Source organism: Novosphingobium album (ex Liu et al. 2023) (assembly GCF_029076845.1).
Taxonomy (GTDB): Bacteria; Pseudomonadota; Alphaproteobacteria; order Sphingomonadales; family Sphingomonadaceae; genus Novosphingobium.
Genome location: NZ_JARESE010000063.1, coordinates 55,715 through 103,338 on the forward strand (window position 1 = coordinate 55,715; position 47,624 = coordinate 103,338).

Consider the following 47,624-nt stretch of genomic DNA (forward strand, 5'->3'; position numbering starts at 1 on the left):
TTCCAGCACCATCGGCACTACCGCAAGGCGCGCGGCGACATCATCGCGCGTCTCGTCGGCCGCGTCCCACAGACCCGAATGCGCGGGCAGTTCGCCATAATGGCTGCCCAGCGCGCGCAAGTGCCGGTCCAGCAGCGCGAAGTGCATCGCCTCGTCAGCGGCGACGGACAGGAAATCGGCCACGAAGCCCTCGCCCATGGCGGCGCCGAATCGCCCCGCCATGTCGAGCGCGAGGTCGATCGCGACGAATTCGATATGCGCCAGCGCGTGGAACAGCGCGATGCGGCCGCGCGGCGACTGGCCGCGCCCGCGCTTGGGCATCCGGCTGGGCGCCAGCAGTTCGGGCCGCGCGGGCCGGGCCGGCGCAGGCGGCATCGCCACGTCGAACGCGAAGACGAGCCGGCCCAGCCGCCAGTCGCGCGCCACCGCCCGCGCCGCCATGACCTTGTCGCGCGGCTCCCCCGCGAGCAGCGCGCCCCGGATCGCGGCGGCGACGGTGCGCGCCATCAGAGCGCTTTCGCCGCCTCCAGCACGGCTTCGGCGTGGCCCTTGACCTTCACCTTGTCCCACACCCGCGCGATCGTGCCGTCTGGCGCGACCAGATAGGTGGTGCGCACCATGCCCATGTAGGTGCGGCCATAGTTCTGCTTCTCGGTCCAGATGCCGAGCGCGTCGGACAGGCCGCCTTCGGCCGCATCGCTGGCGAGCGGCGCGGCCAGTTCATGCTTGGCGATGAACTTTGCGTGCTTGGCGGGCGCGTCCTTGCTCACGCCCAGCAGGGCGATGCCGGCCGCGTCGAAGGCGGGCTTCAGCGCGGTGAAGTCCTTGTTCTCGGTGGTGCAGCCGGGCGTATCGTCCTTGGGATAGAAGAAGATGACGAGCTTTCGCCCGCGGAAGTCGGACGGGCGGACCGTGCCGCCATCGGGCATTTCCATCGCGATATCGGGCATCGCCTCGCCTGCGCCGGGACGGTTGCTCATGCTGTCACCTCCAGTTGTTCGTCGAACGTCGCTGCCCAGGCCTGCGCCACCGTCTTTCGCGCGGCGGCCAGCCCGGCCAGCACCGCGTTCCAATCGCCGTATCCGCAAGCCTTGGCAAGCGCGGCGCGCGGACCGGGCGGCGGTTCGGCGCCATCGGGCGCCAGCAGCCGCGCCGCGACCAGAAAGCGCGCCAGTTCCTCGTGCGCGGCGACCAGCGCCAGGGGCAGCAACCCGCGTTCGGCCAGCGTGGCCGCGGCGCGGCGCAGATCGGCGAACAGCCCCTCGCCCGTGCGGAGCTGCGTGTAATGGACGAGGAATTCCAGATCGACCAGCCCGCCGCGCGCCAGCTTCACGTCGAGCGGGCCCTTGGGCGCCTTGTGCGCGGCCATCGTCGCGCGCATTTCCAGCACGTCCGCGCGCAGCCGGGCCGCGTCGCGCGGGGCGCGCAGCACATCGCAGACGATCGCCTGCAAGGCCTGGCAAGCCGGGCCGGAGCCATAGAGCGGCCGCGCGCGGCACAAGGCCATGTGCTCCCAGGTCCACGCCTGCTCATGCTGGTAGCGCGCGAAGCTCTCGAAGCTGGCCGCCGGCGGCCCCTGATCGCCCGAGGGCCGCAGCCGGGTATCGACTTCATACAGCGCGCCTTCGGCCGTGGGCACCGAAAGCGCGGCGATCACCCGCTGGCCCAGCCGGTTGTAATAGAGCGTGGCGCCAAGCGGGCGGCGCCCGTCCGATTCGGCGGCGAAGGCGCCGGTGAACAGGAACACCAGATCGAGATCCGAGGCATGGGTCAGCACCCCGCCGCCCATCCGGCCCAGCCCGAGGATGACCAGTTCGCTTTCCACGATCACGCCATGCGCCTCGCGGAACGGCACGGTGGCGGCATCGGCCAGCACGCGGATCGCCGCTTCGGCGATGCGGGCAAGGCCCGCGCCGATCTCCAGCGGATCACGCGTCCCCTCGATCAGCTGGACGCCCAGCGCGAAGCGCATCTCGCCCACCTTGCGGCGCACCCGGTCCAGCACTTGCTCGTAATCGTCGCCCGGCTCGCACCGCGAGAGCCGGGCGACCAGCGTTGGCACATCGCCCGGCAGATCGAACGCGCTGGCATCGATCAGCGGATCGAGCAGGTCGGCCCGGCGCGCCAGCGCATCGGCCAGCGGCGGGGCCAGCGAGAGGATGCGCGCAAGCTGTTCCAGCAGCGCCGGCCGCGCTTCCAGCAGGCGGAACAGGTTGATCGCGCTGGGCAGGTTGTTGAGCAATTGCTCCCACCGGCCCAGCGCGCGCTCCGGCTCGGGCGCGGCGGCGAAGGCCGCGAGCAGGTCGCCGCGAATCGCCGCGAAGGCATTGCGCGCCGCATCGCTGCGCAGCGCGCGCATCCGGCCGCTTTCCCACGCGGCGATCCGCGCGGCGAGCGCTTGCGGCTCCTCGAAGCCGAGCCGCTCCAGCTCTTCGGCCAGGCTGGTGCCGGCCAGCGCCTGGGGCCGGCCGGACCCCGTCGCGGGCGATGCCGCCGCGATCAGCGCGTCGTAGCGTTCGCCCACCGCATCGGTGATCGCGGTCAGTTCCGCGACCAGCGCGGCGCCATCGACCAGGCCATCGAGCCGCGCGACACTGTCGAGCGCCTCGGGGCTGGCCGGCAGGCTGTGGGTCTGCCGATCGAACACCATCTGCAGCCGGTGCTCGATCGTGCGCAGCCGGTCATAGCTTTCGCCCAGCAGCCGCGCTTCCTCGGCGGGGATCAGGCCGGCGGCGGCCAGCGCGTCAAGCGTGGCGCGCGTGCCGCGCAGCCGCAGCGAGGGATCGCGCCCGCCATGGATCAACTGGTGCGTCTGGGCATAGAATTCGACCTCGCGAATGCCGCCGCGCCCTTTCTTGAGATCGAAGCCGGGGCCGACCGTGGCGCTGCCCTTGGTATTGGCGCGGATCTGCGCGGTCAGCCGGCCGATCTCGGCAATCGCCCCGAAATCGAGGCTCTTGCGCCAGATGAACGGGCGGATCGCGGCCAGGAACGCCTCGCCCGCCGCCACGTCGCCCGCGCAGGCGCGCGCGCGGATGAAGGCGGCGCGCTCCCACGCCAGCGCCGAGGATTCGTAATGGGTCAGCGCCGCGTCGATCGAGATCGCCAGCGGGCTCACTTCGGAGGCGGGCCGCAGCCGCAGGTCGACACGGAAGACATAGCCTTCGGCGGTGACGCTCGCCAGCGTCTCGACCACGCCGCGCGCCATGCGCTGCGCCGCCTCGCCCGGCTCGTCCCGCTCGCGGCGCGGCAGGGTGGCCGGATCGTAAAGCAGGATCGGATCGATGTCGGAGCTGTAGTTCAGCTCGTTCGCGCCATGCTTGCCCAGCGCGAGCGCGAGGAAGCCGGCCGGCTCGGCATCGGGCGCGCGGCGGCGGATGGCATCGCCGATCGCGGCGTCGAGCGCGCGGTCGGCGAAGGCGGAAAGCGCGCCCGTGACGGTGAGCAGCGGGAAGGCCCCGGCCAGATCGCCGATGGCCAGCGCCAGCGCCAGCGCCAGCTTCTCGCGCCGCAGCGCCGTCGCCACGTCGGGCGCGCCTTGCCCGGCCGCTTTCGCCCGGTCCAGCACCGCCTGCCCCTCGCCCGCCGCGAGAAGCGCGGCCAGATCGGGCAGGCGCGCCAGGGCGCCCGCCAGGAATGGCGCGTGCGCGCGGGCCCGTTCGATCGCTCCTGACCAGTCACCGTCCATCGCGCCTCCCTGCCGCCGGCGGGGCGCCAGGGCAAGCCCGCCTTGTGCTGGGCCAAGCGGTCTGGCACGGGTGGCAGCATGACAGGATCACCCACGAGGCTCCGCACGATGAGGAAAACCGCAGTCGCCATCGCGGCGCTGGCGCTGGCCGCCTGCGCCACGACGCCGCCCGTTGCGCAGGCGCCCGACGCCGCGCCGGCCGCAACCCCCGCTCCCGCCCCCGCTCTGGCACCCGCGCCTTCGGTGGCGCTGATGAAGGAGATGGTGCGGCAGCTTTCCTCCGACGAATTCGAAGGGCGCGCGCCCAGCACGGCGAGCGAGCCCAAGGTGCTCGACTACATCGTCGGCCAGTTCAAGGCGGCGGGGCTCCAGCCCGGCGCCAACGGGCAATGGCTGCAGGAAGTGCCCACCGTGGAAATCACCGCCAGCCATTTCAGCCCGCTGGTGGTGAAAGGCGGGGCCAGGCCGCTTTCGTTCTCGTTCGGCGACCAGTACGTGGCGGCGAGCTACCGCGTGACGCCCCGGACCCAGCTCAAGGACAGCGAGCTGGTCTTCGTCGGCTATGGCATCAACGCGCCCGAGCTGGGCTGGAACGACTATGCCGGGATCGACATGCGCGGCAAGACGGCGGTGATCCTGATCAACGATCCCGATTATGCCGCCGAGACCGAGGACGGGCTCTTCAAGGGCCGGCGCATGACCTATTACGGCCGCTGGACCTACAAGTACGAGGAAGCCGCGCGGCAAGGCGCCGCCGCCGCGATCATCATCCACGATACGTTCCCCGCCGCCTATGGCTGGAACGTGGTCAATTCCAGCTGGACCGGCGCGCAATACTACGTGCAATCGGCCAATGACGGCATGGACCAGACCACGGCCAACGGCTGGGTGCAGAAACCCGTCGCCGAAGCGATCCTGAAGGACGCCGGCAAGGATCTGGCGACGCTTACCGCCGCCGCCCAGCGCAAGGGCTTCAAGCCGGTGCCGCTGGGGCTGAAGGCCAGCCTCTCGTTCGACAACGCGATCCGCAAGTCCACCTCGCACAATGTCGTAGGCCTGCTGCCCGGCAAGACACGGCCCGACGAATACGTGCTCTATTCGGCGCACTGGGATCACCTTGGCCGCTGCACGCCCGATGCCAGGGGGGACGACATCTGCAACGGCGCGGTGGACAACGCCACCGGCGTCGCCGCGCTCACCGCGATCGCGGCGGCCGAGGCCAGGCTGGGCCCGGCCGCGCGCAGCCAGGTCTTCGTGGCGCTGACATTGGAGGAATCGGGGCTGCTCGGCTCGGAATACTACGGCGCGAACCCGCTCTATCCGTTGGACCGGACGGTCGGCGGCGTGAACATGGATGCGCTGCAACCCGGCGGCCGCGCGCGCAACTATGCGATGACCGGCGGCGACAAGTCCGAGCTGACCGACCTGTTCCGCGCCGAACTGGCGCGGCAGGGGCTGGTCGAGACGCCCGAGGAGCATTCCGAGCGCGGCCATTATTACCGTTCGGACCACTTCAGCCTGGCCAAGCGCGGCGTGCCGATGTTCGATTTCAGCCGGGGCACCGATCTGGTCGTGGGCGGCACGGCGGCGGGCGAGGCTGCGTCGCAGGACTATACCGACAACCGCTATCACGCGCCGGGTGACGAATATTCGGAAAGCTGGGACTGGTCGGGCATCGCGCAGGACGTCTCGCTCTACTTCGCGCTCGGCCGGACGCTGGCGGACAGCACGGCCTGGCCCAACTGGCGGCCGACCGACGAATTCCGCGCCATCCGCGACAAGTCCTGCGCCGCGCCGGGCGGCTGCTGAACCGCCACGCGACGCATGATCTGGCAGCTTCCGCCCGAATGGGCGCCGCAGGACTGGATCTGGATCGGCTTTCCGCACGATCCGGTGGAATGGCCGGGCTTCCTCGCCCGCGCGCAGGAACAGATCGCCGCTTTCGCCAGCGCGGTGGCCGAAAGCGGGCAGGAAGTGCGCCTGATCGTGCGCGATGAAGCCAACGCGGCGCGCGCCGCCGCGCTGGTCAGCGGCAAGGTGCGGCTGGAAACGCGCCGCTATGGCGACATCTGGCTGCGCGACACCGGGCCGCTGATCGTGGCCGACGGAGCCGGCGGGCGCAAGGCCAGGCGCTTCGGCTTCAACGGCTGGGGCGGCAAGTACCTGATGGACGGCGATCAGCAGATCGGCGCGGAACTGGCGGCAAGCGCGGGGCTGACGATCGAAACGGGTGACTGGATTCTCGAAGGCGGCGCGCTCGACGGGGACGGCACCGGGCTGGTCGCGACCACCGAGCAATGCCTGCTCAATCCCAACCGCAACCCCGCGCTTTCGCGCGCGGACATCGTCGCGCGGCTGGAGCGCGACCTGGGCTATGACCGCGTGCTGTGGCTGGGCGAGGGCCTGATCAACGACCACACCGACGGCCATGTCGACAACCTTGCCCGCTTCGTCGCGCCCGGCACGCTCGCCCTGCCGCGCGCAACTGGGGCAGACGATGCCAACGTGACGATCTATGCCGATGCCAGGGCGCGCGCCGAAGCCTTCGGCGTGACCGTGCGCGAAGTGCCCTCGCCCGGCCGGGTGGAGACCCATGGCCGCATCGAGCCGGCAAGCTACATGAACTTCGCCGTGACCTCGAAGCTCGTCGTGGTGCCGGTCTACGGCACCCGGCACGACGCGGACGGGGTGGCCGCGATCGCCGAACTGTTCCCCGATCGAGACGTGACGGGCCTGCTTGCCGACGCGGTGCTGGCCGGTGGCGGCTCGTTCCACTGCGCCAGCCAACAGATGCCCTCGGCAACGGGAAGTTAACTTTTTCGCAAGGTTTTCGGGCGCATCACCGCAAGCATGGCACGCGTCATCGCCCTTGCGCATAACCCGGCACGCCCCTGGCAGCATGATCTGCTGCGCGTCCTGGTGGTCTGCGGCTGCGCCCTCGCGCTGATCTTCGCCCGCAACGCGCTGCCGTTCTGATTTTCTGATCCTTCACGGGCCCCGGCCCTCCGGCGGCCCCTCCCTCAACGCGGCCGGGCGAACCAGATCGTATGCTTGGCGCCCTTGCCGTTGCTGCGGGCGCTGACGCGGACTTCATCGACGTCGAAGCCATGCTTTTCGAGGCGCCGGGCGAAGGCGGGGTCGGGGCCGGCCGACCAGATCGCCAGGACGCCGTCCGGGGTCAGCGCGCGTTTCGCCTCGCGCAGGCCGGAGCCCGAATAGAGCACGTTGTTGTCCTCGCGCACGAGGCCATCGGGGCCGTTGTCGACATCGAGCAGGATCGCGTCGTAATCGGCGCGCGCGCCGGCGATGAACTGGGCGACGTCGGCCTGGATCAGCGTGACGCGCGGATCATCGAGGCAGCCGGCGGCCACTTCGGCCATCGGCCCGCGCGCCCAGGCGATGATCTCGGGCACCAGTTCCACCACCGTGACGGTGGCATCGGCGGGCAGCACGCCAAGCGCGGCGCGCAAGGTGAAGCCCATGCCATAGCCGCCGATCAGCAGGTGCGGCTGCCTGGCGGTCCTGATCCGCTCCCACGCCATCGTCGCCAGCGCTTCTTCCGAGCCGCTGCGGCGCGTGCTCATCAGCTCGTTGCGATCAAGCACGATCATGAAGTCGCGCCCGTGGCGATAGAGGCGCAGCTCCTCGCCGCCGGGCACTTGCGCGGTGCCGAGGAGTTCGCGCGGGATCATCTCAGCGCAAGTCCGGCGGCGTCGCGGCAGCCTTCAGCATGGCGATGGCTTCCGCGAGCGGCATGACCTTCTGGTGCTCGGCGCCGAGCGTGCGCACCGCGACGGTGCTTTCCTCGGCCTCGCGCTTGCCCACCACCAGCAGGTGCGGGACTTTCTTCAGCGAGTGTTCGCGCACCTTGTAGTTGATCTTCTCGTTGCGCGCGTCGGTCTCCACGCGGATGCCCGCCGCCTTGAGCTGGTCCGCCACTTGCGCGGCATAGCCGTCGGCGTCCGAGACGATCGTCGCCACCACCGCCTGCACCGGCGCGAGCCAGACCGGCAGCTTGCCGGCATAATGCTCGATCAGGATGCCGATGAACCGCTCATAGGAACCGAAGATCGCGCGGTGCAGCATGACCGGGCGATGCTTCTCGCCATCCTCGCCGATGTAGCCGGCATCCAGCCGGTCGGGCAGCACGCGGTCGGACTGGATCGTGCCGACCTGCCAGGTCCGGCCGATCGCGTCGGTCAGGTGCCATTCGAGCTTGGGTGCATAGAACGCGCCTTCGCCGGGCAATTCCTCCCAGCCGTATTGCTCGGTGGCGAGACCCGCGGCGGCGACCGCGTTGCGCAGCTCCTGCTCGGCCTGGTCCCACATCTCCTCGGTGCCGAAGCGCTTTTCCGGGCGCAGCGCCAGCTTGATCGCATAGCCTTCGAAGCCCAGATCCTTGTAGATGCGGTCGGCCAGCGCGCAGAACATGCGCACTTCCTCGACGATCTGGTCCTCGCGGCAGAAGATATGCGCGTCGTCCTGGGTGAACTGGCGCACGCGCATCAGCCCGTGAAGCGCGCCGTGCGGCTCGTTGCGGTGGCAGCAGCCGTTCTCGTAGATGCGCAGCGGCAAGTCGCGGTACGACTTGATGCCCTGCCGGAAGATCAGCACGTGCGCCGGGCAGTTCATGGGTTTCAGCGCCATCCACTCGGCATCGTTCGAGACGAGCGGGCCTTCATCCTCCACGTTGGGAATCTCGTCGGGGATGACGAACATGTTCTCGCGGTACTTGCCCCAGTGGCCGGACTGCTCCCACTGGCGCGCGTCCATCACTTGCGGGGTCTTGACCTCCTTGTAGCCCGCGCCGTCGATCGCGCGGCGCATATAGGCTTCCAGTTCGCGCCAGATGACATAGCCCTTGGGGTGCCAGAACACCGATCCGTGCGCCTCGGCCTGCAAGTGGAACAGGTCCATCTCCTGCCCCAGCTTGCGGTGATCGCGCTTGGCGGCCTCTTCCAGCCGGTGGAGGTGCGCGTCGAGCTGCTTCTTGTTGAGCCAGCCGGTGCCGTAGATGCGGCTGAGCATCGCATTCTTCTGGTCGCCGCGCCAATAGGCGCCCGAAACGCGGGTCAGCCGGAACGCCTGCGGATCGAGCTTGCCGGTGGAGGGCAAGTGCGGCCCCCGGCACATGTCGAGCCAGTCGCCGCCCGACCAGTAGACGGTCAGCTCGTCGCCCTCGGGCAGCTCGGCGGCCCACTCGGCCTTGAAGCTTTCGCCTTCGCCCTGCCAGCGCGCGATCAGGTCGGCGCGGCTCCACACTTCGCGCTTCAGCGGCTTGTCGGCGGCGATGATCTCGCGCATTTTCGCCTCGATCGCCGGCAAGTCCTCGTCGGTGAACGGGCCGCGCGCCGGGTTCGGGGCGAAATCGTAGTAGAAGCCATCGTCGGTCGAAGGGCCGAAGGTGATCTGGGTGCCGGGAAACAGCGCCTGCACCGCTTCGGCCAGGACATGGGCATAGTCGTGCCGGGCAAGGTCGAGCGCTTCGGCCTCGTCGCGCGAGGTGACCAGCGCCAGCGCCGCATCGCCGGTGAACGGCCGGGTCAGATCGACCAGCTCGCCATCGACTCTCGCGGCCAGCGCGGCCTTGGCCAGCCCCGGCCCGATCGCGGCGGCGACATCGGCGGGCGTCGAGCCTTGCGGCATCTCGCGCACGGAACCGTCGGGCAGGCTGATCTTGAACATCTCGGACATCGCACTCGTCTCTCACCATTTGGCCAGCGCGCCATGGCACAGCCAGGCGCGCGGCGGAAGCACCGGCGCCGTCAAATCCGTGCGTTCGGGAGAGTGACGCCGCCTCGCCCGAACCCGGGCGGCGGCGGGCGGCTTCAGGCCGCGACCGGACGCCCCGGGGAAATCCCGGTGGTAGTCGTGGTCGCCGTCGTCCGTGCCAGCATCATGCGCGGCGTCCTAGCACCGCATCCCGGCCGAGTCCATCGACGCGGATGTAAACCACCCTTGACAAGCGGCACGCATTATGACAAGTAAACTTTACTTTCAATCAAGGGAGCTTGACCATGCCCGAACAGACCGCGCCGCGCCGCAAGGGCCCCAACTTCTGGTGGGGGCTCTTCGCGTTCAACATGGCGGCGATTTCCGGCGCGCAGATCTTCGAGTGGATCGACCGGACGACGGCCTATGTGCTCTTCGCGCTGTCGCTGGGCGTGCTCTATCCGGCCATCGCCTCGGCCGGGCGGCGGATGCGCGAGCACGGGGTCGGGCCGGCGATGCTGCGCTACAACCGGCGCATGGCGATCGCCTCGGTGCTTTATGTGCTGGGCCTGGGCATTGCCGTCGCGCTCTACAAGCGGGGGGTGCTGGGGCCGGTGCCGTCGTTCATCATCGCCATGCTGCCGGCGCTACCCACGCTGGGGATGATCTGGGCGATGGCGCGCTATCTGGTGGAGGAGCAGGACGAATACCTGCGCCACCGCGCCACGCTGGCATCGCTGATCGGACTGGGCCTGGTACTGGCGCTCGGCTCGTTCTGGGGCTTTCTCGAAACGTTCGCGGTCGTGCCGCATGTCTGGTCGTGGTGGGTGGTGCCGGTCTGGGCGATCGGCATGGGGCTGGGCCAGTGCTGGCAGAAAGTGCGCGGCGCGTGAAGAACCGTCTCAAGGTGCTGCGCGCCGAGCGCGCCTGGAGCCAGCAGGACCTGGCCGAGCGGCTGCAAGTCAGCCGCCAGAGCGTCAACGCGATCGAGACGGGGAAATACGATCCCTCGCTCCCGCTCGCCTTCCGCATCGCCGACGTGTTCGGGATGGCGATCGAGGCGATCTTCCTGCGCGACTAGGCCCGCCGCGCCGCCCTTTGCATCAGGTCCGCCAGCAGCCAGCCCACCGTCATGCAGACCAGGGGCATCACCGGATAGTGAAAACGCGACTGGCCGGAGAACACGACCGCGATCAGGCTGAGGTAGACGGCGACGCCGTAAGGCACCAGCCACCAGTCGATCCAGCGTTCGCCCGCCCGGTGGCGCCTGGCCACCATCACGAAGAAGGCCGCCGCGAAGCCCAGCATCAGCAGCCCGTAATAGGCCTGGTTGGCATAGCGGACCGCGCGGAACAGCCCTTCCCGCCGGGCATAGGCGGGATGGCCGCCCTGATAGGCCCATTCCGCCTCGCCATCGGGCAGCCACAGGCGCGCCAGCTTTTTCGGCATGAGCATCACGAACTTGCCGGGGTTGGCCGCAATCCAGGCCATCCCCAGCCGCTTCGCCTCGGCATCGCGCGCCACTTCGTCAAGCCCGGGGCGGGCCATCAGCGCGGTGACGACGGGATCGGCCGGCGTGTAATCGCCCGTCGCGCTGTCGTTGTTGCCGGTCAGCAAGGTGAAGCCGCCATTGGTCGAGACCGCGACCCAGTGGCCGATCTGCTGGTGATTGCGCATCGACCAGGGCAGCACGGTGAGCGCGGCGACGGCCAGCACCAGCGTGCCTTGCAGCACAAGGCCCGGCACGCGGCGCCACACATCGCCCGCGCGCAGCCATTCGATGGCGAACAGCAGCGGCACGACCACCAGCGTCTGCGCTTTCACCAGCGTCGCGACGCCGAAGATCACGCCGACCGGGATCAGCATCCAGGCGGACCGGCGCGTGACGAGCAGCCAGCAGCCGGCCATCAGCAGCGCGGTGTAGAACACTTCGGTCAGCCCCAGCGGGACATAGCCGATGGAATTGGGATAGACCGCCAGCAGCAACAACCCCATGCGCGCCGCCGCTTCGCCGCCGAACAGCCGCCGGCCGAGCGCCAGCGTCAGCCACCCGGTCAGCACCGCGCTGGCCAGGTTGAACAGGCCGATGGCCATGGTCGAAGGGCCGGCAAGGCGGAACACCACCGAAAGCGCCAGCGGCCAGCCCGGCGGCCAGAACGCGGTCGGCTCGCCCTTTTCCAGATAGCCCAGCCCGGCGGCCAGGCTCGTCGCGCGATCGACATACCAGGCGGCGTCCGAAGTGGGCAGCACCTCGATCAGCAGCACGCCCAGGCGCGGCAGCACGAAAAGCGCCCAGATCAGGAGCAGGGCCCGGCGCGACCCGGCGAACCACGCCAGCGCGGCGTCGGCGCGCCGAGCGGCGTTTCGTGCGGCAGGGAAGGTGGCGTGCATCGCCTGGACGGATAGCAGCCATGCTTTAAGATCGGATTGACGGCGGCGGGCCGAGCGCGCCGTTCCTTACCTATCGTCCCCTTCCCCGTCCTCCCTTGCCCATCGCCCCGGCCATCGCCACGTTGCGGGGCATGAGCGACACCCGGTTCCACGCGATGCCCGACGGGCGGCGCATCGCCTTCCGCTTCACGCCGGGGATCGGCCCGGCCGTGGTCTTCCTGCCCGGCTATATGTCCGACATGGCCGGCGGCAAGGCGAGCGCAGTGTTCGACTGGGCGCGCGCGCAAGGCCGCGCCTGCCTGCTGCTCGACTATTCGGGCTGCGGCGAGAGCGACGGAGACTTCGCCACGGGCACGCTGTCGCGCTGGCGCGAGGACGTGCTGGCGCTGATCGCCGCGCATTGTCCCGGCCCGGTGCTGCTCGCCGGCTCGTCGATGGGCGGCTGGCTGATGCTGCTGTGCGCGCTGGCGCTGCCGGCGGAGCGGCGCGCCGGCCTGATCGGCATCGCGCCCGCGCCCGATTTCACCGACTGGGGCACCTCGGCTGAGGACCAGGCGCGGCTGGCGGCGGGACAGACGGTGTTCGCGGACAATCCCTATGGCCCCGATCCCACGCCGACCCATCCCGGCTTCTGGCGCGACGGGCAGGCGAATCGCCTGCTGCATGGCGAGGTCGCGCTCGATTGCCCGGTGCGGCTGCTGCACGGGCAGCGCGATGGCGACGTGCCGTGGGAAATCTCGCTGCGGCTGGCGGCGGCGCTGCGTTCAGCGGCGGTGCAGGTCACGCTGATCAAGGACGGCGATCACCGCCTTTCGCGCGATGGCGATATCGCGCTGTTGCTGCGCACCCTTGCCGAACTGCTCACGGCGGACTGACCGGAGACGCGCCATGTCGATATTCGCACTCGTCCTGCTGGGCCAGGTGGGCGCCGCGCCCGCGATCGGCGCCGATCCCTTGCAGCTTCCCGCCGAAGTGCGCGATCGCAAGCCCCGGACGCGCCAAGTCCAGACCGTGGAAGCGCCCCCCGGCCCGCAGATCGACGGCTGCATCGCCGAGATGGAGACCGATCCGGTGCACGGTGCCGATGCCGCGCGCAAGGCGCTGGCCGAGGCGAAAGGCGAGGAACGCGTGCGCGCCGGGCTGTGCCTGGGCATCGCGCTGACCCAGCTCGAACGCTGGGACGAGGCACAGCGCGCCTTTTCCACCGCGCGCAGTTCCGCCATGCCCGACGATCACGCCAGCCGGGCTCGGCTGGGATCAATGGCCGGCAATGCCGCCTTCGCCGGCGGCCAGCCCGACAGCGCGCTGGCGCTGTTCGATTCGGCGCAGACCGAAGCGCGGCAGGCGGGCGACGGCGCGCTGGGCGGCGCGATCGCGATCGACCGGGCGCGGGCGCTCGTCACGCTCGGCCGGAACGACGAGGCCGCCGCCGCGCTGGCCGAGGCGCGCGCGCTGGCCCCGGACAACGCGCAGGCCTGGCTGCTTTCGGCCACGCTCTCGCGCCGGATGGACAAGCTGCTCGAAGCGCAGGCACAGATCGAGAAAGCCGCCCAGATCGCCCCCGAGGATCCCGAAACCGGGCTGGAAGCCGGCGTCATCGCCATGCTTTCGGGCCGGGAGGACGCGGCCCGGCGAAGCTGGCAATCGGTGCTGGCGACCGCGCCCGAAAGCGCGGCGGCGGCCACCGCCAAGGGCTATCTCGCGCAGCTTGGCAATGGAGGCCCCGCGAAACCATGATCCCGCTTTCCTTCCTCGATCTCGTTCCCGTGCGCGAAGGCTCGGGCGTATCCGAAGCGCTCGCCGAAACGGCCTTGACCGCGCAAGCGGCCGAGCGGGCCGGCTACAAGCGCTTCTGGGTGGCCGAGCACCACGGCATGGAAGGGATCGCCGGCGGCGCCACCTCGGTCGTGCTCGCGCATATCGGCGATATGACCTCCACCATCCGCATCGGCGCGGGCGGCATCATGCTGCCCAACCACAACCCCTATGTCATCGCCGAGCAGTTCGGCACGCTCGATGCCCTGTTCCCCGGCCGGATCGACCTGGGGCTGGGGCGCGCGGCGGGGGCGGACGGACGGCTCGCCTATGCGCTGCGCAAGGACATCGTGAAAGCGGCCGAGACCTTTCCGCAGGACATCCTGGAACTGCAGGCCCGCTTCGCCGGCGACCCCGCGCTGCCGGTGGCGGCACCGCAGGCGGCGGGCGCGCAAGTGGAGATCTGGGTGCTGGGGTCGAGCCTTTACGGCGCGCAGCTCGCGGCGATGCTGGGGCTGCCCTATGCCTTCGCCTCACACTTCGCGCCCGCGCTGCTCGATCAGGCGGCGACGATCTATCGCGAGCGGTTCGAGCCCGGCGCCACGCTCGACAAGCCGCATTTCATGGCCGCGATCAACGTCATCGCCGCCGAGACCGATGACGAGGCGGCCCTGCTCGCCTCCTCGAACGAGCAGAGCTTCGTCGCGCTGCGCACCGGCACGCCGGGCAAGCTGCGGCCGCCCGTGCCCGGATACCGCCAGAGCCTGCCCTCGGCCGCGCTGGCGATGCTGGACCAGATGCGTTCGGTCAGCGCCATCGGCAGCCCGGAGACGGTGCGCGCGGGGATAGAGCGATTCGTCGAGCGGACCGGGGCGGATGAGCTGATCATCTCGGGCTCGACCTTCGATCCTGAAGCGCAACGGCGGTCGCTGGCGCTGACGATGGAAGCGCTGGGGTAAAGTCTGATTCAGCTTTGCTGAATCAGAACGGCACCGGCCCGCATCCCCGTCCGGGGCTCGGACTCTTGCCCATTCAGGCATTTTGATGCGTTTTTGGGCCAGGACTCTGCGCGCCGGGCATTGACCCTGCGCCATTTTTGCACAAACCAGCGGGCCATGGAAAAAGCAGACGTCGTAATCGTGGGAGCAGGGCATGGCGGGGCGCAATGCGCCATCGCGCTGCGCCAGAATGGCTTTGAGGGCACTGTCGCGGTGATCGGCCGCGAGCCGGAATATCCCTATGAGCGCCCGCCGCTCTCGAAGGAGTATTTCGCGCGCGAGAAGACTTTCGATCGGCTCTATATCCGCCCGCCCACATTCTGGGCGGAAAAGGAAATCGCCTTCAAGCTCGATACCGAAGTGACCAGGGTCGATCCCGCCGCGCATGAGCTGACGCTCTCCACCGGCGAGACGTTCGGCTATGGCAAGCTCGTCTGGGCGACGGGCGGGGATCCGCGCCGGCTCTCCTGCTCGGGCGCGGACCTTGCCGGGGTCTTCGCCGTGCGCACGCGCGAGGATTGCGACCTGATGATGGCCGAGATCGACGCCGGCACGCGCAACATCGTCGTGATCGGCGGCGGCTACATCGGGCTGGAAGCCGCCGCGGTGCTGACCAAGCTGGGCTGCAAGGTCACGCTGCTGGAAGCCTTGCCGCGCGTGCTGGCCCGCGTTGCCGGCGAAGAGCTTTCCGCCTTCTATGAAAAGGAACATCGCGATCACGGCGTCGATCTGCGCACCGGCGTCGCGGTCGATTGCATCGTCGGCGATGGCCACAAGGTGACGGGCGTCAGGCTGGCAGATGGCGAGGAAATCCCGGCCGAGGCGGTGATCGTCGGCATCGGCATCGTGCCCGCGGTCGGCCCGCTGATCCTGGCGGGCGCGGCCGGCGCCAACGGGGTGGATATCGACGAATATTGCCGCACCTCGCTGCCCGATGTCTATGCGATCGGCGATTGCGCCGCTTTCGCCTGCGATTTTGCCGGCGGCAACGTGATGCGCGTCGAATCGGTGCAGAACGCCAACGACATGGCGACTTGCGTGGCCAAGGCGATCTGCGGCGACGAGAAGCCGTACCATGCCTTCCCGTGGTTCTGGTCGAACCAGTATGACCTCAGGCTCCAGACCGCCGGGATCAACCTGGGCTTTGACCGGACGGTGATTCGCGGCAACCCGGATGATCGCGCCTTCAGCGTGGTCTATCTGCGCGAAGGCCGCGTGCTGGCGCTCGATTGCGTCAACATGGTCAAGGACTACGTGCAGGGCCGCAAGCTGGTGGAGGCCGGCGCCACGCCCGACCTTGCCGATCTGGCCGACGCGAGCAAGCCGCTCAAGGAACTGCTGTAAGCCGGGCGGTGGCCCATTCGGCCGCTTCGGCCACCACCGGATCGGGATCGGCCCGCAACGGCGCAACTTGCGCCAGCAGCGCGGGTTGCCCGCTGTTGCCCGCCGCATAGAGGCAATTGCGCACGAAGCGGTCGCGCCCGATGCGCTTGATCGGGCTGCCGGAGAACAGCTTGCGGAAGCCGGCATCGTCCAGCGTCAGCAGATCAGCCAGCTCGGCGGCGGCCAGTTCGCCGCGCGGCAGGAAAGCGCGCATGGTGTGCGCCGTGCCGGCGAACTTGTTCCACGGGCACACCGCCAGGCAATCGTCGCAGCCATAGATGCGATTGCCCAGCGCGGCGCGGAATTCCTCCGCGATCGGGCCCTTGTGCTCGATCGTCAGGTAGCTGATGCAGCGCCGCGCATCGAGCCGGTAGGGCTCCGGGAAAGCCGCGGTCGGGCACGCGTCCTGGCAGGCGCGGCAGGAACCGCAATGGTCGGCCTCGGGCGTGCTCGCGCCCAGTTCCAGCGTGGTGTAGATCTCGCCCAGGAACAGCCAGGAGCCGTGCCGGCGGCTGACGAGGTTGGTGTGCTTGCCTTGCCAGCCGATCCCCGCCGCCTGCCCCAGCGGCTTTTCCATCACCGGCGCGGTATCGGTGAACACCTTGACCTCGGCCGGGCCCAGTCCGCGCTTGCCGGCTTCGGCAACAAGCCAGCGCGCCAGCGCCTTGAGCGCCTTCTTGACGACGTCATGATAATCCGCCCCTTGCGCATAGGCGGAAACGCGCGCGATCCCGGGATGTGCCGCCAGCGCCAGCGGATCGGCGGCGGGCGCATAGCTCATGCCCAGCACGATCACGCCACGCGCCTCGGGCCAGAGCGCTTGCGGCGAACGGCGGTGGTGCGCGCGCTCCGCCATCCAGCCCATCGCGCCGTGCATCCCCGCCTCCAGCCATGCGTCCAGCCGGGCCGCGCGCACCGCATCCTCGCGCGCCGGGGCCACGCCGAAGGCGCAGAAGCCCAGCGCCCGCGCTTGGGCGGCCAGATCGTCGGCGAACGACGGGGTTGACGGTGCGTTAACCAAACTTGCGGATGTTCCCGTTCACGTGCGAGGGGATAGGCCAGCGTTCATGAGGATCGACTTAGGAGAATGGCAAGTGGCGGGCAACGATAGCCCCCCGGCTTCGGGCATGGACCGGCCGCTTGCGATCGAGGCACGCGGCCTGGTCAAGCGCTTCGACGGGTTCGTCGCGGTCGACGGCGTCGATCTTTCGGTTCCCGAAGGCGCGATCTACGGCATTCTCGGCCCCAATGGCGCGGGCAAGACGACGACGTTGCGCATGTTGCTGGGCATTATCGAGCCCGACGCGGGCCTGCGCCGCATCCTGGGGGCCGAGCGGCCCCACGATGTCGCGCACGCGATCGGCTACTTGCCCGAGGAGCGCGGGCTCTATCCCGCGATGAAGGCGGTGGAGGCGATCGCCTTCGTCGGCGCGCTACGCGGCCTGCCGCTGGCCGAAGGGCGCCGCCGGGCCCGACGGCTGCTGGAAGAGCATGGCCTGGGCTATGCCGCCGATCGCCAGATCCGCCAGCTTTCCAAGGGCATGGCGCAGCAGGTGCAGATCCTGGGCACGCTGGTGCACGAGCCGCGCCTGGTCATTTTCGACGAGCCGTTCTCCGGCCTCGACGCGCTCAACCAGGGCAAGCTTGAACGGATGATCCGCGCGCTGGCCGAAAACGGCACCACCGTGATCTTCTCCACCCATGTCATCGCCCATGCCGAGCGGCTGTGCGACGAAGTGGCGATCATCGCCGGGGGCAAAGTGCCGTTCGCCGGCTCCGTCGATGTCGCACGCGACCGCATCCGGCCGCAAGTGCGGCTGGAAACCCGCGCGCAGCACGGGCCGTGGCGCGCCGCGCTGCCGGCCGATGCCCGCCATGAAGGCGCGTTCTGGTCCTTCGCCTTGCCCGAAAGCGGGGCCGAGCCACTGCTGCGCGCGCTGATCGAAGGCGATGCCGGCATCCTTTCGCTCTCGATCGAGCGCGCGGGGCTGCACGATGCCTTCGTCGCCATCGCCGGCGAGGCGGCCGCACGCGCGCTGGAAGAAGACAAGCCCGAGGAGATGCGGCGATGAACGATCCGATCCGGTCTGGCCGCCTGTCCACGCTGGCGGCCGCCTTCGTCGTCGCACGGCGCGATTTCACCGCGATCCTGTTCAGCCGCAGCTTCTTCTTCTTCCTGCTCGGCCCGCTGTTCCCCGTGGTGATCGCGCTGATGGCAGGCGGCGTGGGCCAGCATGTGAACGATGCGGCCGATCATCCCCGGCTGGGCGTGGCCATGGCCACGGCCGATGTCGATGCCATGCTGGCGGCGCGCGGCGCGCTGGCCCCGCGCCTCAACGACGCCATGCCCGAGCTTGTCGTAGTGCGGCGGCTCGCGCCGGGGGAGACGATCGACGCCCGGGTCGAACTGGCCAGAGGCGATATCGCCGCGCTGCTCACTGGCACGCCGCGCGCGCCCGTGCTCACCGGCACGCCCGCGCAGATCGCGGCATGGCAAGGCCCGGTCTCGCTGCTCGCCGCCCAAGCGCTGGGCGAAGCCCCGAAGAGCTATCCGCAAGTCGCGCTGGCCGGCACCGCCAGCAGTTCGGCCGGGGAACGCAAGGGCCGGCTGCTGACGGCACAGGCCGCGCAGACCCTGCTGTTCCTGCTGACGATGCTGCTCGCGGGCATGGTCCTGTCCAATCTGGTGGAGGAAAAGAGCAACAAGATCATAGAGATCCTGGCCGCCGCCATTCCCATGGACGCGGTCTTCTTCGGCAAGCTGTTCGCCATGCTGGGCGTGTCCTTCGTCGGCATCGCGGTCTGGGCTTCGCTGGGCGGATCGCTGGTGCTCGCGGCGGGATCGGCCCTGCCCGCGCTGCCGGCCCCGGCCGTCGGTTGGCCGCTGATGCTGCTCCTGGGCGTGATCTACTTCGCGATGGCCTATCTGCTGCTGGGCTCGGTGTTCCTCTCGATCGGCTCGATGGCCTCGACCGTGCGCGAAGTGCAGACGCTGTCCATGCCCGTGACGATGCTGCAGCTGATGAACTTCTTCCTCGCCAGCTATGCGATGACCCAGCCGGGCAGCCCGGTGGAGATCGCCGCGATCGCGATTCCCTTCAGCTCTCCGTTCACCATGCTGGCGCGCGCGGCGCAGGACCCGGCGGTCCTGCCGCAGATCGCCGCGATCGCCTGGCAGGGACTATGCGTCGTCATCTTCGTCCGCCTGGGCGCGCGGCTGTTCCGCAGCCGAGTGATGAAATCGGGCCCGACGCGCCCGGCCAGGCCGCGAAAGAGTCTTCTGGCGCGCCTGAAGCCGGCGCGGGCCTGAGGCGCATTCATCGCCCGCTCAGCCGCGCCGCGCCAGATTGCGGCGCGTGGACATGCAACCCCTCTTCCCGCCCATGACGGCGCCGGCCATGCCGCGCCGCCGGTTCCTCGCCTGGCTGAGCATGGGCGCGGCGCTGCCCGTGATGGCCGCATGCGGCGGCGGGGACGCTTCGGCCAAGGCCTATCCGGTCAGCTTCAGCGAGGCGGAATGGCGCAAGCGCCTCACCCCCGCGCAATTCCACATCCTGCGCGAGCAGGGCACCGAAACGCCGTTCACCTCGCCGCTCAATAACGAGCATCGCGCCGGCACTTTCGTCTGTGCGGCGGATGGCAACCGGCTGTTCGCCTCGGCCACCAAGTTCGACAGCGGCACCGGCTGGCCCAGTTTCTGGAAGCCGCTGCCCGGCGCCATCGGCACCTCGACCGATTTCAGGCTCGGCTATCCGCGCACCGAAGTGCACTGCGCGCGGTGCGGCGGCCATCTCGGCCATGTCTTCGACGATGGCCCGAAACCCACCGGCAAGCGCTATTGCATGAACGGGATCGCGATGAAGTTCGTGCCCGCCTGAAAGCGGCGCGGGCCAGTCAGGAGACGTTGACTCAGGCGACGTTGACGTGCGGCGGCTTGTCGTTGCCGTCGTGCAGGTTCATCGTGGCGACCAGCCGGGCCAGATCGCCCAGGTCCATGCACTGGCGGAAAGCCAGGCCATGCGCCGGGGCCTTGCGCCAGCACACGGTCGCATCGAACTCGGGCAAGTCGGCGCCGGCAATGCGCAACGGCTGGCCGATCGCCAGCCGCTCGGCCGTTTCGATCCGCGCCCCCTCGCGCGAGATATTGCACAACGTGGCCGGCACCAGGCGGCGCTCGACCGTCAGCATCACCGGGCTGGCGACGTTCAGGCGGATCGGGCGGCGCGGATAGAGGTTTTCCTCGGCCAGGAAGTGGGCCACGTCGATCGCGCTGGCAAAGCGAAAGCCCGCCTCGCCATCGCGTTCCCAGACCAGTTCGGCCATGAAGCGATCGCCACAGGACTGTTCGAGCAGGAAGTGCTGCTCGCCTGTGGGCAGCGGGTGGAACAGGCGCAGCTTGACGCCGGTTTCGGAAACGTCGCGGATGATGCAGAGGAATTCGCCGCGCGTGCACAGCAGCTTCGCACCGCGCAGCAGCAGCGCGAAACGCGGAGCCACGCGCTGATCGCGATCATGCTGCGCATCAGACGCCTGCGCCTGGTCAGCCGCATCGTCTATCTTGTCGCGATCCTGCGTCATGGCGCTGCCTCCGAAGCCATCCGCTAGCGGTTCATTGACGAAAATCCGTCCTATTTCGCCACTCCCGTTACCTATTGGTAAAGCTTCAATGGTTGCCGATTCGTAAACGATTCGGAAACTATTACTGTACACAGGTGTTCAATTCGCCTGCGCGGCAATCCCTGCCGGCATGGATATAACCCGACAAATATTTGGGTTTTCATAACAATTGAATACGCAGATCGGGCCTATACAGCGGCCATTCCAAGTAATCCGCATGTCGCGCAACAGCCGTTGATTTCCGCTGAGAGTTGACCCGGATGGATAGTACGTCCCCCGATGCGGGCAGTGGGTCAAGCGGGTGATTTTTCCTTTCGTGATTTGGGTGCGGCGGCGGTGCTGGCTCCAAAGCGGAAGCTGTCGTTTCCGGTCTCGAGGATATGCCGGTCTCGAGGATATGACAGTGATGCGTGAGCCGATCGAGCAGCGCGGTGGCCATCTTGGCATCGCCTCGTCCATTTCATGATCCGGTTCGATCGCCAGACTTTCCAAATCGGACGGGTCCGTGCCGATTTCCCTTTTGCGGTGGCGGCCGGTATGTCGATGATGGTCGATCAGCGTTGTCGCGAGAATGCGACCGAGCCAACCACGCACGCTGCGAATGTCACGCAACTGCGCCGCCCTCTCGAGCGCTTCGAGCGAAAATTTCTGAAGCAGTTCCTCGGCATCGCTCCTGTTGCCGACCCTTTGATACAGGAAGAGCAGAAACTCTTCGCGTGCCTGACGTGATGCGCGTGCGTTCTTCGCCGTGATCGTTCGTTCACATCAATTGACGCCGTCCGCGGCGATTCATTACAGTTGCGGGAGTGAGATCGGAGCGCATCGTCAGAACCAGAAGCGCACGCCGACGACATAGTTGGTGACGCTCGGGTCTTCGCCGGCGGCACGGGCATAGTCGGCGCTGTCGCCAACCTTCCATTCCTGCTCGATCCCAATGTACGGCGCGAATTCGCGAGCGAACTCATAGCGCAGACGGACGCCCAGTTCGGCCGTATCGAGGCCCGCGCCGATGCCGAGTTCGGGAATGTCATGCGCGGACAGATTCACTTCGGCGCGTGGCTGGAGGATCAGCCGCTGGGTGATGCGCTGGTCGATTTCGGCTTCGATGCGGCCGGTCAGATCGCCGTTGTCGGATAGGAAGGCGGCGGCATCGACTTCGAACTCATAGGGGACAAGCCCCTGCACGCCGACGACCGCATGGGTGCGAGTGGGTCCGGTGAGATCCTGCCGGATGCCCGTCTGAAGATCCCACCACGGGCCGATGGCGTGGCTCCACAACGCCTGCACCTCGGCGCTTTCGGGTTTCTCGCCGAACCTGCCTTCGCCTTCGGACTTGAGCCACAGCTTGTCGTAGTCGCCGCCATGATAGCCCTGTACATCCCACAGATAGCCGTCCTTGCCAGCGCGCGCGCGATATTCGGCACGCTCGGCCTGGAACCAGTAGACGGGCATTTCGCCGCTGACCTGTTTTACCACCTGGCCGCGGGATGCTGCCATGCGATCCGCACCAACCACAGCATCAGCGGCAAAGGCCGGACCCTCGAAGGCTGCTGGCGGCGGCGCCCCCTGCGGAATGGGATCGTCCGCGGCGGTGCCCGATGCCATGGAATCCTGCTCCATCCGGGCATGGTCCATGTGGCTGTGGTCCACGTGGCTGTGGTCCGGCTGGTTCCGGTTCATCATACCGGGGTCCATCGTGCCGCTATCCGGTGCGTCGGGCGTCGACGTCTGCGGCTGCTCGCCCATGTCGTGCCCGGCATGTTCCTGCGCGAACACAGGTGTGGCCATGGCAAGGAGCGGGAGAAGGAAGATCTTGCGGCGCATCACTTGTCTCCCCCGTCGAGCGGGCGGACGGTGACGACCTGAAACATACCGGTGTGCATGTGATAGATCAGGTGGCAGTGAAACGCCCAGTCACCGGGTTCATTGGCAGTGAGATCGAACTGGGCGGAGCCGCCAGGCTGCACGACGATCGTGTGTTTCATCGGCTGGTGGCCGGGAGGGGCGCCGTTGACCAGTTCGAAGAAGTGGCCGTGCAGGTGGATCGGGTGCGCCATCATGGTGTCGTTGACGAGTTTCACTCGTACGCGCTCGTTGTAGGCAAAGCGGATTGGATCATCGGTGACGGCGGAGAATTTCTTGCCGTCGAACGACCACATATAGCGCTCCATGCTTCCGGTGAGATGGATTTCCTTCATCCGGGCCGAGCGGCGGTCGTCGGGGTTGGGCTTCGCTGCGACGAGCTGTTTGTAGTCGAGCACCCGGTGCCCGACGTCATCCAGGCCGATGCCGGGATCGCCCATCCGATCGACCGGGTTCATCGCCACCATGTCGAGCCCGGGGCCGACCTTCACATTGTCCGGCAGCCGTGAGGTGTCGCGCATGTTCATGCCGCCCGACATGTCCATTCCGGCCATGTCGCCAGACTTCTCGGCCATGCCTGACATGCCGTTCATGCCGCCTGCGCCGTGATCGCCCGCGCTCATGCCCATGTCGGCCATGGTGAGCACCGGCGGCTTGCGCAGCGCGGGGACTGCGGCGCTTGCATCTGGCCTGCTCGTCAGTGTCGCAAGCCCCAAGCCGGACCGATCCATCGCCTCCGCGACGAAGGCGAAGGCCCCTGCGCCCTTGGGTTCCACGATCACGTCATAGGTTTCGGCATTGCCCATCTGGAATTCGTCGGTCTCGACCGGGCGGATGTTCTGGCCGTCTGCGGCCACCACGGTCATCGGCAGGCCGGGAATGCGCACGTTGAAGAACGTCATGGCGGAACCGTTGATGATCCTCAGGCGAATGCGCTCGCCGGGATTATAGGCAAGCTCCAGGCCGTCCTCGGGGCCGTGACCGTTGACAAGGAAGGTGTAGGTCGAGCCCGTCACGTCGGAGATGTCGGTCGGCATCATCCGCATCCGCGCCCACATCCGGCGCTGCTCACTGGTCAGCGGATAGTCGTCGGTCCAGCTAGTCTGCTGATAGTTGAAATAGCCTTCGCCGACCTTGAGCTTGCGGATGATCTCGTGCGGGTTCATCGGCGACCAGTCGGTCAGCATCAGCACATATTCGCGCTCATATTCGAACGGGTCGGGCTCGATCGGATCGATGACGATTGGGCCGTAATGACCCATCGGCTCCTGCAGCGTGTGCGCATGCCACCAATAGGTGCCCGCCTGCCGAATGGGGAAACGGTAGCGGAAGGTCTCTCCGGGTTCGACCGCGGCCATGGTGATGCCCGGAACTCCGTCCATCAGGAACGGGACCAGCATCCCGTGCCAGTGGATCGACGTGCCCTCCGATGCATTGTTGACCAGGTCGACGGTGAGATCCTGCCCCTGTTTCAGCCGCAGCAGGGGGCCGGGCAGCGTTCCGTTGACGGTGACGGCCGTCCCCCGGCGCGAGCCAGTGGCGAACAGCGCGTCCCCAACCGTCATCGTCAGATGTTCGCCTGAAAGAATATCGCTGCCTTTGCGCGCCAGCGTCCCTCCATGGACGCCGCGCGCCCACGCTGGCATAGCACCGGCAAGGCCCACCAGACCTGCACCGCACGCACCGTAATGCAGGAATTTGCGGCGATTTATCAATGTCATCGCGATTGTCCGTTCGTGAGGTTTTGCCCTTCGTTACGCGCCGGGCGGTGCTACCCCTCAGGAAAATTCCAGACTCTCGCGCAGCCTGTTGCGTGCCCGGTATATGCGGGTTTCGATGGTCTTTTCCGACACGCCGAGCAGCTCTGCCGCCTCACGCTGGCTGCGCCCGTCGATGGCGACCAGTACCAGCGCTTCGCGCAGCCGAACCGGCAGGCGCTCGATCTCAGACTGTACACGGGCGAATTCTTGACGATCCCGCGCGGTATCTTCGGGGCCGGGCGAGTCGTCAGATGCGATGATTTCTTCCAGCCCCCGGCCGAATCCGAGAAAGCTTGCCGCCTTCCGCCGCCGCAGACGGTCGCGGCACTTGTTGAGTGTGGTCGTCGTAAGATAACCGCCGACCGGTCGATCGGCATCCAGTCGCTGGCGATTTATCCAGACCGAGGCCAGCGCGTTCTGCACGGCTTCCTCGGCTTCCGATGGCGATGCGAGCATCCGCCGGGCGAGCGCGAGCAGGCGCGGCGCGTGAGGCTCGACAAGCCGATCAAACGCTCGCCGTCCGCCTGATTTCACCTGAGCGATCAGGTCAGATTCGCTGCTGTCCCCTGCCTCCGCCACGAGCGATCATTCGCGGCCATCGCCGGTCAGGGATATCGAGATCTGACGGTCGAATTTCCGCCGCTGCCCTTCGTTGAGCAGTACGCGCATCGCGAAGACGTGGCGCACGGTAGCCTTCTGGAGTTCGCCCATCTCCAGATGCACCCGGTCGATCGCCGCACCCACCTTTGGACCGTAGTTATGCTCCTGCTCCATGGCCGCTGCCAGATCGGCATTGGCCGCGCGCAGCCTTGCTTCATGTCCTGCTCTTTCCGTCGCGAACCGGGCTTCCAACTGGTCCAGCCTGCTGGTCTGGTCCGGGCTGAGGTCGAGCTTGTCATGCACGAACTCATGGAGGCCACTACGCTGGGCTGCGCCACCCCATTGGACCGCGAGCATCGCGCCCAGGCATCCTGCCGCTACCGCGAGCAGGACGGCAAGGACGATGTGAAGGCCCGACAGCTTCATGGCTCGACGTGCAGCAGAACGGCGGGCGATAGATCAGCGCCAACAAAAAGCTGGTACGATGTCGGCTCGGCCTTAACCGGCGTCTGGATCGTGCCGATCCCGCCGCCCATTCCGGCAGCGAAGATGACCGCGAAAAGGGCGAGGCGGCGGCGCGCGTTCGCGGCTTCAGCCATTTCCCCGGCGCGCGACCAGACGCTGTCCATAAAGCCCTCCGGGACGACGTCCGCCTGCATGTCGCCCAGCGACCGCAGGGCCTCGTTCAATCGGGTTTCCTGATCCATCTCGCTCGCTTCCCGCTTTCAACTGCAATCTCATACGCATCTGCGCGTCATGGCCATCATACGCCTCAACGCTTTGCGCCCCTCAATAAAAGTGAGGGGTGCGGTCGGCTCGTGCGTAGCGAAGGTACAAGGGCCATGATTTCGGCCCGCCCAGTCGGAGAAATGATGTGCAAATACCGCGCGCGAACCACTTGAAACCCGCAATGGCGTCGGCGCTTCTGCTTGCCCTTGGCGCCTGCTCGAATGCGGCGCAGGCCACCGAGTACACCATGTATCGTGACCCCTCCTGCGGCTGCTGCGAGCAATGGGCCGAGCATATCCGTCACGGCCTGAATGCGCAGGTCACGGTGAGGGACAGCGCCGATATGGCAGCCGTCAAGGACGATAACGCCGTGCCTGGAGAATTGCGATCCTGCCATACCATGGCGGTAGGTGGCTATGTGATCGAAGGACATGTGCCCGCCGTGGATATCCAGCGGTTGCTCAAGGAGCGGCCCGCCGGTGTCCGGGGGGCTTGCGGTCGCCGGCATGCCGCTCGGTTCGCCCGGAATGGAAATGGGCGATCAGGCCCAGCCCTATCAGGTCATCGCGTTCGGCGAGGCGGGCCGCTCCGTCTTCAACAGCTACAACTGACCTTCGGACGCGCTCGAAGGCCTTTCAAGGACCCCTGCAATGAAGAAGCTCATTTTCGGTTTCACCGCTCTCGCTCTTGCCGTCCCCACGGCGCTGCTGGCTCAGCAGGCGCCGGAACCGAAAGCGCAAGGCGAGCACGGCCGGATGGCCTGCTGCCAGAAGGACAAGGACGGCAAGATGCAATGCCCGATGATGGACCATTCGCAAATGGACCAGGGCCAGATGGATCATGGCCAAATGGGTGGCGAAGGGATGACTCGAGGTGCCTCTGGCGACCATTCCGCCAGGGCGCATTGCGGCATGATGGGCGGGAACTCGGACAAGCCTGCGACTGGCCACGATGATCACGACCACCATCAGGGACACACGCCGCAATGATCGTGACCACGCCTGAGAGGGACTGCCGCCGCCGGGGAAAACAGGGATGACCACCTATACATGCCCCATGCACCCGGAAATCCGGCAGGACGGCCCGGGTGACTGCCCCAAGTGCGGCATGCACCTCGTGCCGGCAGACGAGGCTCCGGCGCAGGAGCATGCGCATTGCCACAGCCATGGAAAGTCGCACCAGTCCGCAGGGGCGGCGAGCGGCAAGTACGATACCGTTCCCGCCGGCTATGACGGCGCCGTCTATACATGCCCGATGCATCCAGAGGTTCGGCAGAGCAAACCCGGCTCCTGTCCGATCTGCGGCATGGGGCTGGAATTGGAATCGGCCGCAATGGCGGACGAAGGGCCGAACCCCGAACTGGTCGACTTCACCCGCCGCTTCTGGATGGGCGCGGTGCTGACCGTGCCGCTGCTCGTTTTCACCATGGGCCCCTATGTCGGGTTCGGCCGCGTGCGGGAGATATTCGGCGAACGCCCAACGCTGTGGATCGAATTGATTCTCGGCACGCCGGTGGTGCTTTATTGCGGCTGGCCGTTCCTTGTGCGCGGCTGGAACTCCTTCCGCACGATGAAACTCAACATGTTCTCGCTGATCGGCATGGGGGTGATGGCAGCATGGCTGTTCAGCGTGGTGGCGGTGCTTGCGCCGGGGATCTTCCCGGACGGCTTCAGAGACGCCGAAGGCCATGTCGGCGTCTATTTCGAGGCCGCCGCCGTCATCGTCACGCTGGTACTGCTGGGGCAGGTCATGGAACTGCGCGCCCGCGAAGGCACCGGCAAGGCGATCCGTGCGCTGCTCGATCTTGCCGCCAAGACCGCGCGCCGTATCAGCGCTGACGGCAGCGAGGAAGAGGTCGCGCTCGAGGACGTTCAGGTCGGCGACCGACTACGCGTGCGACCCGGCGACAAGGTGCCGGTCGACGGCGTGGTGGTCGATGGCCGCTCTTCGGTCGATGAAAGCATGATCTCGGGCGAGCCCGTGCCCGTGGAGAAGGTCGCCGGCGACCCCCTCACCGGCGCCACGATCAACGGCACCGGTAGTCTCGTCATGGAAGCCACCCGCGTCGGCTCGGAAACGATGCTGTCGCAGATCGTCGAAATGGTCTCGAACGCCCAGCGCTCGCGCGCGCCGATCCAGAAATATGCCGACAAGGTCGCAGGCTTCTTCGTGCCGGTCGTGATCGGCATCGCGGTGTTGGCCTTCATTGCCTGGGCGGCCTGGGGACCAGCACCCGCGCTCTCCTATGCGCTGATCGCCGCGGTCGCTGTGCTGATCATCGCCTGCCCCTGTGCCTTGGGTCTGGCGACGCCGATGTCGATCATGACCGCGACCGGACGCGGCGCGCAGGCGGGCGTTCTCATCAAGAATGCCGAGGCGCTGGAGCGGTTCGAGAAGATCGACACGTTGATGATCGACAAGACCGGAACGCTCACCGAAGGCAAGCCCAGGCTCGTCGCCGTCATGCCCGAACCGGGCCACGACGAGGGCGAAGTGCTGCGCCTTGCCGCGACGCTGGAGCGCGGCTCCGAACACCCGCTCGCCGAAGCGATCGTGCGCGGCGCCGAGGAGCGCGGCGTGGCGATGGACGAGGCGAGCGACTTCGAGGCGATCACCGGCAAGGGCGTGAAGGGCACCGTCGACGGCAAGGCGGTCGCGCTCGGCAACATCGCACTTGTCCGCGATCTCGGGCTGGAAGGCTCGGGATTGGCAGAGAAGGCGAATATCCGCCGCGACGAGGGTGAGACGGTGATGTTCGTCATCCTCGACGGTGTCATCGCCGGCCTGGTGAGCGTCACCGACCCGGTGAAGGAGACCACGCCGGATGCCATCAAGGCACTACACGATCTGGGCTTCCGCATCATCATGGCGACAGGCGACAATGAGCGCACCGCCAAGGCGGTCGCGGCGCGGCTCGGCATCGACGAGATCCGTGCCGACGTGCTGCCCGAGGACAAGGCGCGGATCATCCGCGAACTCCAGCAGGAAGGCCGCAAGGTCGCGATGGCGGGCGACGGCGTGAACGACGCGCCCGCGCTCGCCCAGGCCGATGTCGGCATCGCCATGGGCACCGGCGCCGACGTGGCGATCGAGAGCGCGGGGATTACGCTGGTGAAGGGCAATCTAGACGGCATCGTTCGCGCCCGGCGGCTCGCCCGCGCGACGATGAGCAACATCCGCCAGAACCTGTTCTTCGCGCTGATCTACAACAGCGCCGGCGTGCCGGTTGCCGCGGGCGTCCTGTTCCCGTTCTTCGGCATTCTCATCAGCCCGATGTTCGCCGCCTTCGCGATGAGCGCCTCATCGATTTCGGTCGTGCTCAATTCGCTCAGACTGAGAGCCGCGAAGGTGTGAGGCACCAAGAAGCAAACCCAATTCAAAGGAGGTGATGATGGTCATGGAGGAATCGCACGGTGGCGATCATTCCGCGCAGGAGAAGCATCGGCCGAGTTTCTGGAAGTCGCGAACAGGCTCCGTGTTCCTCGCCTTCCTCGCCATCATCGCCTTCATGCTCGCCTATGAGCATCGGGCGCTTATCTTCACGGGCACAGGCCTGTTGCTCCTGATCGGTCTCCTTTGTCCGGCCATGCATCTGTTCATGCATCATGGACATGGAGGGCATGACAAATGAACCCCGATGCCCCTGCGTATGGCCTGTGGTTTCTGGTCGTCGCGAATTCAGCGATCTGCATTTTCTTCGCCTTCAGTTTCTTCAAACCCCGGACGAAGCGCGACTGACGCAGCTTCTCGGCATTCAGCGCCTTCCTCGTTGCTCTGTTCGCGGAAATGTACGGCTTTCCCCTCACCGTCTATTTCCTTTCGGGATGGCTGCAGTCAGCCTATCCCGGCGTCGACTGGTTCTCCCACGATGCAGCGACAGACCATCGAATATCGGCGCTTGCAGCACCGCAGGCTCGCCGCCTAACATCAAACCCCAGACGAGGCACGCACGCCGCTAATCTAAGCCCCGATCTGCGCCGAATGTTCCGACGACGGACAATGGCAGGAGAGACGGATTTCCTCTCAAGATACTGCTTTTATTATAGAATTTTGGTGCACCCGACAGGATTCGAACCTGTGGCCTCTGCCTTCGGAGGGCAGCGCTCTATCCAGCTGAGCTACGGGTGCCGGGCCAGAGCGCGCGATTAGCAGAGCGGGCGCGTGGTTTCCAGCGGCAAATCGCGTGCCCGGCGCGGACGGTACGGTCAGGCGCCGATCGGCTGGCCGGTTTCGGGATCGAGATCGCGATAGCTGCCCAGCGTCAGGAACAGGATCGCGGTCAGGATGAACAGCGGGATCAGCCCCATCAGCACCAGATCATAGCTGCGCGTGACATCATAGATGTAGTTGGCGCTGAGCGGCGCAAGGCCGGCGCCAAACAGCAGCAGGCCGTTGATCGTGCCGAACAGCGCGCCGAAGTTGCGCGTGCCGAAATGGCGCGCGGCAAGGTAGGCGCAGGCATCCAGCTCGGTGCCGACCGACAGGCCCATGACGAGGCAGGCCACGGCCGACCAGCCTTGCGAATGATCGGTCGCCAGCAGGATCGCGGCCGGCAGGATCGGCAGCAGCACGCTGACCGCCGCCACCTTGTTGCCATCGAGCCGGTCGAGCAGATAGCCGCCGACCAGGCGCCCGGTGATCGAGCCGATGCCCATCAACCCGGCGGTGGCGGCGGCGCTGGCCGGGGTCAGCCCTTCGCCGATCAGCACCGGCACCAGATTGTTGGTCAACGCGCAGCTCGCCACGGAAAAGACGATCGAGGCGGCCGCGAGCTTGACGAAGCGGGCCGAGGCCATCTGCCCGCGCGCGGTCGTCCGCAACGCCGGGTCGCCAGCGTGGGGCATGGCCACGCGCGCGCGCGGCGCCTCGCGGAAGAACAGGAAAGTGATCGGGAACACCAAGACCAGGCAGATCGCCGCGAACGCGACATAGGCCATGCGCCAGCCCAGTCCATCGACCAGCGCATTCACCACCATCGGATAAAGCGCCGCGCCCATGCCGGTGCCCGACAGCGCGATCGCCATGGCCAGCCCCCGGCTCTGGAAGAAATAGCCGTTGAGCACCGCGATCCAGACCACCGGCAGGATCGTCATGGCACCCAGCGCCACCAGCACCCACAGCCCGATCCACGAAAGGATGTTGGCATTGGCCAGCGACAGCGTCGCCAGCATCGCGCAATAGAACGGCACGCCGATCAGGGCGATGCGGCGCGGCCCCCAGCGATCCACCGCCGCGCCGATCAGCGGGCCGACCAGCAGCGCCATGATCGAGATGATCATGAAGCCGGCGGAAATCTGCGCGCGCGGCCAGCCGAATTCGGCCTCCAGCGGGCGGATCATCACGCCCAGCGCATGGCCATGCGCGGCCACCAGCATGATCCCGGCGAAGCAGGGCATGACGACTGTCCAGTGCTGGCGCCATTCCGCCAGCCCGCCCGGTGCCCTCGTCCCGTTCATTGCCTCTCCCACTTGCAGATTTGCCCTTATGATGTGCTTGTTGCCGCGTTTCGCCCCGATGGGAAGCACGAAGCGCCGCCCGGCCCGATTAGCGATTTGGCAATCGCTGCCGGCTAGCATGACAGGCCATGGACGCGACTCCGATCAGCAAGGCGGACGCCCGCCCGCCGGGCGCTGGCCAGGCCCGCGCGGGCGGGCCGCCATTCGGCCATGGCTCGGCCAGCGCGCTGTCGATGAAATGGTCCGCGCTGCACGATGCGGCGGCCGCCGTGGCCGCGATCGCGGGGGTGGAAGCGCCGCCGATGCCGCCGGCGGTGCGCAACTTCCCGGTGGTGATTCGCGATGCCGGCGGCTGGCGCCGCGCGCTGGCCGAACAGCACGTCGACGATCTGGCCGCAATCATGGAGCCTGGCCTTGCCGCCCTGCTGTCCGCCTATAGCCGGGGCGTCACCCCGCTCGCGGCGGCACGCGCCTTGTGGGAGGAATTCGTCCGCGCGCGCGACGCGGTGCTGGCCCTGTGCCCGCCCGGCGGATCGCCGCGCCGGGTGGCGTGATCGGCGCACCGCGCCCAAGCCCCTTGCAGGTTCATGCTATGTTCCTATGATGGGGCATGGCCGAACGTGATTCTCCGCTGCTTGCCCCCGCTGCCCCGCCCGGCGCGCTCACCGCGCCGGACGTTTCGCGCGGCATCGGCCGGCTCTTCGCACGTAACGATATCTGGTGCGTTGCCGAAATGCCGCTGCGCTGCGGCCGGCGCGCGGACCTGATGGGGATCGACGCCAAGGGCGGCATCGTCATTGTCGAGATCAAGGTGAGCCGGGCCGATCTGCTGGGCGATTGCAAGTGGACCGATTATCTCGACTATTGCGACCGCTTCTACTGGGGCCTCGCGCCGGGGCTGGACCGCGCCTGCCTGGAGACAGAGGCGTTCCTGCCCGAAAGCTGCGGCGTGATCGTCGCCGATGGCTATGACGCGGAGATCCTGCGCCCCGCGCCCACGCGCCGGCTGGCGCCCGCGCGGCGCAAGGTGGAAGTGGAGCGGCTGGCCCGCGCGGCGCTGCGGCGCATCGTCACCGGCGCGGACCCGCACACCGTGCGCTGGGGCAGCGAAGGCTGAAGCCATGCCGTCCCGCCGCGATCTCATCCGCATGAGCGCCGGGGAAGTCCGCGCCTATCTTGCCGCGCGGCGCCGGATCATCGTCGTCAGCAACGGCCCCGGCGGGCTGCCGCATCCGGTGCCGATGAACTATGGCCTCGACGATGACGGGCGCATCCACATCACCAGCTTCGCGCGCAGCCAGAAAGTGCGCAACCTCGAACGCGACCCGCGCGCCGCGCTGCTGGTCGAAAGCGGTGAGACTTATGCCGAGCTGAAAGCCGTGATCGCCTATGCCGAGGCGGAAATCCTGCGCGATCCCGACGAAGTGGCCCACCTGATGCGCCTGATCCGCGCGAACGAGAGCCTGGCGGCCAGCATCGGCGATGCCATGACCGCCCAAGTCCGCGCCTCGATCGCCAAGCGCGTGGCAATCCGCTTCACGCCGTTCCGTTACGTGAGTTGGGATCACGCGAAGCTGGAGGGATTTTACTGAGGCGAAAGTGGGGGGTGGCGAATAATCCGAAGTCATGGGGCAACAGGGATCGGACCGTCCGCGAACCGGAGACGTCGAAAAGGCGCAGGCCAATGCCCGCTGCTCAACCCTGGCTGGCTGGCCCCAGCGCCTCGATAACGCGGCAGTCCGCCACCGTGCCCCCGTTACAGGAATCGATTACGGCTTTCAGCTCACGGCGCAGCGCGGAAAGGTCGGCCAACTTGCGATCGACTTCTCGAAGATGCTCGCTGGCAATCCGATCAACACGCGCGCAATCCTGACTGCGATCGTCCGACAGCTTCAGCAGCGCCCGGACCTGATCGAGCGAGAAGCCGAGATCGCGGGCGCGGCGGACGAAGGACAGTCGCCCCAGTTCAGCTTCGCCATAGGCGCGATAATTTCCGGCCGTGCGGGAAGGCTGGGGCAGGAGGCCAATCCGTTCATAGTAACGGATCGTCTCCACCTTGGTACCCGTCGCCTTGCCGAGATCTCCGATCGTCAACGCCATTCCGCCACCTCGCTGCTATTCGTGCCCACCGAACCGGATGCGGACACCGCCATTGACCACGCGGCCTTCCAATGGCGCCCACGCATCGACCGTCCACGCCCCATCGGGCGCTCGCCGTGGCAGAAGGAGCGGGTCATGTTTCGTCTGCCGGATGTCCAGAAGATTCTCCGCGTTGACGAACAGACTGACCTTGCCAATGACAAATTCACCCATTGCACCCAACTCGAAATAAGGGCTGCTGCGCGAGCGATAGGGATTGTCTTCCAGAAGTTGGCGGCCGGTATAATAGGCTTCCAGCCCCACCCTGCCCCTGCCTTCCTTCTCCCACATTCCAACCAGGCCCCCCGTGTGGCGCGGGGTAAGCGGGACCGTCCTTCGTCCGATGCCGGACGGGTCCTGCTCGGTCGCGTCCACATAGACATAGCTGCCGGTGATCGAGAACGCCTCCCAGCGATAACGCAGCAGCAGTTCGGCGCCGCGTGTGCGCGTGAGGCCTGCCACGTTGGCCAGTTTGACACGATCGGGGCCGTCAGCCTCCAGTCGAACGGCATCCTTGATGTTCGAGCCGAACAGAGTCACGTCAGCTTCGAGCGGGCCGGCCTTGTAGCCGATGTCGACAGAGGCGGTATTGGCTGTCTCTGCCTTCAGCCTGTCGAGCGGTTCGAGCCGGGACAGGCCCGCTTCCTCGATCTCCTCGACAAAGGGCGTCGGCGCATAGAAGCCCCGGCCGAGCGATGCTCTGAGCGTCCACCGGCCCGGCTTGTAGAGCAATGACAGGCGCGGGCTGATCTGTGAGCCATATTCGCTGTGGGCGTCCCATCGCGCGCTGCCTGCCAGCGTGAGATCGTCCAGCATGTCGTGTTCGATCTGCGCGAACAGCGCCGGCACCGTGTAGCTGTAATTGAAGCCAGGGAAATCCGCGGAGCGGAAGATGTCGGCCTGGAAGGCGATGCCCGCAAGCCATGAGGTCCGGCCCGATCTTGCCGAGAGGGAAGCTTCGCCGAAGACAGTGCGGCGCCGGTTATCCTCGATCGTATCGCCAGAACGGTGATCGTCGTCCTGGGTCATGGCTGAAGCACGAATATTGAGCGTTCCAGACATCAGCGGGATTTCGGCGGCAAGTCCGCTATCGAACCGCTGGCTGTCAAGCATTTGGGAAAAGGGTTGCCCATCCGGCGCCGAGCGGCCCGGCAGCGTGCCGCCTTCGCGCCGCTCGGTCATCGCGCCTGCGGTCAGGAAAAGTCTGGCGCCGGACGATCCCTTCCAGAACAGGCGCGGCCGGACGGTCCAGCGTCGATAGGCGGGCATGTCGGCCCAGCCGTCGCCGTTCAGATCCTGCCGGCCCTGTCGATCGTATCCGCCCGTCATGGAGGCGCTCCAGTCACCGCCGATGGGTGCCGCCGCATAGCCGGTCGCATCCCGTCCGCTCCGACTGGTCGCATTCAGCACCACATCGGCTTCCGGTTCGGCGCTGGGCCGCCGCGAGACGAGATTGATGACGCCACCGAGCGCGGAAGGACCATAAAGCGCCGAAGCCGCGCCCTTGATGACCTCCACTTGCCCCAGATCGGTCGGAGGAATCTGGAGCAGGCCGATCGCCGGTGCTTGCCCGCCATAGAGCGGCAGGCCATCCGCGAGGAGTTGCGTGTAGCGCCCCTTCATGCCCTGCATCCGAATGCTTGCCGCACCAAGCGAGGGGGATGTGATCTGCGTCCGGATTCCCGGCGTCTCGCTAACGAGCATGGCGATATTGCCAGGCGTCATCATCAGCTTTTCTTCGATTTCTTCCCGGTCGAGCACCTCGACCCGGATCGGCTCATCATTCAGGCTGCGGCCCGAGCGCGTTGCCTGGACGATGATCTCCTCACCATCTTCGCTCGCGGCATCGTCGCGATCCTCCTGCGCCCATGTCGGCGAGAGCGTCACGGATGATGCAAGAACGGCCGCAACCATCGCCAGCTCCGGCCGGCGAGAATGAGTTTTCCGCTTCAACCGAGCCTCCGACACCATGCGCCCACCGTCATGGCGAACACTTTACAGGAGCGTCCCATAGGGGCTGTAGCAGCTACAGGGTCAAGACCTCTTCCGCCTCAGCACCGCGCGCTTCTCGCGCGGGGCGAGCATTGGCCAGTCGGCGATCTCCTTCAGCGTGCGCCGGCAGCCCCGGCACCAGCCGGTCGCCTCGTCGATCCGGCAGACGCCGGTACAGGGGGAGGGCACGTCGCGCATGGTCCGTTTCAAAGCAGCAGCGGGCGATTGCGGCAAGGGCGCAATTTTCTTGCGCTTTGTTGCAATGCACACTAAAGGGATGCCCAGCAATCGGCGCGTGGGTCCATTTTTCGCATCTGGTCCGCCGCAATCCGCAGGCAGCGTGAGGTCTGGGCGCCATGGTGCCAGGGCCGGCCCGGATGAGCGGTTGCCACCGTTGAGCTTCCTTCTTCACGCAGGGTCGCATAGTCCGAACCCTTGCCACGCGCCCGGCAAAGCCGCGCGCCTTGCATCCATTCGAAAGTCTTCGATGTCCTATTTTTCCGAACTTGGCCTTGCCGAGCCCATTCTTCGCGCGCTGAGCGCCAAGGGCTATTCCGATCCCACGCCGATCCAGCGCCAGGCGATTCCCGCGCTGATGCAGGGCCGTGACCTGCTTGGCATCGCGCAGACCGGCACCGGCAAGACCGCCGCGTTCTCGCTGCCTTCGCTCCACCGCCTGTCGGCCGATCCGCAGCCCCGGCCCAATGCCGGCTGCCGGATGCTGGTGCTTTCGCCCACGCGTGAGCTGGCGGCGCAGATCGCCGAGAACATGCGCGGCTATGCCAAGTACCTGAACCTGACCATCCAGTGCGTGTTCGGTGGCGTGCCTTCGGGCAAGCAGGCCCGCGCGCTCGAACGCGGCACCGATGTGCTGGTGGCGACGCCGGGCCGCCTGCTCGACCTGATCGATTCGCGCGCGCTGACGCTGCGCCATGTCGAGATCTTCGTGCTCGACGAAGCCGACCAGATGATGGACCTGGGCTTCATCCACCCGCTGAAGCGCATTGCCGCGATGCTGCCCAAGCAGCGCCAGAGCCTGTTCTTCTCGGCCACGATGCCGCAGGCGATCGCCGATCTGGGCCGCCAGTTCATCCATGAGCCGGTCAAGGTGGAAGTCGCCCCGCAATCGACCACCGCCGAACGCGTCGAGCAATATGCCACGTTCGTCAACCAGGCCGAAAAGCAGGCCCTGCTGACGCTGCGCCTGCGCGAAGGACTGGCGGACGGCTCGATCGACCGCGCGCTCGTCTTCAGCCGCACCAAGCATGGGGCGGACCGGGTGGTGCGCCATCTCTCCGCCGCGAATGTGCCGTCCGCCGCGATCCACGGCAACAAGTCGCAGGGCCAGCGCACCGCCGCGCTCGGCGGGTTCCGCCAGGGCGCGGTGCGCGTGCTGGTGGCCACCGACATCGCCGCGCGCGGCATCGACGTGACCGGCGTCAGCCACGTGTTCAACTTCGAGCTGCCCAACGTGCCCGAACAGTATGTCCACCGCATCGGCCGCACCGCGCGCGCCGGGGCGGACGGCATCGCCATCAGCTTCGTCGCGCCCGATGAGCGCACGTATCTGCGCGATATCGAGCGGCTGACCCGCATCAAGCTCACTCCCGCGCCGCTGCCCGAGGATTTCGCCGCGCAGGCCGCCCGCCTGCCCGCGCTCTCCGCGCGCAAGGCGCCCGAGCCGGCCCGTGGCGGCAAGCCGCAAGGCCAGCCCCGCAAGGACAGCGGCCAGCGCGATCGCACGCGCGACGACCGGCCGCGCCAGGGCAAGCCGCACGGCGAACGGCCCCACGGTGAACGGCCCCTGGGCGAGCGCCCGCGTGGCGACCGTCCCGACGGCGAACGGCGCGAGGCCGCCGGGCAGGACGCCCAGGCCAAGCGCCGCTTCCGTCCGCGCGGCCCCAAGACGGTCGGCGCGCATCGCGACAGCGTGCGCCGCGCGGTCTAGCCGCCCATCGCGAGCGCGGGCATAAGGCCATCATGGTTGCCAACCTGGGACCGGGCCTTGCGGCCGCGCTCGCTTCCGCCGCCGCGATGACGGCGATCGTCGGCCTGCGCTATCTGGTGACGAGCGGGTTCTTCGCCTGGCTCACCGGCCGGGTGCGGCCCGGCCTCTATCAGGGACTCGGCCCGCAGATCGGCGCGGAAATCCGCTGGTCGCTGCTTTCGGCGGCGATCTATGGCGTGCCGGCGGGGATCGTCGCCTGGGGCTGGCGCGAACGGGGCTGGACCCGGATCTACACCGACGTGCATGACTGGCCGCTGTGGTGGCTGCCAGCTTCGCTGTTCGCCTATCTGTTCCTGCACGATACCTGGTTCTACTGGACGCACCGGGCGCTGCACCGGCCGCGCCTGTTCGTGCTGGCCCATGCGGTGCACCACGCCAGCCGCCCGCCCACCGCCTGGGCGGCGATGAGCTTTCACCCGATCGAGGCGCTGACCGGCGCGGTGGTGGTGCCGGCGCTGGTCTTTCTGGTGCCGATCCACGTCGCGGTGCTGGGCCTGGTGCTGCTGATCATGACGGTGATGGGAATAACCAACCACATGGGCTGGGAGATGTTTCCCCGCCGGCTGATTCACTCGCGCCCTGGCGGCTGGCTGATCACCGCCAGCCACCACCACCGCCATCACGAGCAGTACCGATGCAACTACGGCCTTTACTTCCGCTTCTGGGATCGCCTGTGCGGCACCGATCGCGGGCTGCTGGCGCCCTGATCCTGCTGGCACCGCTGGCGCTCGGCGCCGGAGGAGGCACGGGAGCGGGCGACGTCTCGGTCTCGGTCACGGGCCTGCGCTCCACCCGGGGGCAAGTCCTGGCCTGCCTGACGGCGCGGCCCAAGGCCTTTCCCGGCTGCGCGGGCGATCCGGCGGCCCATACCCTGATCGTTCCGGCCGGCAGCCATGTCGAGCTTGATTTCGGTGCGATCCCCAACGGGCGCTACGCGATTTCGCTGGTGCATGACGAGAATGCCAACGGCCGGCTGGACAAGCGGCTGATGATGCCGCGCGAGGGTTTCGGCTTCTCGCGCGACGCGCCGGTGCGCTTCGGCCCGCCCAGCTTCGCCAGCGCCGCCTTCGCGGTGGACGGCGCGCAGGCGCATCTTTCGATCCGTATGCGGTATCTGTTCTGACACTTGCGATCGCGCAAACCCCGCCTTAACGCCGGGGACGTGGCCGATGCGCAATCCCCTTTGAGCGAACCGGAAGCGGACCAGGCTGACGGGCGCGACAGCGGAACCTTCTCTCCCTTCCGCTATCCGGTGTTCCGCGCGATCTGGATCGCCAACCTGTTTTCGAACCTGGGCTCGACCATCCAGTCGGTGGGCGCAGCCTGGATGATGACCGAGCTGACCAGCTCGCACCAGCTGGTCGCGCTGGTGCAGGCATCGGCAACCGTGCCGATCATGCTGTTCGGCGTGTTCGCTGGTGCCATCGCCGACAATTTCGATCGCCGGCGCGTGATGCTGGCGGCGCAGATCGGCATGTTGATCGTATCCAGCGCGCTGGCGCTGATGACTTACGCCGGGCTGATCCATCCCATGCTGCTGCTGGCCTTCACGCTTTCGGTCGGCATCGGCACCGCGCTCAATTCGCCGGCATGGCAGGCATCGGTGCGCCAGCAGGTCGATCCGCGCGAGATCCCGCAGGCGATCGCGCTCAATTCGATCTCGTTCAACATCGCGCGCAGCATCGGCCCGGCGCTGGGCGGCATGTTGATCTCGCTATGGGACGTGTCCTTCGCCTTCGCGATCAACGCGATCAGCTATGTCGGCCTGATCGGTGTACTGCTGTGGTGGCGGCCGGAGCCGCGCGCGATCGACCGGCGGCCGATCCTGCCCGCCGTGGCCATCGGCATCCGCTATTGCGCCTCGTCCTCGCCGCTGCGCCGGATTCTCGCGCGCGGGCTGTCGCTGGGCTTCAGCCTGGCCGCCTATCAGGCGCTGCTGCCGACGGTGGTGAGCGACCAGCTCCACGGCAGCGAGGTGGATTTCGGGCTGATGCTGGGCATGTTCGGCATCGGCTCGATCATCGCCGCGCCGTTCATCGGCACGATTCGGCGCAAGCTGCAGCTGGAAGGCGTGCTGGCGCTGGGCACGGTGATGTTCGTCTTCGTGCTTTCGCTGATCGCCGAAGTGCACAGCGTGATCTATGCCCTGCCCGCCGCGTTCGTCGGCGGCATGGGCTGGGTGGCGATCCTCACCACCATCAACACCGCCGTGCAGATGCGATCGCCCGACGAGATCCTGGGCCGGTGCCTGTCGATCTACCAGGCGGTCACCTTCGGCGGCATGGCGCTGGGCTCCTGGGCCTGGGGCGCGCTGGCCGACTGGCGCGGGCTGCCTTTCGCGCTGCACGCCGGCTCCGCGTTCCTGATCGTCTCGTTCATCGCGCTACGCCTGCTGGCGCCGCTGCCCCGGCCGGGCGAGGGCGTGGTCAAGTCCTGGTAGGCGCGCGCGCCACGGGGTCCGCAAACCCACCCGGCGCGACTTAAAGATTAATTTACCATGTTGCGCCAGAACGATCCCAACAGGGTTAAGTGGGGATTCCACATGGACAATTTGCGCGGTCATTTCCCGGAATACGAAGGGCCGGCCGACGATCCGTATGCGGGCGAGGACGATGCCGACGGCGATCTGCCGCCGGCCGCGATCGGGCAGGACGAACGCCGCATGCAAGTGCGCGCGTACAACTTCTGGGCAAGCCTGCTGGATGACCGCAACTTTCCCGCGATCGGCGATCTGGACCCGCAAAACCTGCCCGATTTCGGGCCCTACAGCGTGCTGCTGGACTTCACCGCCGGCATCGAGAACCCCGCCGTCGCCTTCCTGGGCGATGCGCTGGCGGCCGAATGCGGCGCGCAAGGGCCGATCGCATCGCTGGCCGACGTGCCCAGCCGATCGCTGCTTTCGCGCATCACCGATCACTACATGCAGATCCTCGCCAACCAGGCGCCGATCGGGTTCGAGGCCGAATTCGTCAACCAGCGCGGCGCGACGATTCTCTATCGCGGCATCCTGCTGCCCTTTTCCAGCGACAACGTGACGATCGACTTCATCTACGGCGTGATCAACTGGAAGGAACTGGCCGACCAGAAGACCACCGACGAGCTGCTGCTGCAGATCGATCAGGTGCTGGAACCGCGCGCCGGGCGCGAACGCGCGCAAGCGCCGCTGACCGAATGGGCCGATGGCCCGGCCGACCTGTCACGATTCGCCGCGCACGATCCGGCGCCGATGGTCTTTCCCGAACCCGCCTTCGGCGATCCGGCCGCGCTCGGCTTCGAGGCGGTGCCGGACGAGCGCGACGGTTCGCGCGGCCATGACATGGCGCTGGGCGACTGGCTGGCTTCCGCGCGCGAACTGGCGCTGGCGGCCAAGGGCAGCGAGGACCGCTCGCGCCAGGCGCTCTACGCCGCGATCGGCCGCGCCTATGATTTCGCGCTGGCCGCCGCCGAGGAACCCCATGAATTCCGCGAACTGGTCGAGGATGCGGGCCTTGCCGTGCAGGACCGGGCGCCGCTCACGCCGCTGGTCAAGCTGGTGTTCGGCGCCGATTACGACAAGACGCGCCTCACCGAATATGCCGCCGCGATCGGCCATGCGCAGCGCCTGGGGCTGGCCCAGGGCGCGCTGGCGGAATTTCTCGCCAAGGCGCCCGGCGGGCTCAAGGGCGTGGTCGGCGAGGAACGCCGCCTGCGCCGGATCGAGACCGGCAAGGCCGCGGCCAGCCGCCATTCGCCGCGCGACACGCTGGCGCGCAAGCTGCGCGGGATGCAGCCGCGCGCGCTGGCCGAGCTTTCGGGCGAGGGCGAGGAATTCACCGTGCTGGTCGCGCGCCGGCTCGAATCGGGCGAAGTGGTGCTGCTGGGCGAAGTGTCCGGCGACACCGCGCTGGTCGAACGCGCCGCGCGCCGCCTGCTGGGCTGAAAGGATCGGACTCTAGGAATGCGGCACGCAGGCGGTTAGAAGGCGCGAGCGCCTGGACAGCGCGACGCTTCAGTGCCGGTTCAGCCCATGGAGACCTAATGCGCGACATGCGCCCCGCTTCCCTGCTGCTGGCCCTGCTGGCCGCGCTGGCCCTGGCCGTGCAGCCCGCCGCGGCGCAATCGATCCTGCGCGATGCGGAGACCGAGGCGCTGCTGCGCGACATGGCCAAGCCGCTGGTCAAGGCGGCCGGCCTGCAGCCGGGCAATGTCGATATCGTGCTGGTCAACGATCCCTCGGTGAATGCCTTCGTCGCGGGCGGGCAGGCGGTCTATGTCAACAGCGGCCTGATCAACGAGGCGGATACCGCCAACGAAGTGCAAGGCGTGATCGCGCACGAGCTGGGCCACGTCACCGGCGGCCACGCGGTGCTCAACATGGGCGGCCAGGCCGCGACCAACATCAGCCTGCTTTCGCTGCTGCTGGGCGCGGCGGCGGCGGCGGCCGGCGGCGCGGACGCGGCGATGGGCGTGCTCATGGCCGGGCAGCAGGCGGCGATGGGCAAGTTCCTGGCCTACAACCGCTCGCAGGAAGCCTCGGCCGACGCGGCCGGCGCGCAATATCTTTCCGCCGCCGGGATCAGCGGGCGTGGCTCGATCGAGTTCTTCAAGAAGCTGGAGAACCTGGAATTCCGCTATGGCTATCGCCCGCGCGACGGGGACGAATTCTATTCCAGCCACCCTTTGACCGGCGATCGCATCCGCACGCTGCAGGATACCTATGAGGCGGACCCGTCGTGGACCAGGCCCAACGATGCCCAGCTGGAAGCCCGCTTCACCCGCGCCAAGGCCAAGCTGTTCGGCTATCTTTCCGAGCCCAGGGACACGCTGCGGGTCTATCCGGTGACCGACAACAGCGTGCCCGCGCATTACGCGCGCGCCTATGCCTATCACAAGGATGCCCATCTCGACCGGGCCATGGCCGAGGCCGAGGCGCTGCTACAGACCGATCCGAACGATCCCTATTTCCTGGAGCTCAAGGGCCAGATCCTGCTGGAAGCGGGCAGGCCCGGCGAAGCGCTCGATGCCTTGCGCCGCGCCACCGAGTTGACCGGCAACCAGCCGCTGATCGCCACGCTGTTCGGCCACGCGCTGATCGCCACCGAAGATCCGAAGAACTTCGAGGAAGCGCAGCGCGTGCTCAAGGCGGCGGTGGCGCGCGATCGGGAAAATCCCTTCGCGTGGTACCAGCTCGGCGTGATCTATGCCGCGAACGGTGACATGCCGCGCGCCCGGCTGGCCAGCGCCGAGCAGCAGGTGCTGAGCGGCAACAATGCCGAAGCGCTGATCAGCGCGCGCGCCGCCGAGGCCGGCCTGCCGCAAGGCTCGCCCGACTGGCTGCGCGCGCAGGACATCGAATTCCAGGCCAAGGCCGCGATTGAACGCGAGCGCAAACAGCGTTAGGGGCCAGGTTCAGACCGGGCCGGCACCGCTTCCACGTCAGTGGATCAAACTAGGCGAACATCCCATGCAGAAGGCGGATCGCAAGCCGCGCGCAAATGCCGGCAAAATCGCGCTCGTCGCGCTCCTCGTGGTCCTGGCCGGCGTGGCCGGCTGGTTCGCCGAACGGATCGTGTCCGGCCCCGCCGCCTCGCTTTCGGGCCGCGACCGGCAAGCGATCGAGACGGTGGTCCACGACTATATCCTGGCCCATCCCGAGATTCTGCCCGAAGCGATGGACAACCTGCAGGCCAAGCAGGGCCGCGCCCAGCTTTCGGGCGTGCGCAAGGAAGTGGAAACCCCCTTCCCCGGCGCCGTCATGGGCAATCCCCAGGGCACCGTCACGCTTGTCGAGTTCACCGATTTCGCCTGCGGCTATTGCCGGCGCAGCGTGGCCGATGTCGATGCGCTGATCGCCAGGAACCCGGACTTGCGCATCGTCATTCGCGAATTGCCCATTCTCAGCCCGCAAAGCGCGGACGCGGCCCGGATGGCGCTCGCGGCCGCCGAGCAGGGCAAGTACACCGCGTTCCACAAAGCGATGTTCGCCGCCGGCCAGCCCGATCCCGCGACGATCGAGGCCGCCGCCAGGGCCGCCGGGCTCGACATGGCCAGGGCGCGCGCCACGGCAGCCAGCCCGCGCGTCGAGCGTGAGTTGAACGATAATGTCGAGCTGGCCCGGCAACTGGGCTTCGGTGGCACGCCAAGCTGGGTGGTGGGCGATGCGATGATCGCCGGCGCGGTGGGCATGGACCAGCTTTCCCAGGCGATCGCGACCGCGCGCAAGAGGTGAGCCGGGCGCCCGCGCGCGATTTGCCGCCAAGCGGTTTGCCGCCAAGACGATCACCAATGATTTCCGGTTTCGCGCTTTTCGGCTAGAAGGACGCCGTATGGCCGTTTTGCCGATCCAGCCGATCCCGTTTTTCGCCAACAAGAACCAGGCGTTCTGGCGCTTGCAGTTCGCCGGCTGGGCCGGTGCGATGCTGCTGCGCACGATGTCGGTGATCGCCAACGACCAGCCGCTCGCCTCTTTCGTGCTGGTGCTGATCGCCACGATCACCGGCTTTTCGATCTCGCTGGTGCTGGCGGTGATCTATCGCCTGCTCATCACCCAGCGCCCGCTGGTGACTTGGGGCGTGACCGCGCTGATCCTGCCTTTCGCGGTGGGCCTGCACGCCTTCATCGATGCCTGGGTGATCTCGCTTTATCGCAGCGACAGCGATTCGAGCTTCGCGCAACTGCTGATCGGCGTGTTCTATCTCGATGCGACGCTGCTGGGCGCATGGTCGGCGCTGTATTACGCGATCAACTTCTTCCTCCAGGTGGAAGAGCAGAACGACCAGCTCATCCGGCTGGAAAACCAGGCGACCCAGGCGCAGCTGGCGATGCTGCGCTACCAGCTCAATCCCCATTTCCTGTTCAACACGCTGAATTCGATCTCGACGCTGGTGCTGCTCAAGCAGACCGAGCCGGCCAACGCGATGCTGAGCCGGCTTTCCTCGTTCCTGCGCTACACGCTGGTCAACAAGCCCGCCGCGCGCGTGACGGTGGCGCAGGAAGTGGAAACGCTGAAGCTCTATCTGGATATCGAGCGGATGCGGTTCGAGGAACGCCTGCGCACCCGCTTCACCATCGATCCCGCCACGGAAGCCGCGCTGCTGCCCTCGCTGCTGCTGCAACCGCTGGTGGAAAACGCGATCAAGTATGCCGTCAGCCCCCAGGAAAGCGGCGCTGAAATCACCATCTCCACGCAGCTTATCGGGCAGATGCTTCGCATCACCGTCTCCGACACCGGCCCCGGCTTGCAAAGCGACGTTACCGACAACAGGCTTTCAGGCATGAGCTATGATGGAGGGGAGCCCGTATCCACCGGCGTCGGCCTGTCGAACATTCGTGACCGGCTGTCGCAGGCCTATGGCGAAAAGCACCGCTTCGAAACGATCGAACCGCCCGAAGGTGGTTTCGCGGTGGTGATCGAAATCCCCGTGGAACGCCGCGAGGCGCCGGAAGACGCGCCCGAACCCTTCCGGCTGGCCCTGGCATCCAGCCATTGAAACAAATTCCCTCAATGCGCGTTAGCGCTGGAGAGATTATCAGATGACCATCCGAACCATCCTCGTCGACGACGAAAAGCTCGCCATCCAGGGGCTGCAACTGCGCCTGGAGAATTATCCCGATGTCGAGATCATCGACACCTGCTCGAACGGGCGGGAAGCGATCCGCAAGATCAAGACGGAAAAGCCCGACCTCGTGTTCCTCGATATCCAGATGCCCGGCTTCGACGGCTTCTCGGTGGTCAAGGGCGTGATGGAGATCGAGCCGCCGCTCTTCGTCTTCGTCACCGCCTATCAGGAACACGCGGTGCGCGCTTTCGAGGCGAACGCGATCAATTACCTGATGAAGCCGGTGGAGGACGACAAGCTGGCCGATACGCTGGCCCGCGTGCGGACACGCCTGGTGGAGAAGCGCTCGGCCGAGGAGGCGGAAAAGCTCAAGTCCGTGCTCGCCGAAGTCGCCCCCGACGCCATGGACCACCTGCCCGACGAGGCCGAGACCGGCACGGACCGTTACGAAAAGCTCATCAACATCAAGGATCGCGGCCAGATCTTCCGCATCGATGTCGATTCGATCGAGCATATCGAGGCGGCCGGCGATTACATGTGCATCCGCACCGCCGACAATTCGCTGATCCTGCGCGAGACGATGAAGGATCTGGAACGCCGGCTGGACCCGCGCGTGTTCCAGCGCGTCCATCGCTCGACCATCGTCAATCTCAACCAGGTCCGCCAAGTCAAGCCGCACACCAATGGCGAATGCTTCCTGGTGCTCGATTCGGGCGCGCAAGTGAAAGTCAGCCGCAGCTACCGCGACGTCATCGCCCGGTTCGTACACTGAACCCGCGGACCAGCCGAAGTCCTTCCCGCACCCGCGCCCATCGTCCCCGGCACGGGGAGGGAGAGCGCCGCGAAGCGATGGTGGAAGGGCAAGGCGCAAAGCACCGCCTCGACAATCCGGGCCGAACGCGCGAATAAAGCGCGCATGACTGCCTTCACGATCCCCGGTTTCGATCTCGACGCATTCGTCGCCGCCACGCTGGCCGAAGATCTCGGCGTCGGCCTGCCCGGAGGCGGCCACGACGTGACTTCGGAAAGCGTGATCGCGCCGCACGCGCGGTTTTCCGGCGTGATGGACGCGCGCCATGCGATCACGGTCGCGGGCCTGCCGATCGCCGCGGCGTTCTTCCGCAAGCTCGATCCCGCGATGGAGGTCGATATCCTGGCGGCCGAGGGGGAGCGTGTTGGGCCGGGGAGCGATCTCATGCGCCTTACCGGCAATGCCCGCGCCATGCTCACTGCCGAGCGTTCGGCGCTCAACACCGTGCAGCATCTTTCCGGCATCGCGACGATGACGCGCCAATATGTCGATGCGATCGGCCAGGCCGGCGCGGTGCTGCTCGATACGCGCAAGACCATCCCGGGCCTGCGTCACCTGGAGAAATACGCCACGCGCATGGGCGGGGCCCAGAACCACCGCATGGGGCTGTGGGACGCGGCGATGATCAAGGACAACCACGTCCTCGTCGCCGGCGGCGTCGGCGAAGCGGTGCGCCGCGCGAAGGAAGCGGGCGTGACCCGCATCATCTGCGAAGTCGATCGGATCGACCAGATCGAGCCCGCGCTGGCGGCCGGGGCCAATCACCTGCTGCTCGACAACATGGGGCCGGACATGCTGCGGGAAGCCGTCGCCCTGGTGGCGGGCCGCGTGCCTTGCGAAGCCTCGGGCGGCGTCAATCTCGATACCATCGGCGCGATCGCGACGACTGGCGTTACCTACGTCTCCGTGGGCCGGCTCACCCAGAGCGCGCCGGCGGCCGACATCGGGCTAGATTTCACGCCGTTATGAAACGGGCGGCCGCCTTTGCGGCGCTGGCTGCCGCCGCCCTGGGCTCACCCGCGCCGACCCTGGCGCAAGCCTACCAATGCCGCCTGCCGCATCATGTCGAGGCCACCCGGCCGGTGCAACCGGATGGCCCCGTCCGCCACACTGCCATTTCAGGCTACGTCCTGGCGGCAAGCTGGTCGCCCGAATATTGCCGGATGAGCGGCAATCGCGGCTCGATGCAATGCTCGGGCATCAACGGGCGCTTTGGCTTCGTGCTTCATGGCCTGTGGCCCGAAGGCCGGAAAGGCGCCGATCCGCAATGGTGCGCGGCCACGCCGCGCCCTTCGCCGGACCTCATCCGGCGCAACTTGTGCATGACCCCAGCACCGCGCCTGCTCGAACACGAATGGGCCAAGCACGGTAGTTGCATGGCCAAGACGCCCGAAACCTACTTCAAGGTCAGCGGCATCCTCTGGCGCTCGCTACGCTGGCCCGACGCCGACCATCTCTCCCGCCAGCCCGATTTGACGGCTGGAAAACTGCGCGACGCCTTCCTGCAACTGAACCCCGGCTGGAAGCGCGAAGCCATCGGCATTGTCGCCAGCCGCTCGGCCTGGCTGCGCGAAATCAAGCTGTGCTACGATCGCCATTTCCTGCCGGCGCGTTGCGATCGGGCCGATTTCGGTCCCTCCGATAAGACGGCGCTGAAGATATGGCGAGGGTTGTAACGCACCGCTTCATGTGACGACGCGGTGATTTCGCGCTTTCCGAACAACTGGCTGAGCGGGCGCGAACTTATCCCGTGCAGCCAAATCACGGTGACGCCGGCACGCGTGAAGCCGTCGAAGAGCATGGGTCGAAGATCGTGGCGGGCGGCAAAGCAGCGGAAATGCCTGAGGCGGCGAAGTGGCGCCGATGCGATTGGGATCTCTGCGAACGCGGGTGTCGGCTGACATCAGCACCTTGTCCGAACGGTTCGGCGATTAGAACATCGGCAAGCATGGCGGCGATGACTGCGGTGAAGCCTTTCTGTCATGGGCTTCGCTGATGAGCGCGGCTTGGGCCGCCGTCCGTTGGACAGGGGCGATGCATCGACGATAGCCCAAGCGCGATTGTGACGATGAGACGCAAGCGCTGTCAGCCAAGCTCAAGAGCGCCCAACGCCTGAAACCTAGGGTCAGGACCCATTGATGTGAGGGCTGCGATCTGATTCAGGCTCCGTAAGGAGACTGGATA

General features: G+C 67.3%; 47 protein-coding genes, 1 tRNA gene and 3 pseudogenes (1 of these 51 cut by a window edge). 31 read left to right on the forward strand and 20 right to left on the reverse strand.

What is annotated here, in order from left to right; all coding sequences use genetic code 11:
• The 3 genes in view from PYV00_RS19020 to PYV00_RS19030 are tightly spaced (each overlapping or abutting the next) and all read right to left on the reverse strand, a layout consistent with a single transcriptional unit that may run on beyond the window.
• On the reverse strand, positions 1-507 hold the 5' portion of the coding sequence (locus tag PYV00_RS19020; RefSeq protein ID WP_275229877.1) for a ferritin-like domain-containing protein. It extends 288 nt beyond the left edge of the window; 507 of the gene's 795 nt are visible here — the first part of the coding sequence; its start codon is at positions 505-507; its stop codon lies beyond the left edge, outside the window.
• The gene (locus PYV00_RS19025; RefSeq protein ID WP_275229878.1) at positions 507-980 is read right to left on the reverse strand and encodes a peroxiredoxin; all 474 of its coding nucleotides are present in this window, start codon (positions 978-980) and stop codon (positions 507-509) included. Before PYV00_RS19025 ends, PYV00_RS19020 begins: the two co-directional genes overlap by 1 nt.
• Complete coding sequence (locus PYV00_RS19030; protein ID WP_275229879.1) at positions 977-3,688, reverse strand: bifunctional [glutamine synthetase] adenylyltransferase/[glutamine synthetase]-adenylyl-L-tyrosine phosphorylase; 2,712 nt, start codon at positions 3,686-3,688, stop codon at positions 977-979. Before PYV00_RS19030 ends, PYV00_RS19025 begins: the two co-directional genes overlap by 4 nt.
• Before the next feature lie 108 nt (positions 3,689-3,796).
• Between PYV00_RS19030 and PYV00_RS19035 the strand changes: the two genes are divergently transcribed.
• From PYV00_RS19035 to PYV00_RS19045, 3 genes are read left to right on the forward strand one after another with little or no spacing between them, the layout of a single operon-like run.
• Positions 3,797-5,497, forward strand: coding sequence for a M28 family peptidase (locus PYV00_RS19035; protein ID WP_275229880.1), 1,701 nt, complete (start codon positions 3,797-3,799; stop codon positions 5,495-5,497).
• A gap of 15 nt (positions 5,498-5,512) precedes the next feature.
• Positions 5,513-6,502 carry an agmatine deiminase family protein gene (locus PYV00_RS19040; protein ID WP_275229881.1) on the forward strand — a complete coding sequence of 330 codons (990 nt, stop codon included), beginning with the start codon at positions 5,513-5,515 and terminating at the stop codon, positions 6,500-6,502.
• 36 nt (positions 6,503-6,538) lie between these two features.
• On the forward strand, positions 6,539-6,664 hold the full coding sequence (locus PYV00_RS19045) for a hypothetical protein (RefSeq protein ID WP_275229882.1): 126 nt from the start codon (positions 6,539-6,541) through the stop codon (positions 6,662-6,664).
• A gap of 44 nt (positions 6,665-6,708) precedes the next feature.
• On the opposite strand, the gene PYV00_RS19050 is transcribed toward PYV00_RS19045, so the two are convergent.
• A complete protein-coding gene (locus PYV00_RS19050) occupies positions 6,709-7,380 on the reverse strand; it encodes a spermidine synthase (protein ID WP_275229883.1) in 672 nt (223 codons plus the stop codon).
• A 1-nt stretch (position 7,381) separates the two neighbouring features.
• A complete protein-coding gene (thrS, locus tag PYV00_RS19055) occupies positions 7,382-9,382 on the reverse strand; it encodes a threonine--tRNA ligase (RefSeq protein WP_275229884.1) in 2,001 nt (666 codons plus the stop codon).
• A 323-nt stretch (positions 9,383-9,705) separates the two neighbouring features.
• Here thrS and PYV00_RS19060 point away from each other — a divergent pair, with 323 nt between their 5' ends.
• Positions 9,706-10,293, forward strand: a complete 588-nt coding sequence (locus tag PYV00_RS19060; RefSeq protein WP_275229885.1) for a hypothetical protein — start codon at positions 9,706-9,708, stop codon at positions 10,291-10,293.
• Entirely contained in the window at positions 10,290-10,481 is a 192-nt protein-coding gene (locus PYV00_RS19065) for a helix-turn-helix transcriptional regulator (RefSeq protein WP_275229886.1), read from the forward strand. The genes PYV00_RS19060 and PYV00_RS19065 overlap by 4 nt, the downstream gene beginning before the upstream one ends.
• Here the strand turns inward: PYV00_RS19065 and PYV00_RS19070 are convergent.
• Entirely contained in the window at positions 10,478-11,791 is a 1,314-nt protein-coding gene (locus tag PYV00_RS19070) for an ArnT family glycosyltransferase (RefSeq protein WP_275229888.1), read from the reverse strand. The genes PYV00_RS19065 and PYV00_RS19070 overlap by 4 nt on opposite strands.
• Positions 11,792-11,922: 131 nt before the next feature.
• Here PYV00_RS19070 and PYV00_RS19075 point away from each other — a divergent pair, with 131 nt between their 5' ends.
• The 4 genes from PYV00_RS19075 to PYV00_RS19090 all read left to right on the forward strand — a co-directional run bounded on the left by PYV00_RS19075 (position 11,923) and on the right by PYV00_RS19090 (position 15,888).
• Positions 11,923-12,666: an alpha/beta fold hydrolase gene (locus tag PYV00_RS19075; protein ID WP_275229889.1), complete on the forward strand. Its 744-nt coding sequence runs from the start codon at positions 11,923-11,925 to the stop codon at positions 12,664-12,666.
• A gap of 13 nt (positions 12,667-12,679) precedes the next feature.
• Positions 12,680-13,528, forward strand: a complete 849-nt coding sequence (locus PYV00_RS19080; RefSeq protein ID WP_275229890.1) for a tetratricopeptide repeat protein — start codon at positions 12,680-12,682, stop codon at positions 13,526-13,528.
• The gene (locus tag PYV00_RS19085; protein ID WP_275229893.1) at positions 13,525-14,505 is read left to right on the forward strand and encodes an LLM class flavin-dependent oxidoreductase; all 981 of its coding nucleotides are present in this window, start codon (positions 13,525-13,527) and stop codon (positions 14,503-14,505) included. The genes PYV00_RS19080 and PYV00_RS19085 overlap by 4 nt, the downstream gene beginning before the upstream one ends.
• A 156-nt stretch (positions 14,506-14,661) precedes the next feature.
• Positions 14,662-15,888, forward strand: coding sequence for an NAD(P)/FAD-dependent oxidoreductase (locus tag PYV00_RS19090; RefSeq protein WP_275229895.1), 1,227 nt, complete (start codon positions 14,662-14,664; stop codon positions 15,886-15,888).
• Here the strand turns inward: PYV00_RS19090 and queG are convergent.
• On the reverse strand, positions 15,872-16,948 hold the full coding sequence (queG, locus tag PYV00_RS19095; RefSeq protein ID WP_275229896.1) for a tRNA epoxyqueuosine(34) reductase QueG: 1,077 nt from the start codon (positions 16,946-16,948) through the stop codon (positions 15,872-15,874). The genes PYV00_RS19090 and queG overlap by 17 nt on opposite strands.
• Before the next feature lie 46 nt (positions 16,949-16,994).
• On the opposite strand from queG, the gene PYV00_RS19100 reads away from it, so the two are divergent.
• The 3 genes from PYV00_RS19100 (at position 16,995) to msrB (ending at position 19,805) form a co-directional block, all read left to right on the forward strand.
• Positions 16,995-17,999 carry an ABC transporter ATP-binding protein gene (locus PYV00_RS19100; protein ID WP_275229897.1) on the forward strand — a complete coding sequence of 335 codons (1,005 nt, stop codon included), beginning with the start codon at positions 16,995-16,997 and terminating at the stop codon, positions 17,997-17,999.
• On the forward strand, positions 17,996-19,237 hold the full coding sequence (locus PYV00_RS19105) for an ABC transporter permease (RefSeq protein WP_275229898.1): 1,242 nt from the start codon (positions 17,996-17,998) through the stop codon (positions 19,235-19,237). Before PYV00_RS19100 ends, PYV00_RS19105 begins: the two co-directional genes overlap by 4 nt.
• A 73-nt stretch (positions 19,238-19,310) precedes the next feature.
• The gene (gene msrB / locus PYV00_RS19110; protein ID WP_428981656.1) at positions 19,311-19,805 is read left to right on the forward strand and encodes a peptide-methionine (R)-S-oxide reductase MsrB; all 495 of its coding nucleotides are present in this window, start codon (positions 19,311-19,313) and stop codon (positions 19,803-19,805) included.
• 31 nt (positions 19,806-19,836) lie between these two features.
• Here msrB and PYV00_RS19115 read toward each other — a convergent pair whose 3' ends face one another.
• From PYV00_RS19115 to PYV00_RS19150, 8 genes and pseudogenes are all read right to left on the reverse strand, one after another.
• Entirely contained in the window at positions 19,837-20,505 is a 669-nt protein-coding gene (locus tag PYV00_RS19115; protein ID WP_275229899.1) for a PilZ domain-containing protein, read from the reverse strand.
• A 412-nt stretch (positions 20,506-20,917) separates the two neighbouring features.
• Positions 20,918-20,995 (reverse strand): annotated as a pseudogene (locus PYV00_RS19120) (ATP-binding protein); the annotation flags it as partial.
• A 137-nt stretch (positions 20,996-21,132) separates the two neighbouring features.
• Positions 21,133-21,297, reverse strand: a pseudogene (locus PYV00_RS24370) (hypothetical protein); the annotation flags it as partial.
• A gap of 72 nt (positions 21,298-21,369) precedes the next feature.
• Complete coding sequence (locus PYV00_RS19130; RefSeq protein WP_275229900.1) at positions 21,370-22,368, reverse strand: copper resistance protein B; 999 nt, start codon at positions 22,366-22,368, stop codon at positions 21,370-21,372.
• On the reverse strand, positions 22,368-24,128 hold the full coding sequence (locus tag PYV00_RS19135; protein ID WP_275229902.1) for a copper resistance system multicopper oxidase: 1,761 nt from the start codon (positions 24,126-24,128) through the stop codon (positions 22,368-22,370). The genes PYV00_RS19130 and PYV00_RS19135 overlap by 1 nt, the downstream gene beginning before the upstream one ends.
• A gap of 57 nt (positions 24,129-24,185) precedes the next feature.
• Positions 24,186-24,746: an RNA polymerase sigma factor gene (locus PYV00_RS19140; RefSeq protein WP_275229904.1), complete on the reverse strand. Its 561-nt coding sequence runs from the start codon at positions 24,744-24,746 to the stop codon at positions 24,186-24,188.
• Between the two features lie 6 nt (positions 24,747-24,752).
• Positions 24,753-25,193, reverse strand: a complete 441-nt coding sequence (locus tag PYV00_RS19145; RefSeq protein WP_275229906.1) for a periplasmic heavy metal sensor — start codon at positions 25,191-25,193, stop codon at positions 24,753-24,755.
• Positions 25,190-25,474, reverse strand: coding sequence for a hypothetical protein (locus tag PYV00_RS19150; protein ID WP_275229908.1), 285 nt, complete (start codon positions 25,472-25,474; stop codon positions 25,190-25,192). The genes PYV00_RS19145 and PYV00_RS19150 overlap by 4 nt, the downstream gene beginning before the upstream one ends.
• 501 nt (positions 25,475-25,975) lie before the next feature.
• Here PYV00_RS19150 and PYV00_RS24375 point away from each other — a divergent pair.
• The 5 genes and pseudogenes from PYV00_RS24375 to PYV00_RS19175 all read left to right on the forward strand — a co-directional run.
• On the forward strand, positions 25,976-26,107 hold the full coding sequence (locus tag PYV00_RS24375) for a hypothetical protein (RefSeq protein WP_342803828.1): 132 nt from the start codon (positions 25,976-25,978) through the stop codon (positions 26,105-26,107).
• A gap of 39 nt (positions 26,108-26,146) precedes the next feature.
• Entirely contained in the window at positions 26,147-26,485 is a 339-nt protein-coding gene (locus PYV00_RS19160; protein WP_275229910.1) for a hypothetical protein, read from the forward strand.
• A gap of 46 nt (positions 26,486-26,531) precedes the next feature.
• Positions 26,532-28,850 carry a copper-transporting P-type ATPase gene (locus tag PYV00_RS19165; RefSeq protein WP_275229912.1) on the forward strand — a complete coding sequence of 773 codons (2,319 nt, stop codon included), beginning with the start codon at positions 26,532-26,534 and terminating at the stop codon, positions 28,848-28,850.
• A 37-nt stretch (positions 28,851-28,887) separates the two neighbouring features.
• Complete coding sequence (locus PYV00_RS19170; RefSeq protein ID WP_275229914.1) at positions 28,888-29,127, forward strand: DUF2933 domain-containing protein; 240 nt, start codon at positions 28,888-28,890, stop codon at positions 29,125-29,127.
• Positions 29,124-29,369 (forward strand): annotated as a pseudogene (locus PYV00_RS19175) (isoprenylcysteine carboxylmethyltransferase family protein); the annotation flags it as partial. The gene PYV00_RS19170 and the pseudogene PYV00_RS19175, both read left to right, overlap by 4 nt.
• Positions 29,370-29,547: 178 nt before the next feature.
• Here PYV00_RS19175 and PYV00_RS19180 read toward each other — a convergent pair.
• Positions 29,548-29,624, reverse strand: a tRNA-Arg gene (locus tag PYV00_RS19180).
• Positions 29,625-29,701: 77 nt separating this feature from the next.
• Positions 29,702-30,952, reverse strand: coding sequence for an MFS transporter (locus tag PYV00_RS19185; RefSeq protein WP_275229916.1), 1,251 nt, complete (start codon positions 30,950-30,952; stop codon positions 29,702-29,704).
• A 128-nt stretch (positions 30,953-31,080) separates the two neighbouring features.
• Here PYV00_RS19185 and PYV00_RS19190 point away from each other — a divergent pair, with 128 nt between their 5' ends.
• Genes PYV00_RS19190 through PYV00_RS19200 form a run of 3 tightly spaced genes read left to right on the forward strand, consistent with a single transcriptional unit; the run spans position 31,081 to position 32,544 of the window.
• Positions 31,081-31,506, forward strand: a complete 426-nt coding sequence (locus PYV00_RS19190) for a hypothetical protein (RefSeq protein WP_275229918.1) — start codon at positions 31,081-31,083, stop codon at positions 31,504-31,506.
• A 56-nt stretch (positions 31,507-31,562) separates the two neighbouring features.
• Positions 31,563-32,069: an MmcB family DNA repair protein gene (locus tag PYV00_RS19195; protein ID WP_275229920.1), complete on the forward strand. Its 507-nt coding sequence runs from the start codon at positions 31,563-31,565 to the stop codon at positions 32,067-32,069.
• A gap of 4 nt (positions 32,070-32,073) precedes the next feature.
• Complete coding sequence (locus PYV00_RS19200; protein WP_275229922.1) at positions 32,074-32,544, forward strand: pyridoxamine 5'-phosphate oxidase family protein; 471 nt, start codon at positions 32,074-32,076, stop codon at positions 32,542-32,544.
• A 103-nt stretch (positions 32,545-32,647) separates the two neighbouring features.
• Here the strand turns inward: PYV00_RS19200 and PYV00_RS19205 are convergent, their stop codons facing one another.
• The 3 genes from PYV00_RS19205 to PYV00_RS19215 all read right to left on the reverse strand — a co-directional run bounded on the left by PYV00_RS19205 (position 32,648) and on the right by PYV00_RS19215 (position 35,281).
• Positions 32,648-33,052 (reverse strand): MerR family transcriptional regulator, encoded by a 405-nt coding sequence (locus tag PYV00_RS19205; protein WP_275229924.1) that lies wholly within the window; start codon positions 33,050-33,052, stop codon positions 32,648-32,650.
• Between the two features lie 15 nt (positions 33,053-33,067).
• Positions 33,068-35,005 (reverse strand): TonB-dependent receptor plug domain-containing protein, encoded by a 1,938-nt coding sequence (locus PYV00_RS19210; protein ID WP_275229926.1) that lies wholly within the window; start codon positions 35,003-35,005, stop codon positions 33,068-33,070.
• Positions 35,006-35,125: 120 nt separating this feature from the next.
• Positions 35,126-35,281, reverse strand: coding sequence for a DUF1289 domain-containing protein (locus PYV00_RS19215; RefSeq protein WP_275229928.1), 156 nt, complete (start codon positions 35,279-35,281; stop codon positions 35,126-35,128).
• 289 nt (positions 35,282-35,570) lie between these two features.
• Here PYV00_RS19215 and PYV00_RS19220 point away from each other — a divergent pair, with 289 nt between their 5' ends.
• The 11 genes from PYV00_RS19220 (at position 35,571) to PYV00_RS19270 (ending at position 47,116) form a co-directional block, all read left to right on the forward strand.
• The gene (locus tag PYV00_RS19220) at positions 35,571-37,031 is read left to right on the forward strand and encodes a DEAD/DEAH box helicase (RefSeq protein WP_275229930.1); all 1,461 of its coding nucleotides are present in this window, start codon (positions 35,571-35,573) and stop codon (positions 37,029-37,031) included.
• A gap of 32 nt (positions 37,032-37,063) precedes the next feature.
• Positions 37,064-37,798, forward strand: a complete 735-nt coding sequence (locus PYV00_RS19225; RefSeq protein WP_275229932.1) for a sterol desaturase family protein — start codon at positions 37,064-37,066, stop codon at positions 37,796-37,798.
• Positions 37,765-38,214 (forward strand): DUF2141 domain-containing protein, encoded by a 450-nt coding sequence (locus PYV00_RS19230; RefSeq protein ID WP_342803827.1) that lies wholly within the window; start codon positions 37,765-37,767, stop codon positions 38,212-38,214. The genes PYV00_RS19225 and PYV00_RS19230 overlap by 34 nt, the downstream gene beginning before the upstream one ends.
• Before the next feature lie 60 nt (positions 38,215-38,274).
• Positions 38,275-39,531: an MFS transporter gene (locus tag PYV00_RS19235; protein WP_275229948.1), complete on the forward strand. Its 1,257-nt coding sequence runs from the start codon at positions 38,275-38,277 to the stop codon at positions 39,529-39,531.
• Positions 39,532-39,633: 102 nt separating this feature from the next.
• Positions 39,634-41,010: a PAS domain-containing protein gene (locus PYV00_RS19240; RefSeq protein ID WP_275229934.1), complete on the forward strand. Its 1,377-nt coding sequence runs from the start codon at positions 39,634-39,636 to the stop codon at positions 41,008-41,010.
• 107 nt (positions 41,011-41,117) lie between these two features.
• Positions 41,118-42,470, forward strand: coding sequence for a M48 family metalloprotease (locus PYV00_RS19245; RefSeq protein WP_275229936.1), 1,353 nt, complete (start codon positions 41,118-41,120; stop codon positions 42,468-42,470).
• A 64-nt stretch (positions 42,471-42,534) separates the two neighbouring features.
• Entirely contained in the window at positions 42,535-43,299 is a 765-nt protein-coding gene (locus PYV00_RS19250) for a DsbA family protein (protein ID WP_275229938.1), read from the forward strand.
• 97 nt (positions 43,300-43,396) lie between these two features.
• Positions 43,397-44,560, forward strand: a complete 1,164-nt coding sequence (locus PYV00_RS19255) for a sensor histidine kinase (RefSeq protein ID WP_275229940.1) — start codon at positions 43,397-43,399, stop codon at positions 44,558-44,560.
• Between the two features lie 43 nt (positions 44,561-44,603).
• Positions 44,604-45,401, forward strand: a complete 798-nt coding sequence (locus PYV00_RS19260) for a LytR/AlgR family response regulator transcription factor (RefSeq protein WP_275229942.1) — start codon at positions 44,604-44,606, stop codon at positions 45,399-45,401.
• Positions 45,402-45,545: 144 nt separating this feature from the next.
• Entirely contained in the window at positions 45,546-46,409 is an 864-nt protein-coding gene (gene nadC / locus PYV00_RS19265) for a carboxylating nicotinate-nucleotide diphosphorylase (protein ID WP_275229944.1), read from the forward strand.
• Positions 46,406-47,116, forward strand: coding sequence for a ribonuclease T2 family protein (locus PYV00_RS19270; protein WP_275229945.1), 711 nt, complete (start codon positions 46,406-46,408; stop codon positions 47,114-47,116). The genes nadC and PYV00_RS19270 overlap by 4 nt, the downstream gene beginning before the upstream one ends.
• Positions 47,117-47,624 lie beyond the last annotated feature (508 nt).

Coding starts and splice junctions, on each gene's coding strand:
- PYV00_RS19025 (WP_275229878.1), bottom strand. CDS start 980: ATGAGCAACCGTCCCGGCGCAGGCGAGGCGATGCCCGATATCGCGATG.
- PYV00_RS19030 (WP_275229879.1), bottom strand. CDS start 3,688: ATGGACGGTGACTGGTCAGGAGCGATCGAACGGGCCCGCGCGCACGCG.
- PYV00_RS19035 (WP_275229880.1), top strand. CDS start 3,797: ATGAGGAAAACCGCAGTCGCCATCGCGGCGCTGGCGCTGGCCGCCTGC.
- PYV00_RS19040 (WP_275229881.1), top strand. CDS start 5,513: ATGATCTGGCAGCTTCCGCCCGAATGGGCGCCGCAGGACTGGATCTGG.
- PYV00_RS19045 (WP_275229882.1), top strand. CDS start 6,539: ATGGCACGCGTCATCGCCCTTGCGCATAACCCGGCACGCCCCTGGCAG.
- PYV00_RS19050 (WP_275229883.1), bottom strand. CDS start 7,380: ATGATCCCGCGCGAACTCCTCGGCACCGCGCAAGTGCCCGGCGGCGAG.
- thrS (WP_275229884.1), bottom strand. CDS start 9,382: ATGTCCGAGATGTTCAAGATCAGCCTGCCCGACGGTTCCGTGCGCGAG.
- PYV00_RS19060 (WP_275229885.1), top strand. CDS start 9,706: ATGCCCGAACAGACCGCGCCGCGCCGCAAGGGCCCCAACTTCTGGTGG.
- PYV00_RS19070 (WP_275229888.1), bottom strand. CDS start 11,791: ATGCACGCCACCTTCCCTGCCGCACGAAACGCCGCTCGGCGCGCCGAC.
- PYV00_RS19075 (WP_275229889.1), top strand. CDS start 11,923: ATGAGCGACACCCGGTTCCACGCGATGCCCGACGGGCGGCGCATCGCC.
- PYV00_RS19080 (WP_275229890.1), top strand. CDS start 12,680: ATGTCGATATTCGCACTCGTCCTGCTGGGCCAGGTGGGCGCCGCGCCC.
- PYV00_RS19085 (WP_275229893.1), top strand. CDS start 13,525: ATGATCCCGCTTTCCTTCCTCGATCTCGTTCCCGTGCGCGAAGGCTCG.
- PYV00_RS19090 (WP_275229895.1), top strand. CDS start 14,662: ATGGAAAAAGCAGACGTCGTAATCGTGGGAGCAGGGCATGGCGGGGCG.
- PYV00_RS19100 (WP_275229897.1), top strand. CDS start 16,995: ATGAGGATCGACTTAGGAGAATGGCAAGTGGCGGGCAACGATAGCCCC.
- PYV00_RS19105 (WP_275229898.1), top strand. CDS start 17,996: ATGAACGATCCGATCCGGTCTGGCCGCCTGTCCACGCTGGCGGCCGCC.
- msrB (WP_428981656.1), top strand. CDS start 19,311: ATGACGGCGCCGGCCATGCCGCGCCGCCGGTTCCTCGCCTGGCTGAGC.
- PYV00_RS19115 (WP_275229899.1), bottom strand. CDS start 20,505: ATGACGCAGGATCGCGACAAGATAGACGATGCGGCTGACCAGGCGCAG.
- PYV00_RS19130 (WP_275229900.1), bottom strand. CDS start 22,368: ATGCGCCGCAAGATCTTCCTTCTCCCGCTCCTTGCCATGGCCACACCT.
- PYV00_RS19135 (WP_275229902.1), bottom strand. CDS start 24,128: ATGACATTGATAAATCGCCGCAAATTCCTGCATTACGGTGCGTGCGGT.
- PYV00_RS19145 (WP_275229906.1), bottom strand. CDS start 25,193: ATGAAGCTGTCGGGCCTTCACATCGTCCTTGCCGTCCTGCTCGCGGTA.
- PYV00_RS19150 (WP_275229908.1), bottom strand. CDS start 25,474: ATGGATCAGGAAACCCGATTGAACGAGGCCCTGCGGTCGCTGGGCGAC.
- PYV00_RS19160 (WP_275229910.1), top strand. CDS start 26,147: ATGAAGAAGCTCATTTTCGGTTTCACCGCTCTCGCTCTTGCCGTCCCC.
- PYV00_RS19165 (WP_275229912.1), top strand. CDS start 26,532: ATGACCACCTATACATGCCCCATGCACCCGGAAATCCGGCAGGACGGC.
- PYV00_RS19170 (WP_275229914.1), top strand. CDS start 28,888: ATGGTCATGGAGGAATCGCACGGTGGCGATCATTCCGCGCAGGAGAAG.
- PYV00_RS19185 (WP_275229916.1), bottom strand. CDS start 30,952: ATGAACGGGACGAGGGCACCGGGCGGGCTGGCGGAATGGCGCCAGCAC.
- PYV00_RS19190 (WP_275229918.1), top strand. CDS start 31,081: ATGGACGCGACTCCGATCAGCAAGGCGGACGCCCGCCCGCCGGGCGCT.
- PYV00_RS19195 (WP_275229920.1), top strand. CDS start 31,563: ATGGCCGAACGTGATTCTCCGCTGCTTGCCCCCGCTGCCCCGCCCGGC.
- PYV00_RS19200 (WP_275229922.1), top strand. CDS start 32,074: ATGCCGTCCCGCCGCGATCTCATCCGCATGAGCGCCGGGGAAGTCCGC.
- PYV00_RS19205 (WP_275229924.1), bottom strand. CDS start 33,052: ATGGCGTTGACGATCGGAGATCTCGGCAAGGCGACGGGTACCAAGGTG.
- PYV00_RS19210 (WP_275229926.1), bottom strand. CDS start 35,005: ATGGTTGCGGCCGTTCTTGCATCATCCGTGACGCTCTCGCCGACATGG.
- PYV00_RS19215 (WP_275229928.1), bottom strand. CDS start 35,281: ATGCGCGACGTGCCCTCCCCCTGTACCGGCGTCTGCCGGATCGACGAG.
- PYV00_RS19220 (WP_275229930.1), top strand. CDS start 35,571: ATGTCCTATTTTTCCGAACTTGGCCTTGCCGAGCCCATTCTTCGCGCG.
- PYV00_RS19225 (WP_275229932.1), top strand. CDS start 37,064: ATGGTTGCCAACCTGGGACCGGGCCTTGCGGCCGCGCTCGCTTCCGCC.
- PYV00_RS19240 (WP_275229934.1), top strand. CDS start 39,634: ATGGACAATTTGCGCGGTCATTTCCCGGAATACGAAGGGCCGGCCGAC.
- PYV00_RS19245 (WP_275229936.1), top strand. CDS start 41,118: ATGCGCCCCGCTTCCCTGCTGCTGGCCCTGCTGGCCGCGCTGGCCCTG.
- PYV00_RS19250 (WP_275229938.1), top strand. CDS start 42,535: ATGCAGAAGGCGGATCGCAAGCCGCGCGCAAATGCCGGCAAAATCGCG.
- PYV00_RS19255 (WP_275229940.1), top strand. CDS start 43,397: ATGGCCGTTTTGCCGATCCAGCCGATCCCGTTTTTCGCCAACAAGAAC.
- PYV00_RS19260 (WP_275229942.1), top strand. CDS start 44,604: ATGACCATCCGAACCATCCTCGTCGACGACGAAAAGCTCGCCATCCAG.
- nadC (WP_275229944.1), top strand. CDS start 45,546: ATGACTGCCTTCACGATCCCCGGTTTCGATCTCGACGCATTCGTCGCC.
- PYV00_RS19270 (WP_275229945.1), top strand. CDS start 46,406: ATGAAACGGGCGGCCGCCTTTGCGGCGCTGGCTGCCGCCGCCCTGGGC.